The organism is Streptomyces sp. NPDC001902 (assembly GCF_042891295.1).
GTDB lineage: Bacteria > Actinomycetota > Actinomycetes > Streptomycetales > Streptomycetaceae > Actinacidiphila.
In genome coordinates this window covers 109,366-164,550 of the sequence record NZ_JBIATA010000021.1, presented here as the reverse complement: position 1 = coordinate 164,550, position 55,185 = coordinate 109,366, and the positions used below count along the sequence as shown (strand labels likewise).

Sequence of the window (55,185 nt, the reverse complement as noted above, 5' to 3'; positions counted from 1 at the left end):
CTGGTGAAGGCGTCGGTGATCGCTGCGAGGGGGTCCAGCATGGCCATGGGTGGAGAGCCTCCTCGGCGTCAGCGGTCGTCGCGCCTGGGGCGCAGGCTCCGGCGTGGCATCGTTGTCCCTGTCGTCCTTCCCATTAGCGCCGTCCCTGGAGACGGAGCGTCAAGTGCGCACAGGCGCATGGTGCTACCTCCCGGCCCCTCAGCGGCGGATGCCGGTCGCGAACGGAAGCGTGTTGACGAACGCCCGGTGGTGTTCGCGGTCGCACCACTCCAGCTTGAGGTACGACTTGCCCGCGGAGGCGCGGATCGTGCGCTTGTCGCGCGCCAGGGCCTCCGGGGAGCGGGAGGAGACCGTGATGTACCCGACCAGGTTGACGCCCGCGGCTCCGGAGGCGAGGTCCTCGCCGCGCTGGTCGATGCGGGTGTGGTGGGCGAGGTCGCGGGGGTCGACGACGCGGTTCATCTTGGCGGCGCGGCTGGCCTCGGCGTCGTCGTTGGTCTTCTCGGTGAGCATGCGCTCGATGGCGACGTCGGTCGGTTCGAGGTCCATGCAGACGGCGACGGTACGGATCACGTCCGGGGTGTGGACCAGCAGCGGGGCGAGGAAGTTGACGCCGACGGGGGTCAGCGGCCACTCCTTGACCCAGGCCGTGGAGTGGCACCAGGGGGCGCGGGTGGCCGACTCGCGGGTCTTGGCCTGGAGGAAGGTCGGCTCGGTGGCGTCCAGTTCCGCGGGCCAGGCGTTGCGCCGGGTCATCGCCTGGATGTGGTCGATCGGGTGGTCCGGGTCGTACATGGAGTGGATGAGCGACGCCAGCCGCGCCTGGCCGAGCGGTTGCCGGACCCGGATGTCGGCTTCGGCGAGGCGGGCGCAGATGTCGGTGAGCTCGCGGGCCATGACGGCGGCGATGCCGGCGTCCTTGTCGAGGGACTTGCGGGCGCCGCCCGCGGCGCGGGCGATGGCGTTGCCCTCGGCGGCGAGCTCGCGGCTGTAGTGCATGCACGCGACGAGGTAGGCGCGGTGCTGCTCGGACGAGGTCGACACCATCGACTGCAGTTGGTCGTAGGAGTCCTTGAGCCACTGCTCGGCCCGGTCGTCGCCGCGCTGGGCGACGTCCTTCGCGTGGGCGTCGGGGTCGGCGGGGAGGGTGCGGGCGAGCATCTGCAGCCGGGTGACGAACCCGTCGCCGTTGGCCACGTGCTTCAGCAGGGTGCCGAAGCGTTCGACCAGGGCCTCCTGGTCCTCGCTGTCGCGCAGGCCGACGCCGGGGCCCTCGATCTCGATGGCGGCGGTCACGGTGCGCCGGTCGACGTGCAGCAGCACGGCGATCTCGTCCGGGCCGAAGGGTGCCGACAGCCAGGTGATGCGGCCGATGCCGGGGGGCGGCCCGATCTCCACCTCGCGGCCGTCGAGCCGGGTGCCGGACTCGGCGGCGGTGGAGCGGTACGTGGCGGCCGACCGCAGCGTGCGGCGGTAGCTGCGGTTGATCTCGAACCAGCGGTAGAAGGTGCGGCGCCGGTAGGGCATGTAGACGGCGGCGAAGGTGAGCAGCGGCCAGCCCGTCAGGCCGAGGATGCGCAGCGGCAGCACGGGGATCAGCAGGCCGCTCATCATGCCGAGGAACGCGCCGACGATGATCAGGGCGATCTCACCGGTCTCGCGGTTCTTGCCGACGATGGCGTTGGGACGTGCCTTGCCGATCAGGTACGTCCGGCGCTGCTGCGGTGCGGCGTAGGGCTGGGACGTCACCGGCTTTCGCCTCCTGCTGTCTTGCTGGTGGTTCCGCCGCCGTTGCCGCGGTCAGGGTTCGTGCGCGGCGCGGGGGCCGGTGCCGGCGCGGTGCCGTTGCGGCTGCTGTGCGCGGCGATGCCGCTGGGCACGGCGTTCGTGGGCTGTGCGCCGCCGCCCGAGGCCTGCTCCTGGGGGCCGCCGCGGGTGCTGTGCGTCTTGATGCCCTGCTTCACCAGCGCGGCCGGGGAGGAGATGACGGCGGCGGCCTGGGACTCGGTGCTCGCCTTGCGGTTGCTGCGGAGGCTGGCCACGTCGTCGCCGAAGCCGGGGACGAAGCGGTAGATCATCGCGCTGGCGAAGATGGCCAGCAGGATGATGGCCAGACCCGACACGACGGCGCCGAACGCGGTGGGCCCGTCGGAGCCGCTGAGCGCGCCCGCGAGGCCCAGCACGACCACGATCACCGGTTTGACGAGGATCACCGCGATCATGATCCCGGCCCAACGGCGCACGTGGTGCCACATGTTCTTGTCGACCAGGCCCGAGTACACGGCGGTGCCGAGCAGCGCGCCGACGTATAGCAGGGCGGCACGGATGACGAGTTCGAGCCACAGGACGCCGGCGGCGAGCACGGACACCAGGGAGACCACGATCAGCATGATCGGGCCGCCGCCGATGTCGGAGTCCTTGGTCAACGCGTCCTGGAACGAGCCGAAGAACGTGTCGGTGCCGGCGGAGGTGCCCGAGGCGATGACCTCCGTGATGCCGTCGGTCGCCGACACGACGGTGTAGAGGATCAGCGGCGTGAAGGCGGAGGCGATCACGGTGAGCCAGAGGAAGCCGACCGCCTCGGTCAGCGCCTCGGTGAGGGGCACCCCGCGCACGGCGCGCTTGGCGACGGCCAGCAGCCACAGGAGGAGCGTGAGGAAGGTGGAGGCGGCGAAGACGACGGCGTACTGGGTGAGGAACGCCTTGTTGGTGAAGTCCACGGCCGCGGTCCTGTTGACGGCCTTGGAGAGGCCGTCGATGACCCAGGCGGCGGCGTCGGCGCAGCCGCGCGCGAGCGAGTCCAGGGGGTCGAGGGGGTCCGCCACGGAGGGGGTGTGGCCGGAGCCGTTGCCGCTCTCGCAGTAGTCGCGGGCGGGGCCGACGATGAGTTCGCACTCGTCCCTGCCGCCCGATGGGGAGGGGGTCGGGGACGGTGCCGCGAAGGCCCGCGCCGAGAGGAGCACCCCCGCCGTCTGCAGGGTGACCAGGGCGGCGCCGATCGTGGTGGCACGGCGCTGGCTACCGGGCATAGGTGAAACCCCCGTACTGCTTCACGGCGTTGGCGATCTCGTCGGCGGTCGATGCGGTTCGGTCGCTGTTGACCGGCGCGGGGCCGTCCTTCTGCGAGAAGCTCTCGACCTTCCAGTCATTGTCCGCCCAGCGCAGCTTGAGCGTCATCGTGAACCAGTCGTTGACGACCGGGTTCGTGGAACCCTCACCCGCGGTCCCGAACACCCCGGTGCACCAGACCTCCACCGTCGCGGCGTCGCTGCGGAAATCGGTGGTCGTGGTGCCCACGGGGACGGTCCGCGAGACGTAGGTCATGCCCTCCGGAGCGTTGCCGTCCTCGTCGAGGCCGAGCTTGGCGAGGAAGTCCGTCGAGTACGCGTTGTCGAGCTTGGCCTGCAGCTCGTCCACGGTGCCGTTGGTGAAGAGCCGCTGCACGATCTGGTGCCGCCGGTCCGGATTGAGGATGTCGGCGGACACCAGGGCCACCGCGTAGTTGGCCCCCGCGGATTCCGCGCCCTGGTCGGTGCGGGCGTAACCCGTGGGGATCCCCGCGTCCTTGCCGTTGACCGGCTTCGTGCCGGTGGGGGATGTGGGCTGGGAACGGGCGCCGTTGGAAGATCCGCCGCTCTGGCTGCCGCCGCCGGGGGAGTCGGAGGGGGAGCCGCCGCCGCGGTTGGCGAAGGCGATGGCGGCGATGAGGAGCACGACGACGCCGACGACCGTGACGAGGCTGCGGCTGGAGCGCTGCGGGCGGCGGGAGGGGCCGCCGGTGCCGGGCGGGGGCTCGGGGAGACGGGTACGGGTCGGGGGGCCGTCCTGGCCGAGGCTCATCGGGGGCTCGCCCCCTCGGGGGTCATCGGGTGAGTGGGCATCAGCAGACAGCCTCGGGTGGGGTGCGGGGCCGGGACGGGCCCCTCGGGGACAGTGCGCAGGGGATGGGGCGGAGTCCGACGCGTGGTCGCTAGACCGCCATCCCGTAGACGATGGTGAAGAGCGTGCCGAGGGAGCCGATGATGAACACGCCGGTCAGGCCGGCGATGATCAGTCCCTTGCCCTGCTCCGCACTGAAGGTGTCGCGGAGCGCCGTGGCTCCGATGCGCTGTTTCGCCGCGCCCCAGATCGCGATGGCCAGGCAGAGCAGGATCGCCACTGCCATGACCACCTCGATCATGACGCGTGCTTCGTTCCCCAGGGAACCGAAAGGCCCCCAGTCCGGGGCGATACCACCGATGATGGTGTTGATGTCGCCCTTGTCGGCCGCCAGGAACATGAGAACTCACCACCACGCTAGATCAGTTGGCGTCCTCGACGGGGCGCAAGGAGCCAAGGTCTATCTTGGCGGAGGATGCCGCCGTCGTATGTCGACTCGGCGACTTTCTCAGCCGATTCCCCGGTGTGATCCGGGCCGCAACCGCCAGACTGGACACACTGGCGTGCGATCCGGTGTTCGATGGGACTTTGTTGACTACTCTGTGTATCACGGTGGTGAGCGGAGGGCAACGATTGGCGGCGCTGCGGGTGGGGATGCTCCCCAGGGCCTGGCGCACCGTCACCTTCCGCGCCGGGCAGGGTGATGTGACGAAGGGGTGGGGCGGGTGACGGCGGCTTCACGGACCGCGCGGAAGGCCTGGCTGGTGTCGGGGGTCGTGGGTGGCCTCTTCATGTCGTTCGTCATGCTGCTCGTGGTCGGTACGTACCTGGTGGCGGCGAAGCTGACGGGCGGGGGCGGGGCGGTGACGCTCGCCACGGGGGCGGTGCCGGCGGCGTACCAGGGCCTGGTGCAGAAGTGGGGGAACCTCTGCGGGGCCATCAACCCGGCGCTGCTGGCGGCACAGCTCTACCAGGAGAGCGGCTGGAACCCGAAGGCGCAGAGCGCGGCGCAGGCGCAGGGGATAGCGCAGTTCATCCCCGGGACGTGGGCGACGCACGGCGTGGACGGGGACGGTGACGGGGACCGCGACGTGTGGGACCCGGCGGACGCCATCCCCTCGGCAGCCTCGTACGACTGCGAGCTGGCGGGTTACGTCAAGGACGTGCCGGGGGACCCGACGGAGAACATGCTCGCCGCGTACAACGCGGGTGCGTACCGCGTCATCCAGGCCGGCGGGGTGCCGCGGATCCGGGAGACGCAGAACTACGTCCGGATCATCACGACCCTGCAGAAGAGCTTCGCGGCGCCCGTGGGCCCGGTGGGGCCGTCGCGGCAGTCGGCGGGCGCGATCTACTACGCCCAGCAGAAGCTGGGGACGAAGTACCTGTGGGGCGGCAACGGCACGCCGGAACAGGGCGGCAGGTTCGACTGCTCGGGCCTGACGAAGGCGGCGTACCACTCGGTGGGGATCGAGCTGCCGCGCGTGGCCAACGACCAGTGGAACGCCGGACCGCACCCGAAGCGGGACGAGCTGCTCCCGGGCGACCTGGTCTTCTTCGCGTACGACCTGACCGACCCACGGTCCATCCACCACGTGGGGATCTACGTCGGCGGCGGCTACATGATCAACGCTCCCTACACGGGCGCGGTGATCCGCTTCGACAAGATCGACACCCCGGACTACATCGGGGCGACGCGCGTGACGGCGGCGGGCGCGGCGGCGGTGTGACCGTCGCGCGCCCGCCGCGGCGTCGCCGTGGGTGAACAACCGGCCCCGGCATGCGGGAACGTGTCTCCCTTCGATAACACCTTGGTGATCATCCGGTGGAGACCGGAACGCGACGTACCGTGCCGTCCGTTGGACGGGGGAGAATCAACTCCCACACGGACGTGCACGGGGGTGCGGCGGAAGAGAGTGAGGGACACCGGTGGCAGAGCTCTCACTGGACGGCTCGAACCCCGACGTCAGTCTGCTCCGCGACATCAACGGGCTCGCGAAGGACGCCCCGCGCTGGTTCGACCGTGTGATGGAGGCCGTCGGCGAGTACGGCCTGATCCTGCTCATGGTGCTGATCGCCGGCTGGTGCTGGTGGCGCGTGGCGCGCCGCAGCGGCACCGAGGCGCCTACGGCCGTGGCGGGTGTGATCTGGGCCGGGCTGGCGGCGTCGATCGCGCTGGCGCTCAACATCCCGCTGCGGAACTTCGTGGACCGGCCCCGGCCCTTCGTGGACCACGAGGGCATCGACGTCCTGGTGAAGGGGAAGACCGACTTCTCCTTCGTCAGCGACCACGCCACCTTGACGATGGCCGTCGCGATGGGGCTGTTCATGGTCAGCCGCAAGTGGGGCCTGGCGGCCATCGCCGTCGCGCTGGCCGAGGGCTTCTGCCGCGTCTACATGGGCGTGCACTACCCCACCGACGTCCTGGGCGGCTTCGCCCTCGGCACGGCCGTCGCGCTGCTGCTGGCCCCGGCGGCGCTGGCCCTGCTGACACCGCTGACGAAGGCCGTGGCGGGGTCCCGCATCGGCGTGCTCGTGCAGGCCTCGCCCGGCCGGTCGCCGGAGGCCCGCCGGGGCGAGCCCTACCCGGAGCCGTCGGCGGTCGACAAGGACCTGGCCGCCTGACGGCCGCCGCCGGCGGACGGGGCCTCGTTACAGGGCCTGCTGGAAGCTGAACAGCCGCGAGGGGTCGTAGCGGGTCTTCAGGCGGGTCAGCTTGTCGGCGGCCGAGCCGTAGTAGGCGGTGCGCCAGTCGGTCAGCGTGGCGTCGGTGTAGTTCTGGTAGGCGGCGCCGGAGGCGTGGCGGCGCATGGCCGTGTGGAGCCCGGTCAGCCAGCCCGTGGTGCCGGGGCTCTCTATGTACTGCGCCAGGAAGCGCGAGCGCCGGTGCACGAAGGCGGTGGCCGTGGGCGAGACACGGTTGACGGCGCCGCCCAGCGCGGTGAGGGAGACGCTGCCGGAGCCGGAGCGGAGCCCCTCCACCTGGGACAGGAGGGTCTGGATGCCGGCGGCGGAGAGCGAGCGGTCGTAGAAGTCCGAGCGGGCCGCGTAGGTCTCCCGGCCGAGCCGGCCGGCGGGGCTGCGACCCGGGGTGGTACCGGGCAGGTGGCACTGGGCGGTGCTCAGGTTCGAGCAGCCCGCGTACGCGAGGGCGGCGTCGAGGTAGGAGCGCGGGTGCAGGGAGACGCTGGTCGCGGGGGCGCCGATGGTGTCGGCGAGCCGGTCGACGGCGTTCGCGAGCCCGTCGCGCGAGGTGATGCCCACGGTGGCGATGCTGATCTGCGGGGATCCGGTGCCCGACTTGTCCAGGTGCAGGGCGGACCAGATCTCGTCGGGCTGGGTGGGCCCCCACTCCTGCCAGGCGCGCAGGACGGCGGCGGCCTTGCTCCAGGGCCAGGTCAGGTAGCCGGTGACGACCTGCGGGGAGGCCTGCGTGTCGAACGTCAGCCGGGTGACCACGCCGAACTGGCCGCCGCCCGCGCCGCGCAGCGCCCAGAACAGCTCCGGGTTCTCGCTGGCGCTGCAGCGCAGCACCCGGCCGCCCGCCGTGACGATCTCGGCGCCGGTGAGGCTGTCGCAGGTCAGCCCGTACGCGCGGCTGAGCACCCCGTGGCCGCCGCCCAGGGTGAGGCCGGATATGCCGACCGTCGGGCACGAGCCGGCCGGCAGGGTGCGGCCGCTCGCGCCGAGCTTGGTGTAGACGTCGATGAGCTTCGCCCCGCCCCCGATGGTCGCGGTGCCGCCGGACAGGCTCACCGAGGCCATGGACGAGACGTCGAGGACGAGCCGGCCCTTGCCGCCGGAGTAGCCGGCGTAGGAGTGCCCGCCGTTGCGGACCGAGACGGGGACGCCGGTGCGGCTGGCGAAGTCCAGGCACGCGCGGATGTCCTCGGTGCCGGAGACGTACGCCACGGCGGCGGGGCGCTGCCCGTCGAAGCGGGTGTTGTACAGCAGGCGTGCGGTGGCGTAGTCCGCGTCGTCGGGCAGGACGAGGCTGCCGTCCAGGGTGCGGCCGAGGGCCTTCCAGTCGGGGCGGGCGGTCGGCGAGGCGCTGGGTGACGCGGAGCCGCCAGCCGTCGTGGTGGTGCCGGGGGTGCCGGGCGCGGCGCTGCCCGCGTGCGCGGGGCGGCCGCTCTCGGGGGTGCAGGCCGTGGCCAGCCAGCCCGCCGCGGCGACGCCGGCGCCGCCGCGGATCAAAGTTCGTCGGTTCAAAGTGGGGCCTCCCGCTGCGCTTCCCCCGTGTGGTCGTCCGTGAGGACGGTGGGGAACAGGTGACCGGTTGCGGGTGGGGGATGTGACGTCCGCCGGACCGTCGTCAGCCCTGCTCGTGGTCGGTGGCGTCGCGCCGGGCGCGGTCGCGCGCCCGGCGGGCCGGGCCCCGCCAGCCGCAGACGCAGGTCGCGCGGGAGAAGGCGCCCTTCTCGGTGGTGGTCGCCCGGTGGGCGGGCGGGGGCGGATCGCTGGGAGGCACGGAACAAAGCTACCGGCCGTGACGCGGTGCCCTGACCCTCGTTATGCCCGACGACGTCCGAGGCGCGGGTGCAGGGGGTTGGCGGAGATGGGGCAGCTCGGTCGGGCGACTGTGGCAGCCGTGGGTCTCGGGTTGTGCGCGCTGGCGGTGGCGGGGTGCTCGGCCGCCGGTGAGGCCGTCGAGGTGGACAGCGTCCCGGTCGACGCGGGGGAGACGCTGCGGCAGGCGGTGGACTCCCTGGCCGCCGCGGGCAGCTCGAAGATCGTCACGTCGATGGAGATGGCCAGCGGCGGCACGAAGATCGCCATCAGGGGCACCGGCTCCTTCGACTACGCCGAGCGCCGCGGCCGCCTCCAGGTGGTCCTGCCGCCGGACGCGGCCGGGGACGCCGAGCACGAGCCGGTCACGGAGCTGCTGACGCCCGGCGCCCTCTACATGAAGAACCGGGGCGAGGGCGTGCCCGCCGACAAGTGGGTGCGGGTCGACACGACCAGGCTGCCGGACGGCAACCTCGTCACGGGGGGCGCGACCGACCCCTTGGTGGCCGTGGAGCTGCTGCGGGGGGCGCGGGAGGTGCGGCAGACCGGGACGGAGACCCTGGACGGGGTGCGGGTGCGCCACTACCAAGGGGTCACGGACATCGCGGACGCCGCACGCATCGCCTCCCCGCTGGTGCGGGCGGAGCTCGCGGCCGCGGCGGAGGGCTTCACCGTGACCCGGGTCCCGTTCGACGCCTGGCTCGACGAGGACGGCCGGCTGCGCAAGGTGCGGCAGCGGTTCACCTTCAGCAACGGCGGGGGCGCGGGCGTACGGAGCGCGCCAGCGCAGGTCACGGTGATCTCGACGACCGGGATGTACGGATTCGGGGTGCCGGTGCGGGTCACGCTGCCCCGGGAGACCGACATCTACACGGGGAAGATCGTTTCTGCGACCGGCCCCTGAGGGCTTGCCGAAATGGCCCGTCCGTGTCATGCACGGACCGTGCACCAGTCCCTACGCTGGGCGGGGAGGAGGTGGTGCACGTGGCGGTGTGGCTCCTGGACCAGGACGATCAGGTCCACGTGGCCCTCGCGGAGATCGAGCTGTGCTGCGAGCTGATGATCGCGGCGTCGGCGACGACCGAGGAACGGCTGAGTTCCGAGCGCATCGACGAGGTGCTGAACGTGAGCCCCCGCGTGCCCGCGCAGGGGACCCGGTGGTCGGCAGGGGCCGGTCGCTAGCTCCGGAGCAGCCGGGCTATGGCGGCGGTGGCCTCGGCCACCTTGTCGTCGGCCTCCGGTCCGCCCTTCGCCGCGGCGTCCGCGACGCAGTGCCGCAGGTGCTCCTCCAGCAACTGGAGGGCGAAGGACTGCAGAGCCTTCGTACCGGCCGACACCTGGGTGAGGATGTCGATGCAGTACACGTCCTGCTCGACCATCCGCTGCAGACCGCGGATCTGCCCCTCGACGCGGCGCAGCCGCTTGAGGTGCTGGTCCTTCTGTTTGGCGTAGCCGTGCTGGTGCGCCTCGTGCCCGTGCTCCGGAGCGTCCCCGGCGTCGTCCGCCGGCGACTGCGCCTGTTCCTCGGCGCCACCGGTCTCGATGACCGTCATGATGTCCCTCCTGCCCCCTATACCCCGGCAGGGTATATCGTACCGAATTCGCCCCAATGTGCGAGGGTGCGTGCAGAACCCCAGCTAGGGCGCACCCGCGGTGATGAGCGACACTGTAGGACGCCGGTTAGCTGTTGCCGGATGATGCGCCTAGCATCAATGCGACCGAAACCGATGTATTCCGAGGACTTCACGTGCGCTTTCGTCTGACCCCCAGGGAGACGAGCTTCTACGACATGTTCGCCGCATCCGCGGACAACATCGTCACAGGGTCGAAGCTCCTCATGGAACTGCTCGGGGCCGATTCGGCCACCCGCTCGGAGATCGCGGAACGGATGCGTGCCGCGGAGCACGCGGGGGACGACGCCACGCACGCGATCTTCCACCAGCTGAACTCCTCCTTCATCACGCCCTTCGACCGGGAGGACATCTACTCCCTGGCGTCGTCCCTCGACGACATCATGGACTTCATGGAGGAGGCCGTCGACCTGGTGGTGCTGTACCAGGTCGAGGAACTGCCCCGAGGGGTCGAGCAGCAGATCGAGGTGCTGGCCAGGGCGGCCGAACTGACCGCCGAGGCGATGCCGCACCTGCGGACCATGGACAACCTCACCGAGTACTGGATCGAGGTCAACCGGCTGGAGAACCAGGCGGACCAGATCCACCGCAAGCTGCTGGCGCACCTCTTCAACGGCAAGTACGACGCCATCGAGGTGCTCAAGCTCAAGCAGATCGTGGACGTCCTGGAGGAGGCGGCGGACGCCTTCGAGCACGTGGCCAACACCGTGGAGACCATCGCGGTCAAGGAGTCCTGACCCCGGTGGAGACCTTCTCTCTGGTCGTGACCATCGGCGTCGCGCTCTTCTTCACGTACACCAACGGCTTCCACGACTCCGCGAACGCCATCGCCACCTCCGTGTCCACCCGGGCGCTGACCCCGCGGGCCGCGCTGGCGATGGCCGCGGTGATGAACCTCGCCGGCGCCTTCCTCGGCACCGGGATCGCCCACACCGTCAGCGAGGGCCTGATCGAGACGCCGCACGGGCAGACCGGCATGGCGATCCTCTTCTCCGGGCTGGTCGGGGCGATCGTCTGGAACCTGATCACCTGGTACTACGGGCTGCCCTCCTCCAGCAGCCACGCGCTCTTCGGCGGTCTGGTGGGGGCGGCGCTGGCCGGCGGCACGGGGGTCATCTGGTCCGGGGTGGTGGACAAGGTCATCCTGCCGATGTTCCTGTCGCCGGTCGTCGGGCTGGTCGTCGGCTACCTGGTGATGCTGGCCATCCTGTGGATCTTCCGCAAGGCCAACCCCCACAAGGCCAAGCGCGGCTTCCGCATCGCGCAGACGGTCTCGGCCGCGGGCATGGCGCTCGGCCACGGCCTGCAGGACGCGCAGAAGACGATGGGCGTCGTGGTGCTCGCGCTGACCATCGCCGACGTCCAGGAGGAGGGCGACGGGATCCCGCTGTGGGTGAAGTTCGCCTGCGCGGCGATGCTCTCGCTCGGTACGTACGCCGGCGGCTGGCGCATCATGCGCACCCTCGGCCGCAAGATCATCGAGCTGGACCCGCCGCAGGGCTTCGCCGCCGAGACCACGGCGGCGTCGATCCTCTACACGACCGCCTACATCTTCAAGGCGCCGATCTCCACGACCCACATCATCACCTCGGCCATCATGGGCGTCGGTGCGACGAAGCGGGTCAACGCGGTCCGCTGGGGCGTCGCGAAGAACATCGTGACCGGCTGGTTCATCACCATGCCGGCCGCGGCGCTGGTGGCCGCGCTGGTCTACGCCGTGGTGCACGTGGCCTTCGGCTGAGCCGGGGACGACCCGCCCCCGGGTACGCGCCCCCGGGTACGACGCAAATGGGCCCGCCCCCCGTACGGGGGGCGGGCCCTTCGCCTTGCGGTGGCACCGCCATGCAGCACCGCAGGACGGCTGTGGCCGGCTGCGGGACGGATCAGCCGAAGCGGCCGGAGATGTAGTCCTCGGTCGCCTGGACGGACGGGTTGGAGAAGATGCGCTCGGTCTCGTCGATCTCGATCAGCTTGCCGGGCTGGCCCACCGCCGACAGGTTGAAGAAGGCGGTGCGGTCGGAGACGCGCGCGGCCTGCTGCATGTTGTGGGTCACGATGACGATGGTGAAACGCTCCTTGAGCTCACCGATCAGGTCCTCGATGGCGAGGGTGGAGATCGGGTCGAGCGCGGAGCAGGGCTCGTCCATGAGCAGGACCTGGGGCTCGACCGCGATGGCGCGGGCGATGCACAGACGCTGCTGCTGACCGCCGGACAGGCCCGAGCCGGGCTTGTTGAGGCGGTCCTTGACCTCGTTCCAGAGGTTGGCGCCGCGCAGCGACTTCTCGACGATCGTGTCGAGGTCGCTCTTCTTCTTGACGCCGTTCAGCTTCAGGCCGGCCGCGACGTTGTCGTAGACCGACATCGTCGGGAACGGGTTGGGGCGCTGGAAGACCATGCCGACCGTGCGGCGCACGGAGACCGGGTCCACGCCGGGGCCGTAGAGGTTCTCGTCGTCCAGGAGCACCTTGCCCTCGACGCGGCCGCCGGGGGTGACCTCGTGCATGCGGTTGAGGGTGCGCAGGAAGGTGGACTTGCCGCAGCCGGACGGGCCGATGAAGGCCGTCACCGTGCGCGGCTCGATGTTCATCGAGATGTCGTCGATCGCCTTGAAGCCGCCGTAGTAGGCGGAGAGTCCGCTGACGTCGATTCGCTTGGCCATGGTGGTGTTGCTCGCAATCCTTGGGTCGCTGATGTTGGCCGCGTCAGCGACCGGTCTTCGGGGCCTTCCAGCGCGCGATGCTGCGCGCCACAAGGTTGAGGATCATGACGAAGGCGATCAGCACGAGTGCCGCCGCCCACGCCCGGTCGTAGCTCGGCTCGTTGCCGTTCTGGTACTGCTGGTAGATGTAGAACGGCAGTGAGGCCTGAGGGCCGTTGAACGGGTCGTTGTTGATCAGGTTGTTGCCGAAGACCAACAGCGCGATGGGGGCGCTCTCGCCGGCGATGCGGGCGACCGCGAGCATGACGCCCGTGGTGATGCCGCCGATCGCGGTCGGGATGACCACCTTCACAATGGTGCGCCACTTGGGGACACCGAGCGCCAGCGAGGCCTCGCGCAGCTCGTTCGGGACGAGCTTGAGCATCTCCTCGGTGGAGCGGACGACCACCGGCATCATCAGGATGGCCAGGGCCATGGCGCCGGCGAAGCCCGAGGGGCCGAAGCCCAGCAGCAGGTTCCAGGTCGACAGGATGAACAGACCGGCGACGATCGACGGGATGCCCGTCATGACGTCGACGAAGAAGGTCACCGCCGTGGCGAGCCGGCCCTTGCCGTACTCGACGAGGTAGACGGCGGTCATCATGCCGATCGGGGCCGCGATGGCGGTGGCGATGCCGACCTGCTCCAGGGTGCCGATGATGGCGTGGTAGACACCGCCGCCCTCGCCGATGGTCAGCACGCCGTTCATGGAGTGCGACAGGAAGGCGCCGTCGAGAATCTTGACACCCTTGCTGACCGTGGTCTGGATCAGCGAGTACAGGGGGAGCGCGGCGAGGACGAAGGACGCCCAGATGACGCTGGTGGCGACCCGGTCCTTGGCCTGGCGGCGGCCCTCGACCATCGCGGCGATCGCGTAGGTGCCGAGGACGAACAGCAGGACGGCGATCAGACCCCACTGGATCTTGCTGTCCAGGCTCGCTCCGAGGCCGATGCCGACGGCGAGCACGAGCGCGCCGGCGGCTATGCCCGCGGGAGCCCACTTGGGGAGCCGGCGCTGGGCCAGGGCCCGCTGCGGCACCGCGGGGGCGGAGCGCTTGTCTGCTACTGCGTGGCTCATGCGTTGGCCCCCGAGTATTCCTTGCGCTTGGCGATGATCGCGCGGGCGGCACCGTTGACGAGCAGGGTGATGACGAAGAGCACCAGACCGGAGGCGATCAGTGCGTCACGGCCGAACTCGTTGGCCTCGCCGAACTTGGCGACGATGTTCTGGGAGAAGGTCCCGCCGACCGGGTCCAGGACGTGCACCGACAGGATGGGCGCGGCGGACAGCACCGTGGCGACGGCCATCGTCTCGCCGAGCGCGCGGCCGAGGCCGAGCATCGAGGCGCTGATGATGCCGGACCGGGCGAAGGGGAGCACCGACATGCGGATGGTCTCCCAGCGGGTCGCGCCGAGGGCCAGGGCGGCCTCCTCGTGCATCCGCGGCACCTGGCGGAAGACCTCGCGGCTGACGTTGGTGATGATCGGGAGGATCATGATCGCCAGCAGGATGCCGACGGTGAAGATCGAGCGGGCCGCGCCCTGGGGGTCTTCCTTCTCGAAGACGACGGTCCAGCCGAGGTACTCGTCCAGCCACATGTTCAGGCCGACCAGGTGCGGGACCAGGAAGAGCGCGCCCCACAGGCCGTAGATGATGCTGGGCACGGCGGCGAGCAGGTCGACGATGTACGACAGCGGCGAGGCGATGCGGCGCGGCGCGTAGTGCGAGATGAACAGCGCGATGCCGACGGCGATCGGGACCGCGATGACCATCGCGATGACCGAGCTGACGATCGTGCCGTAGGCGAGCACGGCGATGCCGAAGACCGGCGGGTTCGCGCCGGCGTTCCACTCGAAGGTGGTCAGGAAGTTGCCCTGGTCCTTGGAGATCGCGTTGATCGCGCGGATCGTCAGGAAGATCGCGATCGACGCCATGATCACCAGCAGCAGGATGCCGGAACCACGGGACAGGCCTGAGAAGATCTTGTCGCCGGCGCGCGTGACGGTGGCCCCGGCATGCCTGGCGGACGGTGGCGGGGTGGGCTTCTGTGCGGTTATAGCCATCGGTTTTCTCTCCGGTCTGGGTGGGGGATCACTCCCCCGGCGGCGGTGCACCGGAAGTGCGACCGGCCCCGCGACGTGCGTCGCGGGGCCGGTCGACTGGGTTAGGACAGGGCGTCCACGGTGGAGCGGACCTTCGTGGCGATCTCGGCCGGGAGCGGCGCGTAGCCGGCCTCGGACAGGATCGACTGGCCCTCCTCGGACGCGGTGTAGCCCAGGAAGGACTTCACCAGCGGCAGGGTCTCGGCCTTGTTGCCCTTGTCGCAGGCGATCTCGTAGGTCACCAGGACGATCGGGTAGGCGTTGTCGGCCTTGGTGGTGTAGGCGGCGGACATGTCCAGGGACAGGTCGGCACCGGTGCCCACGACCTTCGCCTGCGCGATGCCGGCGGAGGCGTTGTCGGCGGTGGCCTCGACCGGGGCGGAGGCGCCGGTGTCGATCTTCACCGTCTTGATGCTGTTGGCGGTCGCGTAGGAGAGCTCGAAGTAACCGATCGAGCCGTTGACCTGCTTGACCTGGGCCGCGACACCGGCGGACTTGGCGGCGGACTGGCCGCCCTTGCCCGCCCACGCCTTGGCGTGCTCGTACGGCCACGCGTCCTTGGCGGCACCGTTGAAGTACTTGGTGAGGTTGTCCGTGGTGCCGGACTCGTCCTGGCGGTGGAAGGTCTGGATCTTGGAGCTGGGGAGCTTGGCGTCCGGGTTCAGCTTCTTGATGGCCGCGTCGTCCCAGGTGGTGATCTTCGAGTCGAAGATCTTGGCCAGGGTCGGGGCGTCCAGGACCAGGTTGTCCACGCCGGAGACGTTGTAACCGATGGCGATCGGGCCGCCGACCATCGGGATGCTGATGCCGGTGCCGTCGGTGCAGACCTTCTTGGACGCCTCGACCTCTTCGGGCTTCAGCGGCGAGTCGGAGCCGGCGAAGCCGTCCGTGCCGTTGTTGAAGTCGATGATGCCCTCACCGGAGGACGACGCCTTGTAGTTGATCTGGGCGTCGGTGCAGGCCTGCTGGTAGTTCTTGACCCAGGCGTCCATGGCGTTCTGCTGCGCCGAGGAGCCCGAAGCGAGGAGCTGGCCGCCCTTGTCCGCGCACTTGATGCTGCTGGACGACGTGGGTGCCTTGCTGCTGTCGCCGCCCGCGTTTGTGTTGTCGTCCGAACCGCACGCAGTGAGCATGAGGGCACCCGAGACCGCGACCGCGCCGACGGCCAGGGCGCGGAGCCCGCTCTTACGCTGAAGCTTCACCTTTGGTGATTCCTTCCTGAAGCCCGCCGGTGGACGGCGAAGCAGAGGTATGGATTTCTGCATCCACCCGGCGGCTGCTCGCTCACCGGTAAGGCCGAAATTAGGCAGATCAGGTGAAGTGGTCGACGGCCGAGGGTGAACGCAAGGTGAACCTCGCATATCAGTGCGGTGCTGTAGCCCACACCGAGTGGCGTACGTCTCAGCGTGCCATCGTCACATGCGCGTTCCGCGCAGGAACGCGTCGAGCACGGCATGGTCCCGCTCATGGGTGAGCCGGTTGCGCGCGGCGGCCGGCGGAAGCCAGAGCATGCGGTCGACCTCGTGGTTCGGGGCGAAGGAACCCTCGCGCGCCTCGGCGGCCCAGTAACGCACGATCTTCGTGCGCCCCTCCACGAGATAGGTGGAGGACGGGAGCACCCGCCCGGGCACGCAGTCGAGCCCGGTCTCCTCCTTGACCTCGCGGAGCGCGCCGTCCAGCGCCGTCTCCCCGCGCTTCAACTTCCCCTTGGGAAGCGACCAGTCGTCGTACTTGGGGCGGTGGATCAGTGCGATCTCCAGGCCGTCGTCGAACGGGGAGCGGCGCCACAGCACCGCTCCGGCGGCGAGGATCGGGGTGTCGGCGGTTCCGGTGGAGGCGATGGCGGTGCTCCTTTCCGGGCTGCGGGTCACGGGCCGCTCCCACGGGCGGGCCGGACGGTCGGCGCGACCGTCAGCGCGACCACAGGTGGGCGAAGGCGTACCGGGCCGCCTCCACCTCCAGGCGCTGGTCGGCGTGGAGCACGCCCAGCGCGTAGGCGGTGGCGGGGGCGATCCGCGGGGTGCGGGCGGCGGCGGTCACGGCGGTCGCGGCCTCCGAGGCCTCGCGGTGCTGCTCCAGCACGCGCGCCGCGGCGGCCAGCCGGGCGGCGGAGTCCCCGTCGTCGCAGGCCAGCACCTCCTGGGCGTAGCGGCGCAGCCGCAACAGGACGCGGACCCGGTTCCACGCGGCGTCCTGGCGTTCTGCGGGCAGTTCGCCGGCGAGCGCGGCGTGGAGCGTCTCGCCGTTGTACGGGTGCCGTGCGCGCGTCAGCGGCAGTGCGGCCGCGGCCTCGGTGAGCCGGGCGTGGGCCTGCTCCGCCAGCAGCGGCAGCACGGTGGCGGCGGGTTTGCGCGCCGTGGGGGACAGCGGCACCTCGGAGGCGAGCACCGCCACCGCGTCCACCACCGCGTGGAACCGCGAGGAGCCCATGGCCTGCAGGGCGGCGGAGTGCGCCCGGGTCCGGGCGAGGGTGAGCTGACGTTCCAGCAGGGCACCGGCCCGGGCGGCGCCCACGGCGAGCGGGCCGCCCGCGGCGCCGCCGCGTTCGGCGGCCTGCGGCGGAGCCGGGGAGCGACGGGTCCCGGCGGCGTGGGCCACCGCGGTCAGCGGTTCCGGGACCTCGGCGGGCGCCTGGGGCGCGGCCGTCGTGCCGCGTGGGGTCTCCGCGACGCCGCCCAGGCGCTCGCGGGGCGGTTCGGACGCTGCGGCCGCCGGGTCCGGCACCGTGGGTACCGGCAGCCACAGGCCGAGGTCGTCGTCGGCGGCAGCGGCGGGGATGCCCCCCGTGTCCTCCGCGGAGGCCAGCCGCTGCAGTGCGCCGATCAGCCGGCTGAGCCGGGCGGCGTAGCGGTGCTCGCGGCCGAGGGTGTCGGTGAGCCAGCCGAGCTCGGCCCGCAGGGGGTCGGCCCAGCCCGGGTCGGTGAGCGACCCGAAGGTGTGCAGGGTGCCGGCGATGCGGCGGGCCGAGCGGCGCATCTGGCGGCCGCTCTCGGCGGTGTCGTCCTGAGGTCGGCCGGGTTCGCCCTCACGTGGTGCCAGTGCGCGCAGAAAGGCCGTGGCCTCCTCCCGCAGGTACTGTCCGAGGACCGCACCGGCCTCACGGTCGGGGAGCCCGCCGGCGGTCAGGCCGGCGGGCGTCGCTGCCGTGTCAGGGTGTCGCTGGGCCACGCCGGCGCCTCCGCGCATCGATGAGCATCTCCTGGATGTGGGGCAGCGGACGCCCTTCGGCGTCGGTGCTGTGCCGGGTCCAGTCCCCGTCCGGGCCGAGCCACCAGGACGAGGTGGAGTCCGAGGTTCCGGTCTCCAGGAATCGGTTCAGGGAGGCGCGGTGCGCCGGGTCGGCGACCCGGACCAGCGCCTCGATCCGGCGGTCGAGGTTGCGGTGCATCATGTCGGCGCTGCCGAGCCACACCTCGGGGTCGCCTCCGTTGCCGAAGACGAAGACCCGGGAGTGCTCCAGGAAGCGGCCGAGCACGCTGCGCACCCGGATGTTCTCCGACAGGCCCGGCACCCCCGGGCGCAGCGCGCAGATGCCGCGCACCCAGACGTCGACGGGCACGCCGGCCATCGAGGCCCGGTAGAGGGCGTCGACGATCGCCTCGTCGACCATCGAGTTGGCCTTGATCCGGATGTACGCGGGCCGGCCCTCGCGATGGTGGGCGATCTCCGCGAGGATCCGCGAGACCAGCCCGTCGCGCAGGCTGCGCGGGGCCACCAGCAGGCGGTTGTAGGTCTCGCGGCGCGAGTAGCCGGAGAGCCGGTTGAACAGGTGGGACAGGTCGGCGCCGACCTGCGCGTCGGCGGTCAGCAGCCCGAGGTCCTCGTAGAGCCGGGCGGTCTTCGGGTGGTAGTTGCCGGTGCCGACGTGGCTGTAGCGGCGCAGCGTGTCGCCCTCCTGGCGGACCACGAGCGACAGCTTGCAGTGCGTCTTCAGCCCGACCAGGCCGTAGACGACGTGGCAGCCGGCCTCCTCCAGCTTGCGGGCCCACTTGATGTTGGCCTGCTCGTCGAAGCGCGCCTTGATCTCGACCAGCACCAGCACCTGCTTGCCGGCCTCGGCGGCGTCGATCAGGGCGTCCACGATCGGGGAGTCGCCGGAGGTGCGGTACAGCGTCTGCTTGATGGCCAGGACGTCCGGGTCCTGCGCGGCCTGCTCCAGGAAGCGCTGCACGGAGGTGGAGAAGGAGTTGTACGGGTGGTGCAGCAGCACGTCGCGCTCGCGCAGCGCCGCGAAGACGTCGGTGGCGTGCGCGGACTCGACCTCGGCCAGGTCCGGGTGGGTGCCGCCGACGAACTTCGGGTACTTCAGCTCCGGACGGTCCTGCCCGGCGATCGCGAACAGCCCGGTCAGGTCGAGCGGTCCGGGCAGCGGGTAGACCTCGGCGTCCTCTATGTTCAGCTCCTGGACCAGGGTGTCCAGGGCCTGCGGGGAGATCGACTCCTCGACCTCCAGGCGGACCGGGGGACCGAAGCGGCGCCGCAGCAGCTCCTTCTCCAGGGCCTGGAGCAGGTTCTCCGCGTCGTCCTCCTCCACCTCCAGGTCCTCGTTCCGGGTCACCCGGAACATGTGGCTGTCCAGCACCTCCATGCCGGGGAACAGCTCCTCCAGGTGCGCGGCGATGACGTCCTCCAGCGGGACGAAGCGCTGCGGGCCGGCCTCGAGGAACCGGGACAGGATCGGCGGGACCTTCACACGGGCGAAGTGGTCGTGACCGGAGACCGGGTTGCGCACGGTGACGGCCAGGTTCAGGGACAGGCCGGAGATGTACGGGAACGGGTGCGCCGGGTCGACGGCCAGCGGGGTCAGGACCGGGAAGATCTTGTTGCGGAAGAGCGTGAAGAGCCGGGCCTGCTCCTTCTCGGTGAGGTCGCTCCACCGGATGATGTGGATGTCCTCCTCGGCGAGCGCCGGGGCCACGTCGTTCTGGAAGCAGGCGGCGTGCCGGGCCATGAGCTCGCGGGCGCGGGTGAGGATGTTCTCCAGCACCTTGGTGGGCGACAGGCCCGAGGCCGAGCGCTGGGCGACGCCGGTGGTGATGCGGCGCTTCAGGCCGGCGACGCGGACCATGAAGAACTCGTCCAGGTTGCTGGCGAAGATCGCGAGGAAGTTGGCCCGTTCGAGCAGGGGGGTGCCCGGATCCTCGGCGAGTTCCAGCACGCGCTCGTTGAAGGCCAGCCAGCTTTGCTCGCGGTCAAGGAAACGGTTCATCGGGAGCTCTTCGTCCGTGCCCTCGTCCACCGCCGCGTCGGCCGCAAGGGCCTCGCCCGACTTCTCCGCGGGCCGCGGCACGGTCGCGAGGCCGTCCAGGCGCTTGAGTTCGGGGTGTAGGGGCGGGACGACGTGCGGGCGGCCGTAGGCCGGGGACTGCTCCGCCGGGGGCTGTTCCGCCGGGGTCTCGGACGCGGTGGGCGCACCGGAGCCGGACCGCTCGGTCCGGGCGTTCGTCGGGAAATTCATCGAGGCCATGGGTGCGAGCCCTCCTCCGGATCCGGCACGTCGTTCACGTGGACGGCGGCGCACGGAACCCGGCCACCGACCATGCCCCCATTGTCCCCGGCGCGCCGGGATACCGGCAGGTCGAGAGGGGGGAAGTGGGTCGCGGCGGGCGTCTGCATTCACAGATGCTCGCAAGCGAGTTTGAATCGCCGGTAACGGGCAGGTGGCGGTCAGGAAATCGCCGTACGTACCGGCCGTGTCCGGACGGTCACCCGGAAGGCTCCGCCGGGGCCCGGTCGCCCGCCCGCGGGAGCCTCAGGTCTCCGTCCGGTACATCAGGTCGACCTCGTGCGTGGTGAAGCCGAGACGTTCGTAGACGGCGAGGGCGGGGGCGTTGTCCGCGTCGACGTAGAGCATCGCGGTGGGCAGGCCGCGGTCGTGCGCGAGGTACCGCAGCCCGATGAGGGTGAGCGCCCGGCCCAGGCCGCCGCCCTGCTCCTCGGGGTGGATGCCCAGGACGTAGACCTCGCCGAGGCGCTCGCGCTCGTGCACCTTCGTCCAGTGGAAGCCGGCCAGCCGGTCGCCGCGGAAGGCGAGGAAGAAGCCGGCCGCGTCGAACCAGGGCTCGGCCTTGCGGTCGTCGAGGTCGCGCTGGGTGAGGCTGCCCTGCTCGGGGTGGTGCGCGAAGGCGGCGGCGTTGACCGCCAGCCAGGCGGCGTCGTCCTGCCCGGGGACGAAGGCGCGCACGGTGACGTCGGCGGGGAGCACGGGCCCGCCCAGCGGGGGCGCGCCGGCGCCCTCCTCCAGGGGGCGGCGCAACTGCCGCAGCTCGCGGAAGAGGGCGAGGCCGAGCAGTCCGGCCAGGTGGCGGGCGGCGGGGTGGCCGCCGTGCGCCCACACGCGCAGCCGTTTGCCGGAGGCGGCGAGCAGTGCGTGGCCGAGGGCGCGGCCGTGACCCTGTGCGCGGTACGCGGGGTGGATGACCATCTCGGCGGCGGGGGCCTCGACCGGGTCGGTGTCCTCCAGTTGGGCGTACCCGACGAGCACGCCGTCGCTCTCGACCACCAGGTGGCGCACGCCCTCACGGGCACCGCCGCGCAGGTTCAGCCGGCCCTGCTCGGAGACCGCGGCCTGGCCGTCGACCGCCGCGGCCGCCTCGATCAGGGCCAGGACCGCCTCGGCGCGGCCGGGGCTCAGCGCGTCGAGGGTCTCGATCCTGCGGGGGCCCACGGCGGTCTGCTGCGCTGCTGCGTCGGTCATGGGACCGAGCTTACGGCCGTGGGGGTGCGGGAGGTGTCCATCGGCACCAGTGCCGCCGCACCGCAGGCCACGGCCGCCGCGGCGGCGAGGGCGGGCCAGTAGCCGGTGGCCGAGATGAGGACGGCGCTCAGCGGCGGGACGACGGCGGCGGTCAGGTTCTGCCCGGTGTTGTGGACGCCGAGGGCACGGCCGGACCAGGACGGGCCGGCGCGTTCGGCCGTGGCGGTGAAGGACAGGCCGTTGGTGCTGGCGGTGATCCCTATGGACAGGACGAGGGCGGCGGCGGTCACCGCGGAGGGGAAGGCCGCGGTCACCGCCGCCGCGGCGACCACCACGGCGGTGCCGACGGCGAGTTGCCGCATCGGCCGCAGCCGGCTGCCGACCCGGTCCGACCAGCGCCCGGCGGCGATCCGGAAGCAGGCCCCCAGCACCTGTGCGACGGCGATCAGCCGGCCGGCGCCGACCGGCGACCAGCCCCGGGTGTCCACCAGCAGCACCAGGGCGAAGGCCCCCGCTGTGAACTGCGGTACGACCAGCAGCGCGCCCGCGCCGTGGATCCGCCACAAGGTCGCCGAGCCCCGGTAGGGGTTGGCGGCCGGTGCCGCGCCGGGACCGGTCCGCGGGCGTACCGGGTCGGCGGCGAACAGTGCGACCAGGCAGGCGACGACCCCGCACACGGCGGCCAGGAAGCCGAAGGCGCCGTGCACCCCGTACGCGGCGGCGAGCGGCGGCATGGTCAGTGCGGCCACGCCCATGCCCAGCGGGGTGGCGGTCTGCCGGATGCCCATGGCCAGCCCGCGTTCCCCGGCGGAGAACCAGCCCATGACGAGGCGTCCGCTCGCGGAGTACACCGAGGCCCCCGCCGCTCCCGCCAGGGCGAGCAGCGCGCCCAGTGCCGTCGTGCCGCCTCCGGCGCGCACCGCGCCGGCCGCGACGGCGAGCAGCGCGGCGGCGCCGCCCAGCCCGATGGCGATGACGACGCGTTCGCCGTACCGGTCGGCGGCGGCGCCCCACACGACGAGGGCCGCGACCAGCCCGGCGGTGGGGCAGGCGATGAGCAGCCCGATCTGCGGCAGCGTCAGGTGCGCGGTGTTCCGCAACGTGGCGGCCAGATAGGGGACTCCGTAGACGAAGGCGCAGGCGGCGGTCTGTGCGGCGGTGCCCAGGGCGAGCATCAGCCAGCGACGGGGCATGGGTGCACCTCCTCGGTCGGTGGTGGATCCAACTATGTCGCTTGTTTGAATGGCGAGACAGATCGTTCCGGTGAGTGAGACGTGAGTCCGGTTGCCCGTCATGTACCGATCAGTCGAAACCTGCCCGTAACCGCAAAGCCACTGACAACTACGCGCGTTGACAATAGGCTGCGGCCGTCCTCCGCCTCCATCCATCGTTCACGTCCAAGGGGACCCATGTCAGTGACCCACCCGCGTCGCCGTGCCGCACGCCGCGTCGCCGCCGCGACCGCCGGCCTCGCGGCGGTCGGTGTGCTCGCGATAGCGAGCCCGGCCGCCCAGGCCCACGAGACCCACCACGGGGGTCACGGCCACGGCAGCCGTACCGTCGACCTCCAGCTCCTCGCCGTCAACGACTTCCACGGCAACCTGGAGCCCCCGGCCGGTTCCTCCGGCCGCGTCACCGAGCTCCAGGCGGACGGCACCACCAAGACCGTCGACGCCGGCGGCGTCGAGTACCTGGCCTCCAGCCTGCGCACCGCCCGCAAGGGGCAGGAGCGTTCGCTCACCGTCGCCGCCGGCGACATCGTGGGCGCCAGCCCGCTGCTGTCGGGCCTGTTCCACGACGAGCCCACCGTCGAGGCCATGAACAAGCTGGGCCTGGACGTCACCGGCGTCGGCAACCACGAGTTCGACGAGGGCAAGGACGAGCTGCTCCGTCTGCAGAACGGCGGCTGCCACCCGGTCGAGGGCTGCTACGAGAAGGGCCGCACGTTCAAGGGCGCGGACTACCCGATCCTCTCGGCGAACGTCGTCAACGAGAAGACCGGCCGCCCGCTGCTCAAGCCCTACACCATCGAGAACGTCAAGGGCGTCCGCGTCGGCTTCATCGGCGTCACGCTCGAGGGCACCCCGAACATCGTCACCGCCGAGGGCGTCAAGGGCCTGAAGTTCCTCGACGAGGTCGAGACGATCAACAAGTACACCAAGGAGCTCAAGCGCAAGGGCGTCAACGCCGTCGTCGCGCTCGTGCACGAGGGCGGCTTCCCCGCCTCCTCCGCGTACAACTACAACTGCGACGCCGGCGGTGCGGGCACCGGTCTGTCCGGCCCGATCGTCGACATCGCCAAGAACACCTCGGCGGACGTCGACGCGCTGGTCACCGGCCACACCCACAACGCGTACGTCTGCACCATCCCCGACCCCAAGGGCAACGACCGTCTGGTCACCAGCGCGGCGTCCTTCGGCCGGCTCTTCACCGAGCTCGACATGAAGTACGACCTGCGCACGCACGACATCGTGCGCGCCTCGGTCGAGGGCTCCAACCACGTCGTGGACCGCACCCAGACCAAGGCCGCGGACATGACCTCGCTGATCAGCCGCTGGCAGACGCTGGCCGCCCCGGTCGCGGGCCGCACCGTCGGCTACATCTCGCAGGACATCACCCGGGCGGGCAACGAGTCCGCCCTCGGCGACCTCATCGCCGACGCGCAGCTCGCGTACGCCAGGACCCTCGACCCGTCGGCCACGATCGCGCTGATGAACCCCGGCGGGATCCGCACCGACCTGGTGCACAAGGCCTCCGGCAGCGAGGGCGACGGCGTCGTCACCTACGCCGAGGGCTTCGCGGTCCAGCCGTTCAGCAACACGGTCAACCTGCGGACGCTGACCGGCGCCCAGCTGGTCACCGTGCTCCAGCAGCAGGTCAGCGGCAGCAACGAGGCCGCCCCGAAGATCCTGCAGATCTCCAGCGGCCTGACCTACACGCTGGACCTCACCAAGACCGGTGCCGCCCGTGTCGTGACCGACTCGATCCGGCTCGGTGGCGCCCCGATCGACCCGGCGGGCAGCTACCGCGTCGCGATGAACTCCTTCCTGTCCGGCGGCGGTGACGGCTTCGGCGAGCTGGCCAAGGGCACCAACGAGCTCGTCGGCGGCGACGACCTGGCCGCGCTCAACGCCTACCTGACCGCCAACTCCTCGGCCTCCGCGCCGCTGGCGGCCCCGGCGGCGAACCGCATCACGATCGTCCAGTAGTACGCGGCACGAGCGGGCAGGTCCCGCGACCGTGCTCCGCCCCGGGGGCGGCCGTCGACACCGACGGCCGCCCCCGTCCTTCGTGGCGGGCCGCCCGCGACCCCGCTCTCGTGGCGCCGGCCCCCGCTGCCTACGCTGTGGACATGACGACTACGGAGCGACGGCGGTTCAGGTCCGGCACGGTGATCCTCGGCGGCATGGGCGTGCTGGCCGCCGCGCTGGCCGCGTGCGGCTCCGACCCCGACAAGCGCTGCGTGGACCCGGACACGTACCGGACGCTCCCGGTCAAGGAGTGCGACGACGACGGCGGCCACGGCCGCTACTACTACGGGGGCAGCGTCCGCAGCGGGAAGGCCAAGGGCGGCAGCTTCGACAAGTCGTCGGTGAAGACCGGGGGCTTCGGCGGCCACGGCTCGGGCCACGGGTCCGGCGGCGGCTGATGCGCCGGTACGCCGTCGAGCCGCGCCCGGGCTGGCAGCGGATCGTGGAGGACCAGGGCGTCGTCTACCCGCTGACCCGTCACCCCGACGGCTCCCTGCGGCCGTACTGGGACGAGAGCGGGTACTACGCGTTCTCGCTCCCGGAGGTCGAGGCCCTGGAGGAGACCGTCGCGGAACTGCACGCGATGTGCCTCGCCGCCGCGGAGCACATCGTGGCCGAGGACCGGTTCGCCGAGCTCGGCGTCCACGACCCGCGCCTGGCCGGGCGGATCGCCGAGTCCTGGCGGCGGCGCACCGAACTCCCCTCCCTCTACGGCCGCTTCGACCTGCGCTACGACGGGACCGGCCCGGCGAAGCTGCTGGAGTACAACGCCGACACCCCCACCTCGCTGGTGGAGGCGGCCAGCGCGCAGTGGTTCTGGATGGAGGACCGTTTCCCCGGCGCCGACCAGTGGAACTCCCTCCACGAGCGCCTCGTCGACGCGTGGCGGCGACAGGCCCCGCTGCTGCCGCCCGGACCGGTGCACTTCGCCCACACCGAGGCCGACGAGCTCGGCGAGGACCTGATGACGGTGGCCTACCTGCGGGAGACCGCCGAACAGGCCGGACTCGACACCCACGCCCTGTCCGTCGAGGCGATCGGCTGGGACGAGCTGTCCGGACGCTTCGTCGACGACCGGATGCGCTTCATCCGCAGCTGCTTCAAGCTCTACCCCTGGGAATGGCTGGCAGGCGACCCGTTCGGCGGCCACGTCCTGGACACCCTCGACAACGGCGGCGGCACCGGCACCACCTGCTGGATCGAGCCCGCCTGGAAGATGCTGCTGTCCAACAAGGCGCTGCTGGCCGTCCTGTGGGAGCTCTACCCGGGCCACCCCAACCTCCTCGCCGCCCACCTCGACGGTCCCCGTGACCTCGCCCGGACCACCGGCTGGGTCGCCAAGCCGCTGCTCGGCCGCGAGGGCGCGGGCGTCACCGTGCACCGCGCGGGAGAAGCCGCCGTACCGCGCGCCGACGAACCCTGCTGCTACCAGGAACTGGCCCCGCTGCCCGTGTTCGACGGCAACCACGTGGTGCTCGGCGCATGGGTCGTGGCGGACGAGCCGGCCGGGCTCGGCATACGCGAGTCGGCCGGCCTGGTCACCGACACGTACGCGCGCTTCCTGCCGCACGTCATCCGCTGAGGGGGCCCGCGACTCGGCGGCACAGGGTGACCCGTCGGCCGCAGCGCGTGGGCCGAAGGCGCTTACTCCTTGCCGCACAGGGGAGTTACCAGCGGAAACACTTTCCTCGGCAGTAACTTGTGGCCCACCATGGGCAACCCTGTCCCTCCAGACCCATCGACGTGTCCGGGTGGTCCGCCGTGTCCCAAACGCACCTAGAGCCCGTCTACGACGAGTTGTCCGACGCCGCTCTCACCGAGCGGGTACGGGCCGGCGCACCGACCGCCTACCCGGCGACCGAGGAACTGCGCCGCCGTCACCTCCCGGCCGTCCTCTGCTACGCACGGCTGTGCGCCCGCGGACAGTCCGCCGCCGACCAACTCGCCGCGCAGGCCTTCGCGCTGGCCTGGCAGGAGGTGCACCGGGGGGTCGACCCGCGCGGTCCCTGGCGGCACCGGCTGCTGATGCTCGTCCACCAGGCCGCCGCCGTGTGGGCGGGCGGCAGCCGCCGCGAACGGCTCGGTGACGAGTACGCCGCCTTCATCGACGACATCCGCGGCGCCGAGCAGCGCGTCCCCGGGCTCCCGGGCCTGCCCGTCAACCCTCGGCTCCACCTGGCCGAGCGCTCCGTGCTGTGCGGCGCCTTCGCCGTGCTGCCGCAGCACACCCAGGGCGTGCTGTGGCACGCGGTCGTCGAGCGGGAGGCCGACGCCGACGTCGCCCGCTGGACCGGCGACAGGGCCCCGGAGCTGCCCGACCTGACCGCCAGGGCCCGGGACGCGCTGCGCGAGGCCTACCTGCGGACGTACCTGGAGCGCAGCGAGGACCCCCGGTGCAAGGGCTTCGGCCGCCTGCTCGACGCCGCCGCCCGCCGTGACGACGCCCGGCAGAACGAGGACGTGGAGCGGCACCTCGCGCACTGCCAGGGCTGTGCCGGTGCGCTTCAGACGCTGATCGTCCTCGAACGCGACCCCCGGCCGCTGCTCGCCACGGCCCTGCTCGGATGGGCGGGCCCCGCCTACCTGGCGGCCCGGTCCGCCCCCGCGCTGCCCGCCACCGCACCCGCCCCGCCGGCTCCGCCCCCGACGTCCCGCCGGCGCAGGCGTCCCGGACCGCTGGAGCGGCTGCTGAACCTGCGCGCCCGCCACCCCTCGCCCCTGGTCTCCCTGGTGCTGGTCGCCGCCGCCAGCCTGGCGGTCACCGGCCTGGTGTACGCGACGGGAGACGACCCCGCACCGACCGGCAGCGACAGGGCACTGCCCCAGCCGCCCACGGGCTCGGTCACGGTCACCGCGACCGCCACCGCCACCGCGACGCAGACCCTCACCCCGAGCCCCGCGGGGACCCCGAGCGCCTCGGCGACCCGGTCGCCCACGCGGCCCGGCGCCGGGGCCACCCAACACGTCCCGGCGACGCGCACGCCGAGCGCCGGCCCGCCGCGGAGAGTGCCGGGCAGCAGCTACGCCCAGATCGTCAACGACGCGTCCGGCCTCTGCCTGGACGTACGGGACGAGGAGTTCGACAAGGGCGACGACGTCATCGTCGCGGGCTGCGACTCCGGCTCCGCCTCCCAGCAGTGGCGGGTGGACTCCCGCGGCCTGCTGGTCAATGGCGCGGACTCCTCGTTCTGCCTGGACTCACGCGGTGACACCGACCGCGGCCTCGGCATCTGGGCTTGCTCGTCGGCCGAGGGCAGGAACGCGCGGAACCTGCAGTTCCTGGTGGACTCCCTGGGCCGGATCCGCCCGCAGATCGACCTCGGCACCGCGATGCAGCCGGACGGCTCGACCCCCGGCTCCACCCTCTCCTTCGCTTCCGCCGGCAGCGGCGACGCGCAGCGCTGGCACGCCGGGTAGCCGGCCCGGACGGGCGGGCCACCCGGCGTGCCAACGGTCTCAGACGGCCTCAGACGGTCTCGGGTGTCCCGGGCATCTCCGGTGTCCCGGGCGTCTCCGGTGTCCCGGGCGTCTCCGGTGTCCCGGGCGTCTCCGGTGTCCCGGGCGTCCGGGGCGGCGGGGTCTGCGCCCCGGGCAGTCGTACGACCGCCACGGTGCCGCCGCCCTGCGCGGGGTGCAGGGCGATGGTGCCGCCGAGCTGCTGCACCGTACGGGCCACGATCGACAGGCCGAGGCCCGAGCCGGGCAGGCTGCGGGCGGAGGCCGAACGCCAGAAGCGCTCGAACACGTGCGGCAGGTCCTCCGGTGGGATGCCCGGGCCGTGGTCCCTGACCGTGAGCTCGCCGCCGTGCAGGTCGACCTCGATCGTGCCGGCCGGCGGGCTGAACTTCACGGCGTTGTCCAGGAGGTTGATCACCGCCCGTTCCAGGGCGGACGGTTCGGCCCGCAGGTACCAGGGGGCCAGCTCGGTGGTGATCTTCAGGTCGGGGCCGGTACGGCGCCGCGCCCGCTCCAGCGCCGCCTCCACGACCTCGTGGAACGCCACGGTCTGCGAGGGCGACCCGCCGGGTGCCGCGTCCGGACGGGACAGCTCCTGCAGATCGCCGATGAGCGTGGCCAGTTCGCTTATCTGGGCCTTCACCGACAGCATCAGCTCCCGGCGGTCCTCCGGGGGCAGTTCCCGGCCGGTCAGCTCGCTGCGTTCCAGCAGTTCGATGTTGGTGCGCAGGGAGGTGAGCGGGGTGCGCAGTTCATGACCGGCGTCCGCGATCAGCTGCTGCTGCAGCTCGCGGGAGGAGGACAGCGCGGCCGTCATGGAGTTGAAGGAGGCCGAGAGCCGGGCGATCTCGTCGCGGCCCTCGACGGGGATGCGGACGCTCAGGTCCTCGGTACGGGCGACGTGCTCCACGGTGTCGGTGAGCCGGTCCACCGGCTTCAGCCCCGCGCGGGCCACCCCGAGTCCGGCGACGCTGGCGCCGACCACCCCTATCCCGCTGACGGCCAGCAGGATCACGGCCAGGGTGTTCAGCGGCCCGGTCACCTCGCTGAGCGGGCGGCCGACGGAGATCGCGGCCCGCTCGGTCTGATGGCGGGAGTACTCGATCTGGGCGGGCCGCGTCAGCACCCGCATCTCCGTGCCGTCCTTCGTGGTCACGGTCTGCAGCGACTCCGACGCGTCACCCCGGACCACGGCCAGGTCGGCCTCGCTCACCGGGAGCATCTCGTCGCCGAGCACCCAGCACCCCGTGCCGTCCTCGGTGACGAGCAGCACGGACGAGTGGTTGGGGTTGAAGGCGAGCGCCCCGTCGGACGTGTCGTTCTGGGGCTTGCTCAGGCATCCGTAGTCCACGAGCACGCTCCGGGCGGCGGGGGCCGCGTTGCCCGGCGCGCGCAGCGACTCGTCCAGCTGGTCCATCAGCTGCTTCTGCACGATGAACCAGCAGGCCAGCGCGCACGCGGCCACGGCGGCCGCCACGGCGGCCGCGGTGAGGATCGCCAGCCGGGACCGCAGCGGCAGGGAGCGGAAGCGCGGGATGCGCGGCATCAGCCCTTGCCCTCCGCGGAGCGCAGCACGTAGCCGACGCCCCGCACGGTGTGGACCAGGCGGGGCAGGCTGCCGGACTCGGTCTTGCGCCGCAGGTACATGACGTACACGTCCAGGGAGTTGGAGCTCGGCTCGAAGTCGAAGCCCCAGACCGCCTTGAGGATCTGCTCCCGGGTGAGCACCTGGCGCGGGTGCGCGAGGAACATCTCCAGCAGGGTGTACTCGGTGCGGGTCAGCTCGACCGGCACGCCGGCCCGGGTGACCTCGCGGGTCGAGGTGTCCATCCGCAGGTCCCCGAAGGACAGCACGCCCTCCTCGCCGTGGTCGCCGCCCGGCACCGTCGCGTACGCGCTGCGCCGCAGCAGCGCCCGCAGCCGGGCCAGCAGTTCGTCCAGCTCGAAGGGCTTGACGAGGTAGTCGTCGGCGCCCGCGTCGAGACCGGTGACCCGGTCGCCCACCGTGTCGCGGGCGGTGAGCATGAGGATCGGTGTGGTGGTGCCGCCGGACCGGAGCCTGCGGGCGGTGGTGAGGCCGTCCATGCGCGGCATGAGGACGTCGAGGACGATCGCGTCGGGCCGGTAGGAGGCGACCTGGTCCAGGGCGGCCAGGCCGTCCTCCGCCAGCTCGGTCTCGTATCCCTCGAAGGCGAGGCTGCGCCGGAGTGCTTCGCGGACCGCGGGCTCGTCGTCCACGATCAGGATGCGGGCGGGGGCCTCGCCGTTCTCGCCGGGGCTCAATGGTCTTCCACCTCGCGGGATGGGGGTCGGGGGCGGTGGGTGCCGCCGGGGGTGCGGTGGGGTGCTCCGGTTCTTAGCCTCGCACGGCGGCGAGGCGGTGGGCCGCAATCGCCCGGCGGGCGTAGCGGCGCGCGTACCGGCGGGTGGTCGCGATCTCCGGCTCGCGGGCGGCCGGCTCCCGGTAGGGGATCAGCGCGCGGTCGGAGGGGCCGGACGGGACTCCGGCGGGGTGGAGGGAGGTGCTCAGGAAGACGTTCATGGTGCCCACGTCCCTTCGGTGCGGTGCGGTCAGCTGTCGCCGCCGCCGTTGCGCAGGGTGTCGAGGTCTGCCTTGAGGGTGTTCACGGGGATGGCGAAGCCGAGGCCGACGCTGCCGGCCTGGCCGGAGGAGGAGGAAGCGGCGGAGTACATGGCCGAGTTGATGCCGATGATCTCGCCGTTCATGTTGATCAGGGCGCCACCGGAGTTCCCGGGGTTGAGCGAGGCGTCGGTCTGGATCGCCTTGTACGTGGTCGTGGACGGGCCGACGTCGCCGTTGTACTGGCCGCCGCCGAACTCGAACGGCCACCGGCCGGTGCCGCCGCCGGGTCGCTGTCCCTGGCCCTGGCCGGTGGAGATGGTCACGTCGCGGTCGAGCGCGGAGACGATGCCGCTGGTGACCGTGCCCGTCAGGCCCTCGGGCGAGCCGATGGCGACGACCTGGTCGCCGACCGAGACCCGGCTGGAGTCGCCCAGCGACGCGACCGGCAGGCCGCTCACGCCCTCGGCCTTCACCAGCGCGAGGTCCTTGCCGCCGTCGGTGCCGACGACGGCCGCGGTGACCGTCTTGCCGGAGCTGAAGGTGACCTTGACCGAGTCCGCTCCGGAGACGACGTGGTTGTTGGTGACGATCTCACCGTCACCGGTGACGACCACGCCCGAGCCGGTCGACTGCCCGGCGCCGGACGTCGCGCTGATCTCCACGATGCTCGGGCTGACGGCGGCGGCCACGGCCGCGACGCCGGTGCTGCCCGAACTGCTGGTGCCGATCACCTTGGTCGTGGTGCCCGCCACGGACGGCGAGGTGGTCGCCCGCCCCACCAGGGCGGCCGTCCCGCCGCCGATCAGCGCGGACACCAGCGCCACGGAGGCGACCAGGGCCACGGGCCGTCGCCTGCGTTGCCTGGGGATCCCGGTCGCGGGCGCCGGCATCGGCGTGGGCTGCGGCTGGGGCTGGGGCTGGGGCTGGGGCTGCGAGGCGTAGGGCGCCGGGTGACCGTACGGGACGTGCGGCTCGTACGGCGGCCGGGACGGGTACCCGCCGGCGCCGGGGGACTGCTGCGGCTGCCGCGGGTCGTAGGCGTCGTCGTGACGGGTGCTCTCGTTCATGCCTATGACTGTGCTCGCCGAACATGAGAGCTTCCTGAGCGTGACCTGAGAACCGGGGCAGAGTTCCGTATGCCCGATATAAAGAACGAAGCGCCAGGTCAGGGCCTACGCTTACACGGCCCGTAGACAGGTCGCCGGTCGCGGCGGGCGGGGGCCCGCCGCGACCGGCGGAACGGTCAGTGGCAGCCGCAGCTGCGCCGCACGACCAGCCGGGACGGGAACTGCCGCAGCCGCTCCCGCCGCGAGCCGGAGACCCGCAGCCCGTCGTCCAGCACCAGGTCCACCGCCGCACGGGCCATCGCCTCGCGGTCCGAGGCCACCGTCGTCAGCGGCGGGTCGGTGAGCGCCGCCTCCTTGACGTCGTCGAAGCCGGCCACGGCCAGCTCGCCCGGCACGTCGATCCGCAGTTCGCGGGCCGCCCGCAGCACGCCGATGGCCTGGTCGTCGGTGGCGCACACGATCGCCGTCGGCCGGCCCGGCCGGGAGAGCAGCTCCAGGCCGACCTTGTAGGCGTCGTAGCGGTTGTACGGGGTGGAGTACAGGCGGCCCTCGACGGAGCGCCCGGCCTCCTGCATCGCGCGGCGCCAGCCCTCGACGTGGTCGGTGACGGGGTCGCCGGACTTCGGGGTGGCCTCGGTGCCGCCGAGGCAGGCCACGAACTCGTGACCGTGCTCCAGCAGGTGCCGGGTGGCGAGCTGGGCGCCGCCGACGTCGTCCGTCACGACCGCGACGTCGTCGATCGCCTCGGGCCGCCGGTGCATCAGCACGACCCGCGCGTCCCAGGCGTCGATCTCCGTCGCCGCGTGCTCGCTGAGGCCCTGGCTGATGAGGATCAGCCCGGAGACCCGCATGCCGAGGAAGGCACGCAGGTAGTGCACCTCGCGCTCGTCGAGGTAGTCCGAGTTGCCGACCAGCACCATCTTGCCGCGCTCGGCGGCCGCCCTCTCGACGGCGTGCGCCATCTCCGCGAAGAACGGCTGCCGGGCGTCCGGCACGATCAGGCCTATGAGGTCCGTGCGACGGCTCGCCATCGCCTGGGCCACCCGGTCGGGGCGGTAGCCCAGTTGTTTGATCGCCGCGAGGACACGCTCGCGGGTGGCCGGTGCGACCGGCCGGGGTCCGTTGTTGATGACGTAGCTGACGACTGCGGTCGAGGTTCCCGCAAGCCTTGCCACATCGTCACGCGTCACCTTTGCCACGGGCCGAGTCTACGCGGGTACACCCGCGCGTCCCACCGTCTGTCCACAGGCGTGACCACCGCGTGATCAGCCGTTCCGGGAGGCGGTGACGGCCGTCCCCTGCCCGGGTGCCTCCTCGGCCGGCGACGGTGCCGGCTCCTCCGCCGTCCGCTCGCCCTTCTCCGGGGTGACGAAGCGGTAGCCGACGTTGCGGACGGTGCCGATCAGGGACTCGTGCTCGGGACCGAGCTTGGCGCGCAGCCGCCGTACGTGCACGTCCACGGTGCGCGTGCCGCCGAAGTAGTCGTAGCCCCAGACCTCCTGCAGGAGCTGGGCGCGGGTGAAGACCCGGCCCGGGTGCTGCGCGAGGTACTTGAGCAGCTCGAACTCCTTGAAGGTCAGGTCCAGGACCCGGCCCTTGAGCTTCGCGCTGTACGTGGCCTCGTCGACCGACAGGTCCCCGTTGCGGATCTCCATCGGGCTGTCGTCGACGCTGATCTGCTGCCGGCCCATCGCCAGCCGCAGCCGCGCCTCGACCTCGGCGGGCCCCGCGGTGTCCAGCAGGACGTCGTCGATGCCCCAGTCCGCGGTGACGGCCGCCAGGCCGCCCTCGGTGACCACCAGGACCAGCGGGCAGCCGGGTCCGGTGGAGCGCAGCAGCTGGCACAGCGAGCGGACCTGCGGCAGGTCGCGGCGGCCGTCGATGAGGATCACGTCGGCGCCGGGGGTGTCCACCAGCGCGGGGCCCTCGGCCGGGGCCACCCGTACGTTGTGCAGCAGCAGTCCGAGCGCGGGGAGCACCTCGGTGGACGGCTGGAGTGCGTTGGTCAGGAGGAGGAGAGAGCTCACCGGCCGCTCCTGTCGTTCATCGTCCGGTCATGCGTGTTCCGCTTGCCCATTGCGACCCTCCTCGGTCCCTGCGAGGACGTGTGCGTCCGCCGACGTGTGCGCTCCGGTCGCCCGGAAAGCACGAAAGGACCCGGGGGCGACGCTGCCCGGATCCTCTTGACCCAAGAGAATAGCCCACATGGAGTCGGTAAGTGAGTCCGCGGTTGCGCGGTCGTGTGTCCCGTCGATCATTTCCGGTGGGTTGCGAGCGGTGCTGACGGCCGAGGACCGGGTGCCGATCGACGCCGCGTACCTGCCCGGAGCGACGCCCGGAGGGCTCGCGATCGTGGTCGCGCACGGCTTCACCGGCGCCCTGGAGCGGCCGGCCGTGCGCCGCGCGGCGGAGATCTTCGCGCGGGTGGACGGCGTCGGCGGTGTGGTGACCTTCTCCTTCCGGGGGCACGGCCGCTCGGGCGGGCGCTCCACGGTCGGCGACCGCGAGGTCTGGGACCTGGACGCCGCGGTGCGCTGGGCACGGCGGCTGGGCCACCCCGCGGTGGCCTCGGTGGGCTTCTCCATGGGCGGTTCCGTCGTCCTGCGGCATGCGGGGCGCAAACCGGCGCACGACGGGGCGCACGTTGACGCCGTGGTCTCGGTGAGTGCGCCCGCGCGCTGGTACTACCGGGGTACGGCGCCGATGCGCCGGGTCCACTGGGCCATCACCCGCCCCGCCGGACGCCTGGTCTCCCGGGGGCTGCTGCACACGCGCATCCACGACAAGGACTGGGACCCCGTGCCCGTGCCCCCGGTCGAGGCGGTGCGGTCCATCGCGCCCACCCCGCTGCTCATCGTGCACGGCGACCGGGACGGCTACTTCCCGCTCGACCACCCGCTCTCCCTCGCCGACGCCGCGGGCGACGCAGCCGAGCTGTGGATCGAGCCCGGATTCGGCCACGCCGAGAACGCCGCGGCGCCCGCCCTCCTGCACCGCGTCGCGGTGTGGGCGGCCGAACGGGTCCGCCCCACCGGCACGCCCGGCTGACCCCGCGGCCCGCACCTCCGGGCCCGCACACTCGGGCCCGGCCACCTCGCGGCGCCGTCGCTGCGCCATCATGGACGGCGGCAGGACCCGCACGGGCGAACGGAAGGACCGCTATGGCGGCACACGGAACCATCCGGTATTGGGCCGCGGCCAAGGCCGCCGCCGGCGCCGCGGAGGAGCCGTACCGGGAGGGCACCCTCGCCGAGGCGCTGGACGCGGCGCGCGAGCGCCACGCGTCGCGCCCCGAGTTCGCCCGCGTACTGGCGAACTGTTCGTTCCTGGTCGACGGGAACCCCGTCGGCACCCGGGACCACACCGGGGTGCGGCTGGCCGACGGCGGCACCGTCGAGGTGCTCCCGCCGTTCGCGGGAGGATGAGCACGTGACCGACAACCACGACTGGTACGACCGCGGCGCGGGCGCGATGCCCGCGCACGACGCCACCGCCGTCCTCCCGCCCGTCGGGGGCGCCCCGCAGCCGCCCCCGGACGGTGGCCGCGCCGCCCGGCGCCGGCAGGCGTCCCGCACGGGCTCGCCGATCATCGCTCCCGGCATGCAGCCCGCCCTCGTCACGGCCGCCCTGGCGCTGCTGCTGGCCGGCGGGGCGCTGCTGGGCCGCCCCGCGCTCGCCGCCGCGGGCGTGGTGCTGCAGGCGGTCACCGCGGCCGGCTGGTTCCGGCTGAACGGCATGTGGCCGGCGAGGCAGGGCATCGTGCTGGCCTTCCTCGCGGGCGTCACCGCCGAGGCCGCGGTGCTGATCGACGGGGCGGACAACGCCCCGGCCGTGATCGTCGGCACCCTCGGCGTCTGGCTGCTGCTCGTCCTCGTCCTGCAGCTGCGCCACCGCGGCAGTCCCGAGGAGCGGCTCTCCTCGCTGACCGCGACCACCGCCTCGACGCTCATCACGATCCTGGCCACCGGGTTCCTGGCGACCACGGCGGACCCGCGGGGCACCGACGCCGTGGTGACCGCGGTGATCGCGGTCGCCGTCGCGACGCTCGCCCGGGCGATCCCGCTGCCCGGCGTCGTCTCCGTGGTCGTGGCGCTCGCCGCCGCCACCGGCAGCGGCATCGCCCTCGGACAGCTGGAGACCTCCGACGCGGCCCTGGTCGCGCTGGCCGCCGGGGTGTGCGCGCTGATCGGCCTGCGGGTGGCCAGCTACGACTTCCCGTCCCGGTTCGTCCACTTCACGGCGGGTGTGGCGCTGCCGCTGACCGCCGCGGCGCCGGGCGTCTACGTCATGGCCCGGGCACTGCTGGGCTGACACACGGGCTGACACACCGACTAGGGTCGGTCCGAACACCGACTCGGGGGTTGTCTCATGCGTGCTCTGAAGGTCCTGCTCGTCCTCGTCGTGCTCCTCGGCGGCCTGTTCGTCGCGGCGGACCGGATCGCCGTGCACTTCGCGGAGTCCGAGGCGGCGGACCGGGCGCAGACCACGCTGGGGCTGACCTCCCCGCCGGGGATCGACATCAAGGGTTTCCCGTTCCTCACGCAGGTGCTGGCGAAGAAGCTGGACGACGTCGCGGTGACGGCGGACGGCGTGCAGGCCGCCGGCACCGGCGGGCAGACGCTGCGCGTCACCCGCTTCCAGGCCGACCTGCACGGGGTGGACCTGGGCAGCGGCTTCAGCAGCGCGGTCGCCGACACCGCCGAGGGCACCGCCCTCGTCAGCTACGAGGACCTCGCCAAGGCCGCCCCGAGCGGCGTGACCATCGGTTACGGGGGCACCTCGGCGGACGGCAAGGGCCAGATCAAGGTGGGGGTCGAGGTCTCCACCCCGGTCGGCTCGGTCAAGCGCAGCGTGGTGAGCGGGATCAGCCTGGCCGGCAAGGACAGCATCAAGCTGAGCGCGGGCAAGATACCGGACCTGGACTCGCTTCCCCCGGTCGTGGAGGAGCTGGTCCGCGAGCGGATCGACTTCACCCGCGAGCTGTCGGGCCTGCCGGAGGGCATCGAGCTCACGTCGGTGAGCGTGAACGCCGACGGCATCAGCATCGCGGCGACGGGCAAGAAGGTCGTTCTCGCCCAGTGAGACGAGGGTGTCCGCTCCGCAGTCGGGGCGGCACCAGGCAGGGGCGGGGCGGCCGCGCGGCAGCCCGGCACCTGATGTTCATCTCGCAGTACGGACAATCTTATCTCGGGATACGGACCGCCGGTGACACCGGCCGGTCCCCTTCCCTACGATCGAGCCCATGAAGCGACAGGCGGATCTCACGAAGCGGCGGGCAGTCGACCTGTGCCGTGTCGCCGCCATGCTCTGTCGCATCCCGTAGGGGCCCCCGCGCCGTCTTCCGGCGCCGCACGCGGCCCCGCCCTTCCCCGCGCAAAAGCCGCGACGCGCCCGTGCAGCGCAGCCCGGCACCTGTGCGCACCCGTCCGTGCGCCGAGACATCCGCAACTGCCCCGGAGGAGAACAGCAATGAGCCGCAGTGACGTCCTGGTGGACGCCGACTGGGTCCAGGCCCGGATCGACGACCCGAAGGTGGTCATCGTCGAGGTCGACGAGGACACGTCGGCGTACGACAAGAACCACATCAAGAACGCCGTCCGGATCGACTGGAAGACCGACCTCCAGGACCCGGTGCGCCGTGACTTCGTCGACCAGGCCGGCTTCGAGAAGCTGCTGTCGGAGAAGGGCATCGCCAACGACGACACCGTCGTGCTCTACGGCGGCAACAACAACTGGTTCGCGTCCTACGCCTACTGGTACTTCAAGCTCTACGGCCACCAGGACGTCAAGCTCCTCGACGGCGGCCGGAAGAAGTGGGAGCTGGACTCCCGCGACCTGGTCGACGGCTCCGAGGTGCCCGTCCGCCCGGCCACGCAGTACACGGCCCAGGCCCAGGACGCCTCGATCCGCGCCTTCCGCGACGACGTGGTCGCCGCCATCGGCAGCCTCAACCTCGTCGACGTCCGCTCGCCCGACGAGTTCTCCGGGAAGCTGCTCGCCCCGGCGCACCTGCCGCAGGAGCAGTCGCAGCGCCCGGGCCACGTCCCGACCGCCCGCAACATCCCGTGGTCGAAGTCGGCCAACGACGACGGCACCTTCAAGTCGGACGACGAGCTGAAGGAGCTGTACGAGGGCGAGGGCGTGGACCTGGCCAAGGACACCATCGCCTACTGCCGCATCGGCGAGCGCTCCGCGCACACCTGGTTCGTGCTGCACGAGCTGCTCGGCCAGCCCAACGTCAAGAACTACGACGGTTCCTGGACCGAGTACGGCTCCCTCGTCGGCGTGCCGATCGAGCTCGGCGCCGCCAAGTAAGCCCCCCAGACCCCCGACCCGGAGGAACAGCACCATGTGTGGAGCGAAGACCGGCGGCCCGGACCTGGCCGGCATCGACGTGGCGACCGAGACGATCATCCAGGGTTCCGTGACCCGCGACGGCGAGCCGGTGACCGGCTACGTCCGGCTGCTGGACGGCGGCGGCGAGTTCACGGCCGAGGTCCCGACCTCGGCGACCGGCCAGTTCCGCTTCTTCGCGGCCCCGGGCTCGTGGACGCTGCGCGCCCTCGTGCCGGGCGCGACGGTGGACCGTTCCGTCGTGGCCCGACAGGGCGACCTCACCGAGGTCGCCATCGCCGTCTGACCCGGCGACCGCGCGTACGGAGAAGGGCCGCAATCCCACCGGGCCACCGAGTGGGAGTGCGGCCCTTCGGGTCGTACCGTGGAAGGGTGTCCACGAGGCGGCGTCGTCGCTGGTATTACGCCATGATGGGCAGTTGCGTGCTGCTCTTCGTCCTGGCGTGGAGCCTTGTGCGCCTGTGGTCGGTGCCGGTGGCCGTCGGGATGTGCGTGGTGGCCATGGTCATCCCGCCGATCGCCGCCGTCGTGGCGAACCGCAGGGGCCCGGACGAACACTGGTGGGACGAGACCGGCGACCCCAAGTCCGACGAGTGGTGGCGCGAGCTGGACCGCCGCGACGACCACCGCGACCAGCGCTGACGCCCGGGGGAGCCGCGCCCGCGCGCCGCGCCGCGTTCCGCCCGGCCCGGCGGCTCAGTAGACGAGCGCCTGCGTGCCGTCGGCCATGGCCTCGCTGACGAAGACCTGCGCACCGGCGATCCGGATGCCGTCCAGCACGTCCTTCTCCGTGATGTCCCGGCGCGCCGCGCACTGCGTGCACAGCGTGATCCGGCCGCCCGCCAGGATCCCCTCGATCAGCTCGGGCAGCGGCGCGGCGTGCGGCAGCTCGAACTCCGCGGCCCGTCCCGGCAGCGCGAACCACGAGGACTCGCCGGTCAGCCAGAGCGACACCTCGACGCCGCTGGCGACCGCCACCGCCGCCACCGTGAACGCCTGGGAGCAGCGTTCGGGAGCGTCCGCACCTGCGGTTACCTTGATCACGAGCTTCTTCGCCATGGTCATACCCTAGGGTGGCCCGTCTCACAGGAAAAACACTGGGAGCGTTTACCGGCGCTCGGCATAATGCGTTCGCCGCCTAGGTGCGATCAGCGTGCCGGCCGCGGATTTCTGCCCGGGGGGGCTTGTGGAAGCGCGTACCGATTCGCGTACCGGCGTCGTGATCGCCACGATCGTCGGACTTGTTGTGCTCGCGACATTGACCGCGGGGGCCGTCGTGGCGTTCGGCTCCTCGTCGTCGTCCGCGTCCGCGTCGCCGGGCGGGGCCGAGCCGAGCAGCCGGGGTCCGGAGACGGCGGACCCCGCGACGCCGTCACCGACGGCGTCCCCGAGCCGCCGAGCGACGGCGACGCCCTCGCCCGCCGGCACCCTCAAGGGCTCCGTGGACGACGGGAAGCACCGCGGCGACCTGCGCTACTTCCTGCTCGTCCCGCCGGCGGACGCCGAGGTCTACGGCGACGAGGAGGGCACCGAGCTCTCCCGTTCCGAGGTCGCCGACTCCGCCGACGTGAAGCAGGCCCTGGCCACCTACGGCTTCAAGGCGGCGGCCCAGCGGACCTACCTCACCGGGGACGGCGAGTACGAGGTCTCCGCGCAGCTCGTCCGCTTCGCGAGCGCCGGCTCCGCCACCGGCTACTACAACGCCTTCTACTACCAGGGCACGCGGCTCACGCTCCCCGCGTCGGGCAGCCCCGCCAAGGCCTACCGGCTGTCGTCCTCCTCCGCCGAGAGCACCGGCTCGGTGATCGTCCTGTCCCACCAGGGCGACGTGCACGTCACCCTCTCGGTCACGGGGGCGAAGACCCCCGGCAAGGCCCTGCTCGCCCGGCTCCTCGACCAGCAGTACCGGCGCCTGAAGACCGGCCGCTGAGCCGCACACCGAAGTCACCGGCCGGCCCGCGCGCCGGCCGCACCCAACCACGGACACACCAGTGGAGAACCCTTTGTCCCAGGACACCCCCGTACCGGAACAGGACGCCCCTGTTCCGGACGGGCCCCCCGTCCGCCCGCCGCGCAGACGTGGCCGGACCACCATGCTGATCGCCTGCGCGGCGGTCCTCGGCGTCCTCGCGGGCGCCGGCGTCGGGTACCAGATCCAGTACGACCGCCCCGCGACGCCGCTCCCCCCGCTCGCCCAGCCGAAGCTCCCGCAGCCCAAGGGCGCCGCCCCCGCGGCGAAGCCGCTCGCGGCGGCCGAGGACACGCTGCCCAAGTACGACGGGGACCTGCGCAAGCTGCTGGTGAAGAAGCCGAAGGGCGCCAAGGACCTCGACGGCACGTTCGGCGAGGACCACTGGCTCTCGCTGTACGACTACGCCGACACCTACGAGGAACCGGACAGCATGTTCAGCGAGCTGAACAGCAACGACTTCCGGAGGGCGGCCGTCTCCATCTGGCGGACCGGTGGCTACGCCACGTCCGTCACCACCGAGGTCCACCTGATCCAGTTCCGCGACGAGGCGGACACCTACACCGACGAGATGCTCGCGGGTCAGCAGGGCTACATGGCCGGGAAGAAGTACGCGGGCAACAAGGGGACGGCCATCCCCGGCGCCTTCGACGGCAGGGCGTGGGTGTACTCCAAGCCCTGGACGAAGGCGGGCTACCTGCCCATGTACACGGCGCGCGCCCTGGCCCGCAAGGGCACGGTCATGATGGACATCTGGGTGCACTCGGACCGGCCGATCAAGAAGTCCACCATCATGTCCCTGGCCGAGCGGCAGTGGGAGCGGCTGTGAGCGACGAGAACACCCCTGTCCCGGCGGAGCCGCAGCAGCCGCAGCCCGAGGCCCGCCCCGAGGCCCGCCCCGAGGCCCCGGCGGCCCGGCCCGAGCCGCAGCCGGACCAGCCGGAGGGCCAGTCGGCCGGGCCCGAGGCCCGGCCGGCACCGCTCGCCGGGCTTCCGCCCGCGGACGGGACCACCGGGCCGGAGGCCGCCCCCGCGCCCCGCCGCGGCCGCCGTGGCCTCGCCCTGGGCATCGCGGCCGCGCTGGTCGCCGTCGTCGCGGGCGGTGGCATCGGCGTCGCCGTGCTGCAGCACCAGAAGGACGACGGCAAGCAGGCGAGCCCGCGGACCTGGAAGGCCCCCGAGCCGAAGAAGACCGGCGAGTACGGCAGCCAGTCCGGCGGCAGCCACTACGGCGCGCTCGGCAAGCTGCTGCTGCCCGTGCCCGATGCGTACCTGCCGGGCCCGGACGTCGGCGAGTACGGCAACGACGCGGAGTTCACCGGCAAGGAGGCCGTGGCCGTCTTCGAGGGCGACCTCGCCGGACTGCCGAAGAAGCAGCGGGACCGTCTGCACAAGGCCGTGGCGGGGCTGCACATCCAGGGCGTGGGTCTGCGGACGTACCGCGAGGTGTCGGGCGAGGCCGTCTTCGAGACGCAGATCGTCCAGATGAAGAACAAGCGCGCGGCGCGCGCCGGCACCGAGTTCTTCACCGAGTTCACCAAGGCGCTCGGAGTCTTCAGGAACGGGCCGAAGATCGAGGGCCACGCCAAGGCGCGCTGCGTCCTGCCGCCCAAGAAGCCCGGCGCGAAGCTCGACGCCATGATCTGCGAGGCGACCGAGGGCGATCTGACCATCCGCATGTCCGTCTCGGGCTCCTCGCCGCTGAAGAAGGACGACGCCGCGGATCTGTTCAAGCAGCAGCTCGACCGCGTACAGGACCCGGGAGAGGCCGCATGACCGAGCAGACCCAGAGCGACGACGTGACGATCCCCGCGCAGACCGCCGCCCCGGCGGAGGAGACCCTCACGGACGCCGCCCCCGCGGCGGCTCCCTCCGGGGACGACGCGGCGGAGGCCGTGCCTGCGGAGGCCGCCGGGCCCGTCGTCGCCGAAGCCACGACGGAGCCCGCGTCGACGGTGAACGCCCCGGTGCAGCCCTCGCCGGTGGACGCCACCTCCGCGGCGGACGCCCCGGTGGAGCCCGTGCCCGCCGAGGTGGTCTCCGAGGCCGTCTCCGCGGAGCCTGCCGCACCCCGCCCGCGGAAGCGGCTGCGGGAGCGCAGGGGGCTGCGCGCCGCCGTGCGGTGGACCGCCGCCGTCGTGGCGTTCGCGGCCCTCGGCGGGGCCGCGGCGTACGCCGTCACGCAGCCCGAGCGGACCGAGATCCCGGGTCTGCGGACCCCGGACGACGGCCGGTGGACCTACCCCGCCCTGAAGCTGCCCAAGCTGCCGGCCGGGGCGCCCCGGCCGCTGGACGGGGACCACAACCCGCCCCGCCGGCACTACGCGGACATCCGCACCCTGCTGCTGCCGGCGCCCGCCGGGGCCAAGGTCGACAAGACCTTCCCGGGCGCCACGGGGTGGCTGCCGACCCGCGACTTCCTGGAGGTCTTCCGCGAGGACGACCGCAAGAAGCTGACCGGGAAGCTCGAGCAGAACACCCTCCGGCACATCGCCGCCCGCGCCTGGACCATGGGCGACGGCACCCGCGCGGAGGTCTACCTGCTGCAGTTCGCGACCTGGGGGTACTCGAGCGACGTCAAGGACGCGCTCATCGACGACGGCACCCTCGCCAAGGCCGAGGCGGCCGACTACGACACGGACTGGGATTCGACGTCGCTCGACGACTCCGACCTGCACCTGTCCCTCTACGACGAGGACAAGCCGCGCGGCGCCGAGCACGTCCGGTACGGCTACGTCCAGTCCGGCGACGTCGTGGCCATGGTCGTGCTCTCCAAGGCCGGGACCCAGCCGGCCGTCCCGTTCCACCAGGCCGTGCTGCTGCAGGCGCAGCTGCTCGGCTGACGAGGGCACCGGGACATCGGGGGCGGGCGCGGCGCGTGGGGCGGACCTCACGCGGCCGCGCCCGCACCCGACCACTAGACTCGTAGCTGGCCCACCGGGCCGCCGACCGTCCGCGCCTGCCCGAGGAGCACGCTCGTGAGCGCCATTGAGTTCTTCTTCGACACCCTGCTCGTCCTGGTCTGCCTTGGCGTCATCGCGTTCTCCGCTCTGGCCGTGAAGAAGCTCTACCAGGGACAGCGCTGAACATGATCGAGATCCCCTCCGACCTGCATCCCGAGCTGGTCCCGCTCGCCTTCCTCCTGGGCACCTGGGAGGGCGCGGGCGTCTTCGACTTCCCCGGCGCCGAGAAGTGCAACTTCGGGCAGGAAGTGATCTTCAGCCACGACGGGCGGCCGTTCCTGGAGTACACCTCCAAGTCCTGGGTGCTGGACGCCGAGGGCAAGCCGGTGAAGCCGCTGGAGAGCGAGTCGGGCTTCTGGCGGATCGACAAGGACCGCAAGGTCGAGATCACCATGACCCGCGACGACGGCGTGATCGAGATCTGGTACGGCGAGCTCGCCGAGGGCAAGCCGCAGATCGACCTGGTCACCGACGCCGTGGCCCGGCTCGGCGACGCGCCCCCGTACAGCGGCGGCAAGCGCCTGTACGGCTACGTCAAGAGCGACCTGATGTGGGTGGGCGAGAAGGCCACCCCCGAGGTGCCGCTGCGCCCCTACATGTCGGCGCACCTGAAGAAGGTCGTCAACCCCAGCGAGTGGGCGAAGGACCTCAAGGACCTCCCGGACGACGGCATCGCCTTCTTCCGCTGAGCCGCCCCGCGGGCCCCGCGCGACCCCCGAGGGGGATCACGACTCCGTGATCCCCCCTTCCCTTGCCTAGACTGTCCTCGTGGTCACCACGGACTGGAAGAGCGACCTGAGGCAGCGCGGCTACCGGCTGACGCCGCAGCGGCAGCTTGTCCTGGAGGCGGTCGACACGCTGGAGCACGCGACGCCGGACGACATCCTGACCGAGGTGCGCAGGACCGCCTCGGGCGTCAACATCTCCACGGTCTACCGCACCCTGGAGCTCCTGGAGGAACTGGGCCTGGTCAGCCACGCCCACCTCGGGCACGGCGCCCCCACCTACCACCTCGCCGACCGGCACCACCACATGCACCTGGTCTGCCGGGACTGCGAGTCGGTCATCGAGGCCGACGTGTCCGTCGCCGAGCCGCTGACCGCGCGGCTGCGCGAGACGTACGGCTTCGAGACCGACATGAAGCACTTCGCGATCTTCGGCCGGTGCGCGGACTGCGCGGGGAGGCCCCGAACGCCTGAGGGTTCAAGTAACCGGACGTAGGCTGGTGGGCATGCAGCGACAAACAACGACCAGTCCCCTGCTGTCGCTCCCCGGCGCCGTTCCCGCGGAAGGCCCCGACGAGGGAGTCGCCGCGCACTACGGAGACCTCTTCCGCGAGCAGCGCGCCCTGGCGGACGGCAACGGATTCGTCGACCTCTCCCACCGTGGCGTCGTCGCCGTCACCGGCCAGGACCGCCTCGCGTGGCTCCACCTGCTGCTCACCCAGCACGTCAGCGACCTCCCGCCCGGCCGGGCCACCGAGGCGCTGGTCCTCTCCGCCCACGGCCACATCGAGCACGCCCTCTACCTCGTCGACGACGGCACGGCCACCTGGATGCACGTCGAGCCCGGCACGCAGGCCGAGCTGATCGCGTACCTGGAGAGCATGAAGTTCTTCTACCAGGTCGACGTCTCGGACCGGACCGGCGAATACGCCGTCGTGCACCTGCCGGCGGGCAGCATCGCCGCCGTCCCCGGGGACTGGCCGGTGCGCGAGGTCCCGTACGGCCGCGACGTGTTCGTGCCGCGCGGCGAACTGGAGGCCCTCGCCCGGCAGGTCGGCACCCCCGTCGGCGTGCTGGCCCTGGAGGCCCTGCGGATCGAAGGGCACCGGCCGCGGCTCGGTCTGGAGACCGACCACCGCACCATCCCGCACGAGCTGGGCTGGCTGGACACCGCCGTCCACCTGGACAAGGGCTGCTACCGCGGCCAGGAGACCGTCGCCCGGGTGCACAACCTCGGCCGGCCGCCGCGCCGCCTGGTCTTCCTCCACCTCGACGGCAGCGAGGTCAAGCTGCCCGGCCACGGCGCGCCCGTACGGCTCGCCGCGGACGGACCGGACGGCCGCCCGGTCGGCACCGTCACCTCCTCCGCCCGGCACTGGGAACTCGGCCCGATCGCCCTCGCCGTGATCAAGCGCAACACCCCGGTGGACGCGGTGCTGCTCGCGGACGGGACGGCGGCGAACCAGGAGACGGTCGTCGAGCCCTGAGGGGCGCGCCTCACATCTCCAGCACGACCGTGAACGGGCCGTCGTTCGTGAGCGAGACCTTCATCTCCGCTCCGAAGCGGCCCGTCTCCACGTGCGCGCCCAGCGCCCGCAGTTGTGCCACCACCTCGTCCACCAGCGGCTCGGCGACCGGGCCGGGCGCCGCCGCGTTCCAGGTGGGGCGGCGCCCCTTGCGGGCGTCACCGTAGAGGGTGAACTGGGAGATCACGAGCAGCGGCGCGGCGATGTCCGAGCAGGACTTCTCCCCGGGCAGGATGCGCAGCCCCCACAGCTTCCGCGCCAGCTGGGCCGCCTTCTCCGCGGTGTCGTCGTGCGTCACCCCCACCAGCACGCACAGGCCGGGACCGACGATCTCGCCGACCGTCTCGCCGTCCACCACGACACTCGCTTCGCTCACCCGCTGGGCCACCGCACGCATGCCGCCATTGTCCCGGGTCGGCGGGGGCGCGCGGCACCCGGGCCGTACGCCCGCTTGGACTCACGCACAACTGTCCGGAGCCGCCGTTCGGGTGCAGGTGCCTGCGCGACGCAGTTACTCGGTGGCACGATCGAGATCTGCCCGACGTGGGGGACGAGGGGACGGACAGCGATGAAGCACAGCATCACGACCGGCACGGCGGAAGGCGATCGCATGCTCAAGGCACCGGGCCCGCGCTCCCCCCTCACCGCCGGCACCCCCCAGCCCGACTTCGCCGACCTCACCCTCGAAGGGCTGCGCACCGCGCGCCGCGAGGCCCAGCTGGAGGAGGCCGACCTCTCCTACCTGCGACGGCTCCTCCAGGGCCGGATCGACATCCTCCGCGCCGAACTCGCCCGGCGCACCGCCCCGGACGCACCCGTGCTCGACCGGCTCTCCGAGATCCTCACCGACACCCCGTCCCGACACCGCACCTCCGCCCGCCACGTCACCCTGGGCACCCCGCACAGCGAGCGCTACCGGCAGCTCGCCGAGGAGATGCTCGCCGAGGTCCAGCTCTCCGACCTCGAGGCCCGCACCGACCAGGAACTCCACGACGCGATGGGCCGGCTGGTCCGGCACGAGCAGCAGGTCTCCCGCTGCCGGCAGTCCCTGCAGCGGACGGTCGACGGCTGCAGCACCGAGATCGCCCGCCGCTACCGTGAGGGCGAGGCCCGGGTCGAGGACCTGCTGGCGGGGGACTGACGGCGACGCGGCGAAAACGGGATGCGGCCGGGCCGGGGGTCCGCCTACCGTGCGGGGCATGAGCCTTGAGGTCCGTACGATCGGCGAGTCCGACTTCCCCGGCTGGCTGCGCGCCGTCAACACCGGCTTCCACCGGCCGCCGTCGGTGACCGAGGAGGAGATCGCCCTCCGCCGCTCCCAGACGGACCTGGACCGCACCCAGGGCGCGTTCGACGAGGGCCGCTGCGTGGCCACCTTCCGCAGCATGCCCCGTGAACTCACCGTGCCCGGCGGCGCGGTGCTGCCCGCCTCGGCGATCACCAACGTCTCCGTCACCGCCACGCACCGCCGCCGCGGCCTCGCCTCCCGCATGATGGCCGCGGAACTCGACGCCTCCGTGCGCCGCGGCGAGCCGGTCGCGATCCTCGTCGCCGCCGAGTACCGGATCTACGGCCGCTTCGGGTTCGGCCCCGCCGCGGGGGTCACCGAATGGGAGGTCGACACCGCCCGCGCGGGCCGCCCCCAGGGAGCGCCGTCCGACAGCGGCCGCATCGACCTGGCGGACCCGTCCGAGGTCCTCAAGCTCGGCCCCCAGCTGCACGACCGGGTGCGACTGCGCCATCCCGGCGCGATCAACCGCACCGAGCGCTTCTGGGAGTACGCCACGGGGACGGTGGTCAACCCCGCCTTCCCCTGGAAGGAACCGATCTTCGTCCTCTACCGCGACGCCTCCGGACGCGTCGACGGCCTGGCCGCGTACACGGCCGAGGACACCTGGCACGGGATGTTCCCGAAGGTCCCGCTCACCGTGCGGGAGTTGCTCGCCGCCACCCCCGAGGCCGAACGCGCCCTGTGGCGCTACCTGCTCGCCATCGACTGGGTCGCCACCGTACGCACCGGCTTCCGCGGCCCGGACGACGTCCTGCCGTTGCTGCTCGGTGACCCGCGCGCCGCCCACGTCCACTCCACCAGCGACTTCCTGTGGCTGCGCCTGCTGGACGTCCCCCGCGCCCTGTCCGCCCGCACCTACGCGGCCCCGGGCTCGGTCGTCCTCGACGTCGCCGACCCCGACGGCCACGCCGCCGGCCGCTTCCGCCTCGAAGCCGCCGCCGACGGCACCGCCACCGCCGAGGCGGCCCCCTCCGCCGCCCCGGACGTCTCCCTCACCGCCGCCGCCCTCGCCTCCCTCTACCTCGGCGACGAGTCCGCGGCCCGCCTGACCATCACCGGCGGCGCCGCGGAATCCCGCCCGGGCGGCGTGGCCCGCCTCGACGCGCTGTTCCGCACCGCGCGCAGGCCGTGGCCGATCGACACGTTCTAGCCGTTGTCAGTGGTGTCCGTAGGACACCAGCACCAGGAGGACGAGTACCCCGCCGACGCACATCGCATAGCTGGAACGGGCCTTGAACCCGGCACCCACCAGCAGTACGCCCAGCCCCATCAACGGCCCGTACTGCCACGCCAGGTACTGCTCCAGCAGTGCCGCCGTCACATGGCTCCACAGCATGACCCACCCCCTTCCCAGGTGGCCGACCGCAAGGCGCGGGCCCGCTGCCGCCCTGGCCCTACTGGGCCAGGAGCAGCGCGATCACCGCGAGTCCGACGCACGTGAACGTCGTGTTCCGGGCCTTGTGGCCCACCGTGAACAGTCCGACGGCGAAGGCGCCGGCCGCGCCGTACCGCCACTGGACGAGCTGCTCGAACGCGAAGGCACACAGAGCGATAGCGGGCATAGCGATTCACTCCTTCGAGGCGCGTGGGATCGATCCCTCCGCGCGTAGCGCGCGGAGGGAGCAGATTTGACCCGTGGGTCGGCATGTGGCTGAGCGCAAGCGTGGTGCTGCTGATGCGTGCGAAGCGTCGTGGCGCTGCACTCTCAGCCGCGGTCATCCCCGGCGCGTCGTCGGGACGGAGAGGCTGCGGCCCCCGATGGCGTCAACTGGTCCAACTTGACTGGCGGCCAGACCAGTTGACTGCATTCCTCTACGGTCATGTTGCCGCTGACTGCAGATCACTAAACTCCATGCAGTCAACTCCACTTGCCTGGCGTGAAGCTGTAGTGTGGGTCACGTGAGCAACGACCGCACTGCCGGTGGGCCCAGGCGCGAGTACGAGCGCGTGGCCGATGCGTTGCGTCACGAAATCGAGGGCGGCGACATCGCCACGGGTGAACAACTCCCCACGCATGCCGAGCTGGTGGATCGCTTCGACGTCTCCCGCGCCACCGTCCAGAAGGCGATCAAGGCGCTCGAGGGCAAGGGCTACGTGGAGTCGGCCCAGGGCAAGGGGGTCTTCGCGCGCGACTGGCGTAAGTCCGCCGTTGCTGCCCATGCCAACGGGACCGCCACGGCGACGGTGGAAGCCGGCAGCGTGGAACTGGACGACGCCATCGCGGAGGCTTTCGAGGCGGAGCACGTCACGATCGATGCGTACTGCCTGACCGCCGAGTCGCTCAACGCGGCCATCGTGCCGCAGGTCAAACGGATCATCCGCGGCGAAATCCGGCCGTCCTCGATCCACCTGCGCCTGCTGCTGCCGCGCACCGACGTACGGCTGGCCGTTCCGCGCAACGTCGAGGACCCCGACGACGAGCGCCCCATGGCGCGGCTCACAGATCTGTCCGCGGCCCACACTCGAGCCCTGAGAAACCTGGAGAACCTGGCCGGTCAGGGCGCCGTACCCGAGGTGAAGGTCGAGGTACGCCTGGTTCCGGTCACACCTCTGCACAAGCTCTACCTGATCAATGAAGACCTGGCCCTCGACGGCATGTACGTCGTCACGGACAACGTCATCAACGTCGACGATGCGACCATCAAAATCCATGACGTCCTGGGTGTCGGGGCCAAGCTTTACCCGCAGCCACGGGAACGTGTGGAACTCTCTCAGGAGTGGTTCGACTCTCTGTGGACGAGGCTAGCCAAGCCCGCCTGACATCCGTCGGCATCGAATGCGTCCTGCTGGACTTCGATGGCCCGATCTGCCGCCTCTTCGCCGGGCATCCCGCCTCTGTGGCCGCCTCGCGACTCAAGGAGCGGCTCGGCGACATGTCGCTGCTCCCGCCCGAACTGGCCGGCACGGATGATCCGCACGGGCTGCTGTGGGCGATCGCCACGGGGCCCGGCCGCAACGCGCACGAGGTGAGCGCCGAACTGAACGCCCTCCTGGCGAAGGAGGAGGTCGTGGCGGCCGGATCCGCGACGATCACGCCTGGTGCGGTGGACCTTGTCCGCGGCCTGCGGGCCCGGGGCCTGCACCTCGGGGTGGTCAGCAACAACGGATACGAGGCGATTCGCAACGTCCTCCTCGCGACGCACCTGCTGGAGTTGTTCGACGGGCCGATCATCGGCCGCCCCGATGATGCCCGGCTCATGAAGCCCGATGCCTTCATGCTGCGAGAAGCGGTGAAACGGCTCGGCGCGAAGCCCGAACACTGCCTGTTCGTGGGGGATTCCTGGCGGGACGCCGAGGCTTCACGACGAGCCGACGTCAATTTTGTCGGCTATGCGAAGAGTGCACGCAAGGGACGTGAGATGACGAAGGCAAATGCCAAGTGGGTCGTTTCGCGGATGCAGGACGTGATGGGTTTGTTGCCGTGAGTCGCCGAAGTGGTGTCGTCGTCACGGCCCTCTGGTCAAGTCCCCTGCGGGCACTCAAACTCACTGGGTGACTTCTGATCGCGAGTGGCCGATGAAAAGCGACCTCCGGGCCCTGCTGGCCGACGTCGAGGGCGTGCTGTTCGACTTCGATGGCCCACTCTGCCACCTTTTCGCACCGAAGGGGGCGGAGCGGGTGGCGGAGCAATTGCACGAATTCATCGACCGCGAGAGGCTGCCGGCCGTACGTCCCGAAAAGGAGCACAGCCCCCTGGACGTCCTCCGCGAGGCGGCGCGCACGTGGCCGGACTTCGCAGACGTCGCTCGCCTCGAAGGCGAACTCACGTCGCTGGAGGAGGAGTGCGCCGAGGATGCGTTGATGACGCCTGGCGCCGATGTTCTGGTGGAAGCGATCCGGAGTGCTGGAATACCGGTCGCCATAACCACGAACAATTCCGAGAAAGCCGTCCGTACCTGCCTGGTCAACTGTAGCCTGGGTCCGCTGTTCGGCACGCACGTGTACGGCCGGCGGAACATGGCCGAGGGCCACCCGCTGTTGCTGAAGCCCGACCCCGCATGCATCGAGCGGGCGATCGGGGGCCTTCGACTGGTCCGCGCCGGGCGCTGCTTGATGATCGGTGATTCGCCCGCGGACGTGTTGGCCGCGACCACTGCGGACGTGCGGTTCCTCGGTTTCGAGAACCCTCACGTTGACGACAACCAGGAACTGCGCCGCGTCTTCCGCGGGCCGATCGTCGAGCGTCTGGACGAGATCCGGGCGGCGTGGGCTGAAGTCCACGGCCGATGCCGGACGCACTCGGCCAGCGGCGAGACCCACTGAGCGCAGTCGTTTCGTGCGGGAGGTCCCGGTTCGCCGATTTCGATGGGTTCCATCGTTCGGGCTAGCTCCGGGTGCACCGTCGGTGGGACCCTTGCAGAATATTTATGCGGTGTCTTGCCACGTGCGACGTGCGGTTTGCATAGCCCCGTGGGGCTGGAGGGTTCAAAAATGAATAAAGATGCGTTGAGGTTCAGCCCCATGCGGGTCGAGGGAGGGATACGCTTCCCTTTTTCTGATCCTCGAGGAATCCGGTGACCAGCCCTACCTACGAGTTCGCGTCGCGAATCGCCACCGAGGTGGTGGGCCCACTCAAAGGGCACCATCACGAGGCATATGCCGTCCGGCTGACCCCCGGTACGCCGCTCGGCGACAAGTTCAGGTGGCTGAAGCTGCGCGAACCTCGGGAGCACGCCTTCTGGTACGACCACAGGTGCTTCGCTTCGGAGGAGCAGTTGGTGCTGGAATTGGGCGGTCGCGTTCCGCGCATTCCCAAGGTAGTCGACGTGAGCGAGCTGGGGGTGGACGCTCCCGCCGGTGTGACTTTCGTCGAATTCATCGAAGGCCGGACTCTCGGAGATCTGACAGATCCCGGAAAATCGGTTCCCCGGCGCTACAGAAGAAGATTGATTCAATTCTTCGGTTCCTTGGTGTCGGTCGACGCGTCGGGTATCTGCGCGGATCGCGTCTGTGGGAACGAGCCGGGCCATCTCCCTTTCGGCGGTAACGACAGCACGAGTTTCCTGGGAAACCTGATCGACCACACTCGCGGGGTGTTGGACAAGAGGAGGCCGGTACTCGATTCGCTTTTTGATGCACTGGCGATCCCCGATGGCCTCTTGGAAACACTCCCTGACGCATTGGGAAACCTCACCAGGCGCCCGTTCGCCCTCCTGCACGGTGACCTGCACCGCGAAAACCTCGTGGTCGACGGCGACGGGGAACTGTGGACGATCGACTGGGAGCTCGCCCGCATCGGTGACCCGCTCTACGACCTCGCCACGCACCTCCATCTCATGCGCTACCCCCGGCGGCAGGAAAGGCAGATGGTCCGGGGCTGGCGGAAGGTTGTGGGGAAGAGTTTGCCGGGGGCGTCGGACGCGGTGGCGCGTGATCTTCCCCGTTACCTCGCGTACAAGCGAGTCCAATCCGTCTATACGGATGTGATGCGCGGTGCGATGGCGGCCAGTTGGGCCCCCGAGGACGGTCCGGGGCAGCGCGAGGTGGTGACGCACGCTGTCACATCCATCGCTGCGGCGCTCACCCGTGCCCGACGCGGGGAGGACGGCACGGGCCTACGCGACGTGGGGCTGCGGACGGTTGCCACTCCCGAGCGGATCGAGAAGGAACTCCTCCACTGGCTGGAGGAGTACGGAGACCTGGCCCGGAAGACGGATGACATGGTGGCGGCAGGTGGGGTGGGCTCGGATCCTGGGCTGGACACGATTTCATCCATCGGACCCGTGGTCCCTGAGGCTGAGCAGAACGGGCCAATCGGGCTGAAGCGCGGCGCTACAGTCTGAGGGTGAGCAACGACCCGACTGCCGGTGGGTCCAGGCGCGAGTACGAGCGTGTGGCCGATGCGTTGCGTCATGAGATCGAGAGCGGCGACATAGCGGCGGGCTCGCAACTACCCACGCATGCGGAGCTGGTGACCCGCTTCGCTGTCTCCCGTGCCACGCTCCAGAGGGCGCTCAAGGAGCTTGTGAGCTGGGGCTACCTGGAGGCGATCCAGGGCGTTGGAGTCTTCGTCCGGGACTGGCGCAACGGCGTCGGCGAGACACACGGCGACCGGCAGGCGCCGGAGGCCGGCAGCATCGAACTGGACGATGCCATCGCGGACGCGTTCGAGGCGGAGCACATCACGATCGACGCGTACTGCCTGACCGCCGAGTCGCTCAACGCAGCCATCGTGCCGCAGGCGCGCCGGATCCTCAGGGGGGAGCTCCGGCCGTCGTCGATCCGGGTCCGGTTCCTGCTCGCCCGCCCCGGAGCGCACTTGGCGATCCCCCGGATCGTGGGGAAGCCGGAGGACGCCCGGCCGCTCGACCGGCTGTCCGAGTTGATCGAGCGCCACGCGTTCGCCCTGCGCAACCTGCCGGAGGACCTGGGCAGATGGGGGATCGACGTGGCCGTCGACGTCCGGACTCTCCCCATCACGCCGGTGGCCAAGTATTACCTGCTCAATGGGCATCAGGGGCTCATGGGCTTCTACAAGGTCGAGGCGAACACCGTGGACCTCCCGGACGGCGAGACCGCCCAGATCTACGACGTCCTGGGCCTCGGGGCGCGGCTGTACCCCCAGGGGCCCGGGCAACGGGCCGAGTGCCAGCAGTGGTTCGACTCCCTGTGGAACACCATCGCCGAATCGGTCTGACGCCCACGACCTCGGTGCCTGGCTCACATCACCAGTGACATCCAGTGCCCCGGCACCTCCAGCGGCTGGAACCCCACCTTCGCGTACACCCCGTGGGCGTCGTGCGTCGCGAGGAGCACGCGGCGCACGCCCAGGCCCTCCAGGTGGTCGCGGGCAGCGGTCGCCAGGGCCGTGGCGAGGCCGAGGCCGCGGGCGGCGGGGGTGACGTAGACGTCGCAGAGCCAGGCGAAGGTGGCGTGGTCGGTGACGACGCGGGCGCAGGCGACCTGGGTGCCGGACTCCTTGTCGTACGCGCCGAAGTTGAGGGAGGCGGCGATCGCGGCGTCCTGTACGGCGCGGGGGCGGCCGAGGGCCCAGTAGGCGTCGGTGGAGAGCCAGTGGTGGACCAGGGCGGCGTCTATGCGGGCGGGGTCGGCGGAGATCTCGTACCGATCGTTTCTCATGCGGCCTGAGGGTAGGGGATGTGGCTCCGTGCAGTACTGCTTACCGGTGGGATGAAGGACTATTAACTGGACCTTGAGGGTGCCGTGGGCCCACGCTCGATGGCATGGGTATTCACGTACCGCTCATCACACCCTTCGACGAGGCCGGCCGTTTGGACGCCGGCGCGTTGGAGCGGCTGGCGCACGAGGTGGCCGACGGGGGTGTCGCCGGGCTGGTGGCGCTGGGGACGACCGCCGAGGCGGCGATGCTGGACGAGGCCGAGAAGGCGGTCGTCCGGGAGACCGTGGGGCGGGTGTGCCGCGAGCGGGGGCTGCGGTACACCGTGGGCGCCGGGGGGACGGACACGCGCAGGGCCGCGGCGGAACTCGCGGGGCTGGACGCGGACGCCGCGCTCGTGTCCGTGCCGTCGTACGTCAGGCCCTCGCAGGAGGGGGTCGTCGCGCACTTCGAGGCCCTGGCGCGGGTGTCGGCGGTGCCGCTGGTCGTCTACAACATCCCCTACCGCACCGGGCTCCCCCTCACCGCGGACACGGTGCGCAGGGTCGCCGCGATCGACGGGGTCGCGGGCTTCAAGCACGCCGTCGGCGGCATCGACCACGACACCGTGCTGCTGGTGGGGGAGGTGCCGCTGTACGCCGGCGACGACGTCTTCGCACCGGCGCTGCTCGCCCTGGGCGCGCGGGGGGCGATCGCCGCGTCCGCGCACCTGGCCACCGAGCGGTGGGTGGAGGAGGCCCGTTTCCACGACGCGGAGCGCGGGCATGCGCTCGCGAGGCTCGCCGCCGCCTGCTTCGCCGAGCCGAACCCCACGGTGATCAAGGCGGTGCTGCACGCCCAGGGACGCATCCCGACCCCCGACGTGCGGCTGCCGCTGCTACCCGCCGGGCGACCGTCGCTCGAGACGGCACTCCGGGCACTCGCCGCATCGGGGGATACTCGGGACCGTACGTACGCACTGATCGGAGAGACCGGATGAGGATCGGAATCGTCGGAGCCACCGGCCAGGTCGGCGGTGTCATGCGCAAGGTGCTGGCCGAGCGCGACTTCCCGGTGGAACGGCTGCGGCTGTTCGCGTCGGCCCGTTCGGTGGGACGTGCCGTGCCGTGGAAGGACGGCGAGGTCACGGTCGAGGACGCGGCCACCGCGGACTACTCGGGTCTCGACATCGTGCTGTTCTCGGCGGGCGGCGCCACCTCCAGGGAGCTGGCCCCCAAGGTCGCCGCCGCGGGCGCGGTCGTGATCGACAACTCCTCCGCCTGGCGGATGGACCCCGAGGTCCCGCTGGTCGTCGCCGAGGTCAACCCGCAGGCGATCGCCGACCGGCCCAAGGGCATCATCGCCAACCCGAACTGCACCACCATGGCCGCCATGCCCGTGCTGCGCCCGCTGCACGAGGAGGC

At 71.6% G+C, this 55,185-nt stretch carries 62 protein-coding genes (2 of these 62 cut by a window edge); 34 read left to right on the top strand and 28 right to left on the bottom strand.

Features of this window, described 5'->3' with window-relative positions:
- The 5 genes from ACFYYN_RS29835 to ACFYYN_RS29815 all read right to left on the bottom strand — a co-directional run.
- Positions 1–41, bottom strand: the 5' end (the start) of a protein-coding gene (locus ACFYYN_RS29835; protein ID WP_500330819.1) for an ATP-binding protein. Its footprint begins 1,345 nt before the window's first position; 41 of the gene's 1,386 nt are visible here — the first part of the coding sequence; its start codon is at positions 39–41; its stop codon lies beyond the left edge, outside the window.
- Between the two features lie 157 nt (positions 42–198).
- Entirely contained in the window at positions 199–1,749 is a 1,551-nt protein-coding gene (locus tag ACFYYN_RS29830; RefSeq protein WP_500548203.1) for an SCO6880 family protein, read from the bottom strand.
- Positions 1,746–3,029 carry a hypothetical protein gene (locus ACFYYN_RS29825; RefSeq protein WP_500548202.1) on the bottom strand — a complete coding sequence of 428 codons (1,284 nt, stop codon included), beginning with the start codon at positions 3,027–3,029 and terminating at the stop codon, positions 1,746–1,748. Before ACFYYN_RS29825 ends, ACFYYN_RS29830 begins: the two co-directional genes overlap by 4 nt.
- Positions 3,019–3,840, bottom strand: coding sequence for a DUF8175 domain-containg protein (locus ACFYYN_RS29820; RefSeq protein ID WP_500548201.1), 822 nt, complete (start codon positions 3,838–3,840; stop codon positions 3,019–3,021). Before ACFYYN_RS29820 ends, ACFYYN_RS29825 begins: the two co-directional genes overlap by 11 nt.
- Positions 3,841–3,970: 130 nt before the next feature.
- Entirely contained in the window at positions 3,971–4,279 is a 309-nt protein-coding gene (locus ACFYYN_RS29815; protein WP_319140882.1) for a DUF8827 family protein, read from the bottom strand.
- 391 nt (positions 4,280–4,670) lie between these two features.
- Here ACFYYN_RS29815 and ACFYYN_RS29810 point away from each other — a divergent pair, with 391 nt between their 5' ends.
- Positions 4,671–5,609: a C40 family peptidase gene (locus ACFYYN_RS29810; protein ID WP_500330705.1), complete on the top strand. Its 939-nt coding sequence runs from the start codon at positions 4,671–4,673 to the stop codon at positions 5,607–5,609.
- 199 nt (positions 5,610–5,808) lie between these two features.
- Positions 5,809–6,504, top strand: a complete 696-nt coding sequence (locus ACFYYN_RS29805; RefSeq protein WP_500548200.1) for a phosphatase PAP2 family protein — start codon at positions 5,809–5,811, stop codon at positions 6,502–6,504.
- Between the two features lie 27 nt (positions 6,505–6,531).
- On the opposite strand, the gene ACFYYN_RS29800 is transcribed toward ACFYYN_RS29805, so the two are convergent.
- The gene (locus ACFYYN_RS29800) at positions 6,532–8,091 is read right to left on the bottom strand and encodes an FAD-binding oxidoreductase (RefSeq protein ID WP_500548199.1); all 1,560 of its coding nucleotides are present in this window, start codon (positions 8,089–8,091) and stop codon (positions 6,532–6,534) included.
- Between the two features lie 103 nt (positions 8,092–8,194).
- The gene (locus tag ACFYYN_RS29795) at positions 8,195–8,350 is read right to left on the bottom strand and encodes a hypothetical protein (RefSeq protein ID WP_500330710.1); all 156 of its coding nucleotides are present in this window, start codon (positions 8,348–8,350) and stop codon (positions 8,195–8,197) included.
- Positions 8,351–8,437: 87 nt separating this feature from the next.
- On the opposite strand from ACFYYN_RS29795, the gene ACFYYN_RS29790 reads away from it, so the two are divergent.
- Entirely contained in the window at positions 8,438–9,292 is an 855-nt protein-coding gene (locus ACFYYN_RS29790; RefSeq protein WP_500548198.1) for an SCO4651 family lipoprotein, read from the top strand.
- 71 nt (positions 9,293–9,363) lie between these two features.
- Positions 9,364–9,570, top strand: a complete 207-nt coding sequence (locus ACFYYN_RS29785) for a hypothetical protein (RefSeq protein ID WP_499513101.1) — start codon at positions 9,364–9,366, stop codon at positions 9,568–9,570.
- Here the strand turns inward: ACFYYN_RS29785 and ACFYYN_RS29780 are convergent.
- On the bottom strand, positions 9,567–9,941 hold the full coding sequence (locus ACFYYN_RS29780; RefSeq protein WP_500330714.1) for a metal-sensitive transcriptional regulator: 375 nt from the start codon (positions 9,939–9,941) through the stop codon (positions 9,567–9,569). The two genes, ACFYYN_RS29785 and ACFYYN_RS29780, sit on opposite strands and share 4 nt — an antisense overlap.
- A 194-nt stretch (positions 9,942–10,135) precedes the next feature.
- Here ACFYYN_RS29780 and ACFYYN_RS29775 point away from each other — a divergent pair, with 194 nt between their 5' ends.
- Complete coding sequence (locus tag ACFYYN_RS29775) at positions 10,136–10,756, top strand: DUF47 domain-containing protein (RefSeq protein WP_026251102.1); 621 nt, start codon at positions 10,136–10,138, stop codon at positions 10,754–10,756.
- A gap of 5 nt (positions 10,757–10,761) precedes the next feature.
- Positions 10,762–11,760 (top strand): inorganic phosphate transporter, encoded by a 999-nt coding sequence (locus ACFYYN_RS29770; RefSeq protein ID WP_499513103.1) that lies wholly within the window; start codon positions 10,762–10,764, stop codon positions 11,758–11,760.
- Positions 11,761–11,902: 142 nt separating this feature from the next.
- Here the strand turns inward: ACFYYN_RS29770 and pstB are convergent, their stop codons facing one another.
- The 9 genes from pstB to ACFYYN_RS29725 form a co-directional block, all read right to left on the bottom strand.
- A complete protein-coding gene (gene pstB / locus ACFYYN_RS29765) occupies positions 11,903–12,679 on the bottom strand; it encodes a phosphate ABC transporter ATP-binding protein PstB (RefSeq protein WP_500330717.1) in 777 nt (258 codons plus the stop codon).
- 43 nt (positions 12,680–12,722) lie between these two features.
- Complete coding sequence (gene pstA, locus ACFYYN_RS29760) at positions 12,723–13,796, bottom strand: phosphate ABC transporter permease PstA (RefSeq protein WP_500330719.1); 1,074 nt, start codon at positions 13,794–13,796, stop codon at positions 12,723–12,725.
- Complete coding sequence (pstC, locus tag ACFYYN_RS29755; protein ID WP_500330720.1) at positions 13,793–14,782, bottom strand: phosphate ABC transporter permease subunit PstC; 990 nt, start codon at positions 14,780–14,782, stop codon at positions 13,793–13,795. The genes pstA and pstC overlap by 4 nt, the downstream gene beginning before the upstream one ends.
- A 101-nt stretch (positions 14,783–14,883) precedes the next feature.
- Positions 14,884–16,023 (bottom strand): phosphate ABC transporter substrate-binding protein PstS, encoded by a 1,140-nt coding sequence (gene pstS, locus ACFYYN_RS29750; protein ID WP_500330721.1) that lies wholly within the window; start codon positions 16,021–16,023, stop codon positions 14,884–14,886.
- A 213-nt stretch (positions 16,024–16,236) separates the two neighbouring features.
- The gene (locus ACFYYN_RS29745; RefSeq protein WP_500548197.1) at positions 16,237–16,692 is read right to left on the bottom strand and encodes an NUDIX hydrolase; all 456 of its coding nucleotides are present in this window, start codon (positions 16,690–16,692) and stop codon (positions 16,237–16,239) included.
- 40 nt (positions 16,693–16,732) lie between these two features.
- A complete protein-coding gene (locus ACFYYN_RS29740; RefSeq protein WP_500548196.1) occupies positions 16,733–18,007 on the bottom strand; it encodes a CHAD domain-containing protein in 1,275 nt (424 codons plus the stop codon).
- On the bottom strand, positions 17,970–20,288 hold the full coding sequence (locus ACFYYN_RS29735) for an RNA degradosome polyphosphate kinase (protein WP_500548195.1): 2,319 nt from the start codon (positions 20,286–20,288) through the stop codon (positions 17,970–17,972). Before ACFYYN_RS29735 ends, ACFYYN_RS29740 begins: the two co-directional genes overlap by 38 nt.
- 285 nt (positions 20,289–20,573) lie before the next feature.
- A complete protein-coding gene (mshD, locus tag ACFYYN_RS29730) occupies positions 20,574–21,518 on the bottom strand; it encodes a mycothiol synthase (RefSeq protein ID WP_500548194.1) in 945 nt (314 codons plus the stop codon).
- Positions 21,515–22,711, bottom strand: coding sequence for an MFS transporter (locus ACFYYN_RS29725; protein ID WP_500548193.1), 1,197 nt, complete (start codon positions 22,709–22,711; stop codon positions 21,515–21,517). The genes mshD and ACFYYN_RS29725 overlap by 4 nt, the downstream gene beginning before the upstream one ends.
- A 216-nt stretch (positions 22,712–22,927) precedes the next feature.
- Between ACFYYN_RS29725 and ACFYYN_RS29720 the strand changes: the two genes are divergently transcribed.
- The 4 genes from ACFYYN_RS29720 (at position 22,928) to ACFYYN_RS29705 (ending at position 28,186) form a co-directional block, all read left to right on the top strand.
- Positions 22,928–24,727, top strand: coding sequence for a bifunctional metallophosphatase/5'-nucleotidase (locus tag ACFYYN_RS29720; protein ID WP_500548192.1), 1,800 nt, complete (start codon positions 22,928–22,930; stop codon positions 24,725–24,727).
- 143 nt (positions 24,728–24,870) lie between these two features.
- Entirely contained in the window at positions 24,871–25,167 is a 297-nt protein-coding gene (locus ACFYYN_RS29715; protein ID WP_500548191.1) for a hypothetical protein, read from the top strand.
- Entirely contained in the window at positions 25,167–26,351 is a 1,185-nt protein-coding gene (locus ACFYYN_RS29710; protein ID WP_500359395.1) for a glutathionylspermidine synthase family protein, read from the top strand. Before ACFYYN_RS29715 ends, ACFYYN_RS29710 begins: the two co-directional genes overlap by 1 nt.
- Before the next feature lie 179 nt (positions 26,352–26,530).
- Positions 26,531–28,186 (top strand): RICIN domain-containing protein, encoded by a 1,656-nt coding sequence (locus tag ACFYYN_RS29705; protein ID WP_500548190.1) that lies wholly within the window; start codon positions 26,531–26,533, stop codon positions 28,184–28,186.
- A gap of 49 nt (positions 28,187–28,235) precedes the next feature.
- Here ACFYYN_RS29705 and ACFYYN_RS29700 read toward each other — a convergent pair whose 3' ends face one another.
- The 6 genes from ACFYYN_RS29700 to ACFYYN_RS29675 form a co-directional block, all read right to left on the bottom strand.
- Positions 28,236–29,771, bottom strand: a complete 1,536-nt coding sequence (locus ACFYYN_RS29700; RefSeq protein WP_500548189.1) for a HAMP domain-containing sensor histidine kinase — start codon at positions 29,769–29,771, stop codon at positions 28,236–28,238.
- Positions 29,771–30,508: a response regulator transcription factor gene (locus tag ACFYYN_RS29695; RefSeq protein ID WP_500548188.1), complete on the bottom strand. Its 738-nt coding sequence runs from the start codon at positions 30,506–30,508 to the stop codon at positions 29,771–29,773. The genes ACFYYN_RS29700 and ACFYYN_RS29695 overlap by 1 nt, the downstream gene beginning before the upstream one ends.
- A 73-nt stretch (positions 30,509–30,581) precedes the next feature.
- Positions 30,582–30,767, bottom strand: a complete 186-nt coding sequence (locus ACFYYN_RS29690; RefSeq protein ID WP_499513119.1) for a hypothetical protein — start codon at positions 30,765–30,767, stop codon at positions 30,582–30,584.
- Positions 30,768–30,796: 29 nt separating this feature from the next.
- Positions 30,797–31,876, bottom strand: a complete 1,080-nt coding sequence (locus tag ACFYYN_RS29685; RefSeq protein WP_500548187.1) for a S1C family serine protease — start codon at positions 31,874–31,876, stop codon at positions 30,797–30,799.
- 176 nt (positions 31,877–32,052) lie between these two features.
- On the bottom strand, positions 32,053–33,075 hold the full coding sequence (locus ACFYYN_RS29680) for a LacI family DNA-binding transcriptional regulator (protein ID WP_500330740.1): 1,023 nt from the start codon (positions 33,073–33,075) through the stop codon (positions 32,053–32,055).
- 66 nt (positions 33,076–33,141) lie between these two features.
- The gene (locus ACFYYN_RS29675; RefSeq protein ID WP_500330742.1) at positions 33,142–33,903 is read right to left on the bottom strand and encodes a response regulator transcription factor; all 762 of its coding nucleotides are present in this window, start codon (positions 33,901–33,903) and stop codon (positions 33,142–33,144) included.
- Positions 33,904–34,081: 178 nt separating this feature from the next.
- On the opposite strand from ACFYYN_RS29675, the gene ACFYYN_RS29670 reads away from it, so the two are divergent.
- The 8 genes from ACFYYN_RS29670 (at position 34,082) to ACFYYN_RS29635 (ending at position 38,872) form a co-directional block, all read left to right on the top strand.
- Positions 34,082–34,924 (top strand): alpha/beta hydrolase, encoded by an 843-nt coding sequence (locus tag ACFYYN_RS29670; RefSeq protein ID WP_500330744.1) that lies wholly within the window; start codon positions 34,082–34,084, stop codon positions 34,922–34,924.
- Positions 34,925–35,037: 113 nt separating this feature from the next.
- On the top strand, positions 35,038–35,301 hold the full coding sequence (locus tag ACFYYN_RS29665; RefSeq protein ID WP_500330746.1) for a MoaD/ThiS family protein: 264 nt from the start codon (positions 35,038–35,040) through the stop codon (positions 35,299–35,301).
- 4 nt (positions 35,302–35,305) lie between these two features.
- Positions 35,306–36,187: a hypothetical protein gene (locus ACFYYN_RS29660; RefSeq protein WP_500548186.1), complete on the top strand. Its 882-nt coding sequence runs from the start codon at positions 35,306–35,308 to the stop codon at positions 36,185–36,187.
- A gap of 57 nt (positions 36,188–36,244) precedes the next feature.
- The gene (locus tag ACFYYN_RS29655) at positions 36,245–36,958 is read left to right on the top strand and encodes an LmeA family phospholipid-binding protein (protein ID WP_500548185.1); all 714 of its coding nucleotides are present in this window, start codon (positions 36,245–36,247) and stop codon (positions 36,956–36,958) included.
- A 160-nt stretch (positions 36,959–37,118) separates the two neighbouring features.
- Entirely contained in the window at positions 37,119–37,199 is an 81-nt protein-coding gene (locus ACFYYN_RS29650; protein WP_360910367.1) for a putative leader peptide, read from the top strand.
- Positions 37,200–37,345: 146 nt separating this feature from the next.
- Positions 37,346–38,191 (top strand): sulfurtransferase, encoded by an 846-nt coding sequence (locus tag ACFYYN_RS29645; protein ID WP_500548184.1) that lies wholly within the window; start codon positions 37,346–37,348, stop codon positions 38,189–38,191.
- 34 nt (positions 38,192–38,225) lie between these two features.
- The gene (locus ACFYYN_RS29640) at positions 38,226–38,516 is read left to right on the top strand and encodes a DUF1416 domain-containing protein (protein WP_500330753.1); all 291 of its coding nucleotides are present in this window, start codon (positions 38,226–38,228) and stop codon (positions 38,514–38,516) included.
- Positions 38,517–38,638: 122 nt separating this feature from the next.
- Positions 38,639–38,872, top strand: coding sequence for a hypothetical protein (locus ACFYYN_RS29635; RefSeq protein WP_499516897.1), 234 nt, complete (start codon positions 38,639–38,641; stop codon positions 38,870–38,872).
- A 54-nt stretch (positions 38,873–38,926) separates the two neighbouring features.
- On the opposite strand, the gene ACFYYN_RS29630 is transcribed toward ACFYYN_RS29635, so the two are convergent.
- Positions 38,927–39,289, bottom strand: coding sequence for a DsrE family protein (locus tag ACFYYN_RS29630; protein WP_500367610.1), 363 nt, complete (start codon positions 39,287–39,289; stop codon positions 38,927–38,929).
- Positions 39,290–39,449: 160 nt separating this feature from the next.
- Between ACFYYN_RS29630 and ACFYYN_RS29625 the strand changes: the two genes are divergently transcribed.
- The 7 genes from ACFYYN_RS29625 to ygfZ all read left to right on the top strand — a co-directional run bounded on the left by ACFYYN_RS29625 (position 39,450) and on the right by ygfZ (position 45,374).
- Entirely contained in the window at positions 39,450–40,160 is a 711-nt protein-coding gene (locus tag ACFYYN_RS29625) for a hypothetical protein (RefSeq protein WP_500548183.1), read from the top strand.
- Between the two features lie 163 nt (positions 40,161–40,323).
- Positions 40,324–41,028 (top strand): hypothetical protein, encoded by a 705-nt coding sequence (locus ACFYYN_RS29620; RefSeq protein WP_500548182.1) that lies wholly within the window; start codon positions 40,324–40,326, stop codon positions 41,026–41,028.
- Positions 41,025–41,975, top strand: a complete 951-nt coding sequence (locus ACFYYN_RS29615) for a hypothetical protein (protein WP_500548181.1) — start codon at positions 41,025–41,027, stop codon at positions 41,973–41,975. Before ACFYYN_RS29620 ends, ACFYYN_RS29615 begins: the two co-directional genes overlap by 4 nt.
- Complete coding sequence (locus ACFYYN_RS29610) at positions 41,972–43,042, top strand: hypothetical protein (protein ID WP_500548180.1); 1,071 nt, start codon at positions 41,972–41,974, stop codon at positions 43,040–43,042. The genes ACFYYN_RS29615 and ACFYYN_RS29610 overlap by 4 nt, the downstream gene beginning before the upstream one ends.
- Positions 43,043–43,287: 245 nt before the next feature.
- Positions 43,288–43,851, top strand: coding sequence for a heme-binding beta-barrel domain-containing protein (locus tag ACFYYN_RS29605; RefSeq protein WP_500367599.1), 564 nt, complete (start codon positions 43,288–43,290; stop codon positions 43,849–43,851).
- Between the two features lie 79 nt (positions 43,852–43,930).
- Complete coding sequence (locus ACFYYN_RS29600; protein WP_500330766.1) at positions 43,931–44,383, top strand: Fur family transcriptional regulator; 453 nt, start codon at positions 43,931–43,933, stop codon at positions 44,381–44,383.
- Positions 44,384–44,393: 10 nt separating this feature from the next.
- Entirely contained in the window at positions 44,394–45,374 is a 981-nt protein-coding gene (gene ygfZ / locus ACFYYN_RS29595; protein ID WP_500548179.1) for a CAF17-like 4Fe-4S cluster assembly/insertion protein YgfZ, read from the top strand.
- A gap of 10 nt (positions 45,375–45,384) precedes the next feature.
- Here the strand turns inward: ygfZ and dtd are convergent, their stop codons facing one another.
- Positions 45,385–45,810 carry a D-aminoacyl-tRNA deacylase gene (dtd, locus tag ACFYYN_RS29590; RefSeq protein WP_500367595.1) on the bottom strand — a complete coding sequence of 142 codons (426 nt, stop codon included), beginning with the start codon at positions 45,808–45,810 and terminating at the stop codon, positions 45,385–45,387.
- Positions 45,811–45,981: 171 nt separating this feature from the next.
- On the opposite strand from dtd, the gene ACFYYN_RS29585 reads away from it, so the two are divergent.
- Together ACFYYN_RS29585 and ACFYYN_RS29580 are read left to right on the top strand one after the other, a co-directional pair.
- Entirely contained in the window at positions 45,982–46,554 is a 573-nt protein-coding gene (locus ACFYYN_RS29585) for an RsiG family protein (protein WP_500330772.1), read from the top strand.
- A 58-nt stretch (positions 46,555–46,612) separates the two neighbouring features.
- Positions 46,613–47,854 (top strand): GNAT family N-acetyltransferase, encoded by a 1,242-nt coding sequence (locus tag ACFYYN_RS29580; RefSeq protein ID WP_500548178.1) that lies wholly within the window; start codon positions 46,613–46,615, stop codon positions 47,852–47,854.
- A gap of 6 nt (positions 47,855–47,860) precedes the next feature.
- Here the strand turns inward: ACFYYN_RS29580 and ACFYYN_RS29575 are convergent, their stop codons facing one another.
- Together ACFYYN_RS29575 and ACFYYN_RS29570 are read right to left on the bottom strand one after the other, a co-directional pair.
- The gene (locus ACFYYN_RS29575) at positions 47,861–48,040 is read right to left on the bottom strand and encodes a hypothetical protein (RefSeq protein ID WP_500335069.1); all 180 of its coding nucleotides are present in this window, start codon (positions 48,038–48,040) and stop codon (positions 47,861–47,863) included.
- Positions 48,041–48,098: 58 nt separating this feature from the next.
- A complete protein-coding gene (locus ACFYYN_RS29570) occupies positions 48,099–48,266 on the bottom strand; it encodes a hypothetical protein (RefSeq protein ID WP_392614338.1) in 168 nt (55 codons plus the stop codon).
- Positions 48,267–48,603: 337 nt separating this feature from the next.
- On the opposite strand from ACFYYN_RS29570, the gene ACFYYN_RS29565 reads away from it, so the two are divergent.
- From ACFYYN_RS29565 to ACFYYN_RS29545, 5 genes are all read left to right on the top strand, one after another.
- On the top strand, positions 48,604–49,464 hold the full coding sequence (locus ACFYYN_RS29565) for a winged helix-turn-helix domain-containing protein (RefSeq protein WP_500548177.1): 861 nt from the start codon (positions 48,604–48,606) through the stop codon (positions 49,462–49,464).
- Complete coding sequence (locus ACFYYN_RS29560) at positions 49,437–50,129, top strand: HAD family hydrolase (protein ID WP_500548176.1); 693 nt, start codon at positions 49,437–49,439, stop codon at positions 50,127–50,129. Before ACFYYN_RS29565 ends, ACFYYN_RS29560 begins: the two co-directional genes overlap by 28 nt.
- 67 nt (positions 50,130–50,196) lie before the next feature.
- Entirely contained in the window at positions 50,197–50,967 is a 771-nt protein-coding gene (locus ACFYYN_RS29555) for an HAD family hydrolase (protein ID WP_500548175.1), read from the top strand.
- 251 nt (positions 50,968–51,218) lie between these two features.
- Complete coding sequence (locus ACFYYN_RS29550) at positions 51,219–52,487, top strand: phosphotransferase (RefSeq protein ID WP_500548174.1); 1,269 nt, start codon at positions 51,219–51,221, stop codon at positions 52,485–52,487.
- A 2-nt stretch (positions 52,488–52,489) separates the two neighbouring features.
- Positions 52,490–53,341, top strand: a complete 852-nt coding sequence (locus ACFYYN_RS29545; RefSeq protein WP_500548173.1) for a GntR family transcriptional regulator — start codon at positions 52,490–52,492, stop codon at positions 53,339–53,341.
- A 23-nt stretch (positions 53,342–53,364) separates the two neighbouring features.
- Here the strand turns inward: ACFYYN_RS29545 and ACFYYN_RS29540 are convergent, their stop codons facing one another.
- Positions 53,365–53,784 (bottom strand): GNAT family N-acetyltransferase, encoded by a 420-nt coding sequence (locus ACFYYN_RS29540; RefSeq protein ID WP_500548172.1) that lies wholly within the window; start codon positions 53,782–53,784, stop codon positions 53,365–53,367.
- Positions 53,785–53,888: 104 nt separating this feature from the next.
- Here ACFYYN_RS29540 and ACFYYN_RS29535 point away from each other — a divergent pair, with 104 nt between their 5' ends.
- Together ACFYYN_RS29535 and ACFYYN_RS29530 are read left to right on the top strand one after the other, a co-directional pair.
- Positions 53,889–54,761, top strand: a complete 873-nt coding sequence (locus tag ACFYYN_RS29535; RefSeq protein WP_500548171.1) for a dihydrodipicolinate synthase family protein — start codon at positions 53,889–53,891, stop codon at positions 54,759–54,761.
- Positions 54,758–55,185, top strand: partial view of an aspartate-semialdehyde dehydrogenase gene (locus ACFYYN_RS29530; protein ID WP_500548170.1) — the beginning only. The gene runs 601 nt beyond the window's last position; only the first 428 of its 1,029 coding nucleotides appear in the window; it begins with the start codon at positions 54,758–54,760; its stop codon lies beyond the right edge, outside the window. The genes ACFYYN_RS29535 and ACFYYN_RS29530 overlap by 4 nt, the downstream gene beginning before the upstream one ends.

Coding starts and splice junctions, on each gene's coding strand:
- ACFYYN_RS29825 (WP_500548202.1), bottom strand. CDS start 3,029: ATGCCCGGTAGCCAGCGCCGTGCCACCACGATCGGCGCCGCCCTGGTC.
- ACFYYN_RS29820 (WP_500548201.1), bottom strand. CDS start 3,840: ATGAGCCTCGGCCAGGACGGCCCCCCGACCCGTACCCGTCTCCCCGAG.
- ACFYYN_RS29815 (WP_319140882.1), bottom strand. CDS start 4,279: ATGTTCCTGGCGGCCGACAAGGGCGACATCAACACCATCATCGGTGGT.
- ACFYYN_RS29810 (WP_500330705.1), top strand. CDS start 4,671: ATGTCGTTCGTCATGCTGCTCGTGGTCGGTACGTACCTGGTGGCGGCG.
- ACFYYN_RS29790 (WP_500548198.1), top strand. CDS start 8,438: ATGGGGCAGCTCGGTCGGGCGACTGTGGCAGCCGTGGGTCTCGGGTTG.
- ACFYYN_RS29780 (WP_500330714.1), bottom strand. CDS start 9,941: ATGACGGTCATCGAGACCGGTGGCGCCGAGGAACAGGCGCAGTCGCCG.
- pstB (WP_500330717.1), bottom strand. CDS start 12,679: ATGGCCAAGCGAATCGACGTCAGCGGACTCTCCGCCTACTACGGCGGC.
- pstA (WP_500330719.1), bottom strand. CDS start 13,796: ATGAGCCACGCAGTAGCAGACAAGCGCTCCGCCCCCGCGGTGCCGCAG.
- pstC (WP_500330720.1), bottom strand. CDS start 14,782: ATGGCTATAACCGCACAGAAGCCCACCCCGCCACCGTCCGCCAGGCAT.
- ACFYYN_RS29740 (WP_500548196.1), bottom strand. CDS start 18,007: ATGCGCGGAGGCGCCGGCGTGGCCCAGCGACACCCTGACACGGCAGCG.
- ACFYYN_RS29735 (WP_500548195.1), bottom strand. CDS start 20,288: ATGGCCTCGATGAATTTCCCGACGAACGCCCGGACCGAGCGGTCCGGC.
- mshD (WP_500548194.1), bottom strand. CDS start 21,518: ATGACCGACGCAGCAGCGCAGCAGACCGCCGTGGGCCCCCGCAGGATC.
- ACFYYN_RS29725 (WP_500548193.1), bottom strand. CDS start 22,711: ATGCCCCGTCGCTGGCTGATGCTCGCCCTGGGCACCGCCGCACAGACC.
- ACFYYN_RS29720 (WP_500548192.1), top strand. CDS start 22,928: ATGTCAGTGACCCACCCGCGTCGCCGTGCCGCACGCCGCGTCGCCGCC.
- ACFYYN_RS29715 (WP_500548191.1), top strand. CDS start 24,871: ATGACGACTACGGAGCGACGGCGGTTCAGGTCCGGCACGGTGATCCTC.
- ACFYYN_RS29710 (WP_500359395.1), top strand. CDS start 25,167: ATGCGCCGGTACGCCGTCGAGCCGCGCCCGGGCTGGCAGCGGATCGTG.
- ACFYYN_RS29700 (WP_500548189.1), bottom strand. CDS start 29,771: ATGCCGCGCATCCCGCGCTTCCGCTCCCTGCCGCTGCGGTCCCGGCTG.
- ACFYYN_RS29690 (WP_499513119.1), bottom strand. CDS start 30,767: ATGAACGTCTTCCTGAGCACCTCCCTCCACCCCGCCGGAGTCCCGTCC.
- ACFYYN_RS29685 (WP_500548187.1), bottom strand. CDS start 31,876: ATGAACGAGAGCACCCGTCACGACGACGCCTACGACCCGCGGCAGCCG.
- ACFYYN_RS29670 (WP_500330744.1), top strand. CDS start 34,082: ATGGAGTCGGTAAGTGAGTCCGCGGTTGCGCGGTCGTGTGTCCCGTCG.
- ACFYYN_RS29665 (WP_500330746.1), top strand. CDS start 35,038: ATGGCGGCACACGGAACCATCCGGTATTGGGCCGCGGCCAAGGCCGCC.
- ACFYYN_RS29655 (WP_500548185.1), top strand. CDS start 36,245: ATGCGTGCTCTGAAGGTCCTGCTCGTCCTCGTCGTGCTCCTCGGCGGC.
- ACFYYN_RS29650 (WP_360910367.1), top strand. CDS start 37,119: ATGAAGCGACAGGCGGATCTCACGAAGCGGCGGGCAGTCGACCTGTGC.
- ACFYYN_RS29645 (WP_500548184.1), top strand. CDS start 37,346: ATGAGCCGCAGTGACGTCCTGGTGGACGCCGACTGGGTCCAGGCCCGG.
- ACFYYN_RS29640 (WP_500330753.1), top strand. CDS start 38,226: ATGTGTGGAGCGAAGACCGGCGGCCCGGACCTGGCCGGCATCGACGTG.
- ACFYYN_RS29635 (WP_499516897.1), top strand. CDS start 38,639: ATGATGGGCAGTTGCGTGCTGCTCTTCGTCCTGGCGTGGAGCCTTGTG.
- ACFYYN_RS29630 (WP_500367610.1), bottom strand. CDS start 39,289: ATGGCGAAGAAGCTCGTGATCAAGGTAACCGCAGGTGCGGACGCTCCC.
- ACFYYN_RS29620 (WP_500548182.1), top strand. CDS start 40,324: ATGCTGATCGCCTGCGCGGCGGTCCTCGGCGTCCTCGCGGGCGCCGGC.
- ACFYYN_RS29610 (WP_500548180.1), top strand. CDS start 41,972: ATGACCGAGCAGACCCAGAGCGACGACGTGACGATCCCCGCGCAGACC.
- ACFYYN_RS29605 (WP_500367599.1), top strand. CDS start 43,288: ATGATCGAGATCCCCTCCGACCTGCATCCCGAGCTGGTCCCGCTCGCC.
- ygfZ (WP_500548179.1), top strand. CDS start 44,394: ATGCAGCGACAAACAACGACCAGTCCCCTGCTGTCGCTCCCCGGCGCC.
- dtd (WP_500367595.1), bottom strand. CDS start 45,810: ATGCGTGCGGTGGCCCAGCGGGTGAGCGAAGCGAGTGTCGTGGTGGAC.
- ACFYYN_RS29585 (WP_500330772.1), top strand. CDS start 45,982: ATGAAGCACAGCATCACGACCGGCACGGCGGAAGGCGATCGCATGCTC.
- ACFYYN_RS29580 (WP_500548178.1), top strand. CDS start 46,613: ATGAGCCTTGAGGTCCGTACGATCGGCGAGTCCGACTTCCCCGGCTGG.
- ACFYYN_RS29575 (WP_500335069.1), bottom strand. CDS start 48,040: ATGCTGTGGAGCCATGTGACGGCGGCACTGCTGGAGCAGTACCTGGCG.
- ACFYYN_RS29570 (WP_392614338.1), bottom strand. CDS start 48,266: ATGCCCGCTATCGCTCTGTGTGCCTTCGCGTTCGAGCAGCTCGTCCAG.
- ACFYYN_RS29540 (WP_500548172.1), bottom strand. CDS start 53,784: ATGAGAAACGATCGGTACGAGATCTCCGCCGACCCCGCCCGCATAGAC.
- ACFYYN_RS29535 (WP_500548171.1), top strand. CDS start 53,889: ATGGGTATTCACGTACCGCTCATCACACCCTTCGACGAGGCCGGCCGT.